Source organism: Sphingomonas sp. Leaf5, from assembly GCF_001421155.1.
Taxonomy (GTDB): domain Bacteria; phylum Pseudomonadota; class Alphaproteobacteria; order Sphingomonadales; family Sphingomonadaceae; genus Sphingomonas.
In genome coordinates, this window is sequence record NZ_LMJZ01000001.1 from 56292 (window position 1) to 113685 (window position 57394).

52 protein-coding genes, 2 tRNA genes and 2 pseudogenes (1 of these 56 running past the window's edge) are annotated in these 57394 nt (G+C 64.7%); 24 read left to right on the forward strand and 32 right to left on the reverse strand.

The window, feature by feature from the left end; translation table 11 throughout:
* Both ASE50_RS00275 and ASE50_RS00280 read left to right on the forward strand, forming a co-directional pair.
* Positions 1-2128 carry the 3' portion of a TonB-dependent receptor gene (locus tag ASE50_RS00275; RefSeq protein ID WP_056394170.1) on the forward strand. The gene continues 683 nt to the left of window position 1, outside the view, so only the last 2128 of its 2811 coding nucleotides appear in the window; its start codon lies off the left edge, out of view; it ends in the stop codon at positions 2126-2128.
* A gap of 383 nt (positions 2129-2511) precedes the next feature.
* Positions 2512-3213: an SGNH hydrolase domain-containing protein gene (locus ASE50_RS00280; protein ID WP_268794906.1), complete on the forward strand. Its 702-nt coding sequence runs from the start codon at positions 2512-2514 to the stop codon at positions 3211-3213.
* A 560-nt stretch (positions 3214-3773) separates the two neighbouring features.
* Here ASE50_RS00280 and ASE50_RS00285 read toward each other — a convergent pair.
* From ASE50_RS00285 to ASE50_RS00320, 9 genes and pseudogenes are all read right to left on the reverse strand, one after another.
* Positions 3774-5519 carry a flotillin family protein gene (locus tag ASE50_RS00285; RefSeq protein WP_082438689.1) on the reverse strand — a complete coding sequence of 582 codons (1746 nt, stop codon included), beginning with the start codon at positions 5517-5519 and terminating at the stop codon, positions 3774-3776.
* A gap of 23 nt (positions 5520-5542) precedes the next feature.
* The gene (locus ASE50_RS00290; RefSeq protein ID WP_056394179.1) at positions 5543-6163 is read right to left on the reverse strand and encodes an OB-fold-containig protein; all 621 of its coding nucleotides are present in this window, start codon (positions 6161-6163) and stop codon (positions 5543-5545) included.
* Between the two features lie 517 nt (positions 6164-6680).
* Positions 6681-6808: pseudogene (locus tag ASE50_RS19315) on the reverse strand (integrase); the annotation flags it as partial.
* A 133-nt stretch (positions 6809-6941) separates the two neighbouring features.
* Positions 6942-7856: an intradiol ring-cleavage dioxygenase gene (locus ASE50_RS00295; protein WP_056394182.1), complete on the reverse strand. Its 915-nt coding sequence runs from the start codon at positions 7854-7856 to the stop codon at positions 6942-6944.
* A 96-nt stretch (positions 7857-7952) separates the two neighbouring features.
* A complete protein-coding gene (locus ASE50_RS00300) occupies positions 7953-9212 on the reverse strand; it encodes a sensor histidine kinase (RefSeq protein WP_056394185.1) in 1260 nt (419 codons plus the stop codon).
* On the reverse strand, positions 9209-9952 hold the full coding sequence (locus ASE50_RS00305) for a response regulator (RefSeq protein WP_156347233.1): 744 nt from the start codon (positions 9950-9952) through the stop codon (positions 9209-9211). Before ASE50_RS00305 ends, ASE50_RS00300 begins: the two co-directional genes overlap by 4 nt.
* Positions 9953-10325: 373 nt before the next feature.
* Positions 10326-11318 (reverse strand): glycosyl hydrolase, encoded by a 993-nt coding sequence (locus ASE50_RS00310; protein ID WP_156347234.1) that lies wholly within the window; start codon positions 11316-11318, stop codon positions 10326-10328.
* 241 nt (positions 11319-11559) lie between these two features.
* Positions 11560-12705: an LLM class flavin-dependent oxidoreductase gene (locus tag ASE50_RS00315; protein WP_235512060.1), complete on the reverse strand. Its 1146-nt coding sequence runs from the start codon at positions 12703-12705 to the stop codon at positions 11560-11562.
* Entirely contained in the window at positions 12624-13148 is a 525-nt protein-coding gene (locus ASE50_RS00320; RefSeq protein WP_162236154.1) for a carboxylesterase family protein, read from the reverse strand. The genes ASE50_RS00315 and ASE50_RS00320 overlap by 82 nt, the downstream gene beginning before the upstream one ends.
* 570 nt (positions 13149-13718) lie before the next feature.
* Between ASE50_RS00320 and ASE50_RS18415 the strand changes: the two genes are divergently transcribed.
* A complete protein-coding gene (locus ASE50_RS18415; RefSeq protein WP_156347235.1) occupies positions 13719-13883 on the forward strand; it encodes a hypothetical protein in 165 nt (54 codons plus the stop codon).
* Here ASE50_RS18415 and ASE50_RS19720 read toward each other — a convergent pair.
* Genes ASE50_RS19720 through ASE50_RS18050 form a run of 4 tightly spaced genes read right to left on the reverse strand, consistent with a single transcriptional unit; the run spans position 13880 to position 17814 of the window.
* Positions 13880-14440, reverse strand: coding sequence for a spore coat U domain-containing protein (locus ASE50_RS19720; protein WP_082438692.1), 561 nt, complete (start codon positions 14438-14440; stop codon positions 13880-13882). The genes ASE50_RS18415 and ASE50_RS19720 overlap by 4 nt on opposite strands.
* Positions 14349-16601 (reverse strand): fimbria/pilus outer membrane usher protein, encoded by a 2253-nt coding sequence (locus ASE50_RS00325; protein ID WP_056394194.1) that lies wholly within the window; start codon positions 16599-16601, stop codon positions 14349-14351. The genes ASE50_RS19720 and ASE50_RS00325 overlap by 92 nt, the downstream gene beginning before the upstream one ends.
* Before the next feature lie 10 nt (positions 16602-16611).
* Positions 16612-17364 (reverse strand): molecular chaperone, encoded by a 753-nt coding sequence (locus ASE50_RS00330; protein WP_162236143.1) that lies wholly within the window; start codon positions 17362-17364, stop codon positions 16612-16614.
* A gap of 9 nt (positions 17365-17373) precedes the next feature.
* Positions 17374-17814 carry a spore coat U domain-containing protein gene (locus ASE50_RS18050; protein WP_082450981.1) on the reverse strand — a complete coding sequence of 147 codons (441 nt, stop codon included), beginning with the start codon at positions 17812-17814 and terminating at the stop codon, positions 17374-17376.
* Between the two features lie 503 nt (positions 17815-18317).
* Here ASE50_RS18050 and ASE50_RS19320 point away from each other — a divergent pair.
* Positions 18318-18678: pseudogene (locus tag ASE50_RS19320) on the forward strand (transposase); the annotation flags it as partial.
* A 512-nt stretch (positions 18679-19190) separates the two neighbouring features.
* Here the strand turns inward: ASE50_RS19320 and ASE50_RS00340 are convergent.
* The 3 genes from ASE50_RS00340 to ASE50_RS00350 all read right to left on the reverse strand — a co-directional run bounded on the left by ASE50_RS00340 (position 19191) and on the right by ASE50_RS00350 (position 24235).
* Positions 19191-20708: a Fic family protein gene (locus tag ASE50_RS00340; protein WP_056394205.1), complete on the reverse strand. Its 1518-nt coding sequence runs from the start codon at positions 20706-20708 to the stop codon at positions 19191-19193.
* A 126-nt stretch (positions 20709-20834) separates the two neighbouring features.
* Positions 20835-21899 (reverse strand): restriction endonuclease, encoded by a 1065-nt coding sequence (locus ASE50_RS00345; RefSeq protein ID WP_056394208.1) that lies wholly within the window; start codon positions 21897-21899, stop codon positions 20835-20837.
* Entirely contained in the window at positions 21896-24235 is a 2340-nt protein-coding gene (locus tag ASE50_RS00350) for an Eco57I restriction-modification methylase domain-containing protein (RefSeq protein WP_162236145.1), read from the reverse strand. The genes ASE50_RS00345 and ASE50_RS00350 overlap by 4 nt, the downstream gene beginning before the upstream one ends.
* On the opposite strand from ASE50_RS00350, the gene ASE50_RS18055 reads away from it, so the two are divergent.
* Positions 24177-24884 (forward strand): hypothetical protein, encoded by a 708-nt coding sequence (locus ASE50_RS18055; protein ID WP_156347236.1) that lies wholly within the window; start codon positions 24177-24179, stop codon positions 24882-24884. The genes ASE50_RS00350 and ASE50_RS18055 overlap by 59 nt on opposite strands.
* Here ASE50_RS18055 and ASE50_RS00355 read toward each other — a convergent pair.
* From ASE50_RS00355 to ASE50_RS00365, 3 genes are all read right to left on the reverse strand, one after another.
* A tRNA-Gly gene (locus ASE50_RS00355) sits at positions 24850-24923 on the reverse strand. The genes ASE50_RS18055 and ASE50_RS00355 overlap by 35 nt on opposite strands.
* Before the next feature lie 37 nt (positions 24924-24960).
* Entirely contained in the window at positions 24961-25992 is a 1032-nt protein-coding gene (gene queA, locus ASE50_RS00360; protein WP_056394214.1) for a tRNA preQ1(34) S-adenosylmethionine ribosyltransferase-isomerase QueA, read from the reverse strand.
* A 23-nt stretch (positions 25993-26015) separates the two neighbouring features.
* Positions 26016-26708, reverse strand: a complete 693-nt coding sequence (locus tag ASE50_RS00365) for a peptidylprolyl isomerase (RefSeq protein WP_056394217.1) — start codon at positions 26706-26708, stop codon at positions 26016-26018.
* A gap of 248 nt (positions 26709-26956) precedes the next feature.
* On the opposite strand from ASE50_RS00365, the gene petA reads away from it, so the two are divergent.
* Genes petA through ASE50_RS00385 form a run of 4 tightly spaced genes read left to right on the forward strand, consistent with a single transcriptional unit; the run spans position 26957 to position 30302 of the window.
* Positions 26957-27541 (forward strand): ubiquinol-cytochrome c reductase iron-sulfur subunit, encoded by a 585-nt coding sequence (gene petA / locus ASE50_RS00370; protein WP_082438697.1) that lies wholly within the window; start codon positions 26957-26959, stop codon positions 27539-27541.
* Between the two features lie 10 nt (positions 27542-27551).
* Entirely contained in the window at positions 27552-28877 is a 1326-nt protein-coding gene (locus ASE50_RS00375; protein WP_056394220.1) for a cytochrome b, read from the forward strand.
* 10 nt (positions 28878-28887) lie between these two features.
* Complete coding sequence (locus ASE50_RS00380) at positions 28888-29754, forward strand: cytochrome c1 (protein WP_056394223.1); 867 nt, start codon at positions 28888-28890, stop codon at positions 29752-29754.
* Entirely contained in the window at positions 29751-30302 is a 552-nt protein-coding gene (locus ASE50_RS00385) for an adenine phosphoribosyltransferase (RefSeq protein ID WP_414881530.1), read from the forward strand. Before ASE50_RS00380 ends, ASE50_RS00385 begins: the two co-directional genes overlap by 4 nt.
* Before the next feature lie 171 nt (positions 30303-30473).
* Here the strand turns inward: ASE50_RS00385 and hisF are convergent, their stop codons facing one another.
* Genes hisF through hisB form a run of 5 tightly spaced genes read right to left on the reverse strand, consistent with a single transcriptional unit; the run spans position 30474 to position 33447 of the window.
* The gene (gene hisF / locus ASE50_RS00390; protein ID WP_056394226.1) at positions 30474-31244 is read right to left on the reverse strand and encodes an imidazole glycerol phosphate synthase subunit HisF; all 771 of its coding nucleotides are present in this window, start codon (positions 31242-31244) and stop codon (positions 30474-30476) included.
* Positions 31241-31969 (reverse strand): 1-(5-phosphoribosyl)-5-[(5-phosphoribosylamino)methylideneamino]imidazole-4-carboxamide isomerase, encoded by a 729-nt coding sequence (hisA, locus tag ASE50_RS00395; RefSeq protein WP_056394229.1) that lies wholly within the window; start codon positions 31967-31969, stop codon positions 31241-31243. Before hisA ends, hisF begins: the two co-directional genes overlap by 4 nt.
* Positions 31957-32556, reverse strand: a complete 600-nt coding sequence (hisH, locus tag ASE50_RS00400; RefSeq protein ID WP_056394231.1) for an imidazole glycerol phosphate synthase subunit HisH — start codon at positions 32554-32556, stop codon at positions 31957-31959. Before hisH ends, hisA begins: the two co-directional genes overlap by 13 nt.
* Positions 32553-32858, reverse strand: a complete 306-nt coding sequence (locus tag ASE50_RS00405) for a YciI family protein (RefSeq protein WP_056394234.1) — start codon at positions 32856-32858, stop codon at positions 32553-32555. The genes hisH and ASE50_RS00405 overlap by 4 nt, the downstream gene beginning before the upstream one ends.
* A gap of 1 nt (position 32859) precedes the next feature.
* Complete coding sequence (gene hisB, locus ASE50_RS00410) at positions 32860-33447, reverse strand: imidazoleglycerol-phosphate dehydratase HisB (protein WP_056395546.1); 588 nt, start codon at positions 33445-33447, stop codon at positions 32860-32862.
* 81 nt (positions 33448-33528) lie between these two features.
* On the opposite strand from hisB, the gene ASE50_RS00415 reads away from it, so the two are divergent.
* The 6 genes from ASE50_RS00415 (at position 33529) to gmk (ending at position 37291) form a co-directional block, all read left to right on the forward strand.
* Positions 33529-34011, forward strand: a complete 483-nt coding sequence (locus ASE50_RS00415) for an SspB family protein (protein ID WP_056003134.1) — start codon at positions 33529-33531, stop codon at positions 34009-34011.
* Positions 34008-34424 carry a GNAT family N-acetyltransferase gene (locus ASE50_RS00420; protein ID WP_056394237.1) on the forward strand — a complete coding sequence of 139 codons (417 nt, stop codon included), beginning with the start codon at positions 34008-34010 and terminating at the stop codon, positions 34422-34424. Before ASE50_RS00415 ends, ASE50_RS00420 begins: the two co-directional genes overlap by 4 nt.
* A gap of 22 nt (positions 34425-34446) precedes the next feature.
* Positions 34447-35832, forward strand: a complete 1386-nt coding sequence (gene fumC, locus ASE50_RS00425) for a class II fumarate hydratase (RefSeq protein WP_056394240.1) — start codon at positions 34447-34449, stop codon at positions 35830-35832.
* A 224-nt stretch (positions 35833-36056) separates the two neighbouring features.
* A complete protein-coding gene (locus ASE50_RS00430) occupies positions 36057-36275 on the forward strand; it encodes a hypothetical protein (protein ID WP_056394243.1) in 219 nt (72 codons plus the stop codon).
* A complete protein-coding gene (locus ASE50_RS00435; RefSeq protein WP_056394246.1) occupies positions 36272-36478 on the forward strand; it encodes a hypothetical protein in 207 nt (68 codons plus the stop codon). The genes ASE50_RS00430 and ASE50_RS00435 overlap by 4 nt, the downstream gene beginning before the upstream one ends.
* 150 nt (positions 36479-36628) lie before the next feature.
* Complete coding sequence (gmk, locus tag ASE50_RS00440; protein ID WP_056394248.1) at positions 36629-37291, forward strand: guanylate kinase; 663 nt, start codon at positions 36629-36631, stop codon at positions 37289-37291.
* A 39-nt stretch (positions 37292-37330) separates the two neighbouring features.
* On the opposite strand, the gene ASE50_RS00445 is transcribed toward gmk, so the two are convergent.
* The 4 genes from ASE50_RS00445 to ASE50_RS00460 form a co-directional block, all read right to left on the reverse strand.
* Positions 37331-38551, reverse strand: a complete 1221-nt coding sequence (locus ASE50_RS00445) for an SDR family oxidoreductase (protein WP_056394253.1) — start codon at positions 38549-38551, stop codon at positions 37331-37333.
* A 65-nt stretch (positions 38552-38616) separates the two neighbouring features.
* Positions 38617-38811, reverse strand: a complete 195-nt coding sequence (locus ASE50_RS00450; protein WP_235512061.1) for a DUF1289 domain-containing protein — start codon at positions 38809-38811, stop codon at positions 38617-38619.
* A gap of 13 nt (positions 38812-38824) precedes the next feature.
* Entirely contained in the window at positions 38825-40240 is a 1416-nt protein-coding gene (locus ASE50_RS00455) for a DEAD/DEAH box helicase (protein WP_056394259.1), read from the reverse strand.
* Positions 40241-40348: 108 nt separating this feature from the next.
* The gene (locus ASE50_RS00460) at positions 40349-40825 is read right to left on the reverse strand and encodes a hypothetical protein (protein ID WP_056394261.1); all 477 of its coding nucleotides are present in this window, start codon (positions 40823-40825) and stop codon (positions 40349-40351) included.
* 76 nt (positions 40826-40901) lie between these two features.
* Between ASE50_RS00460 and ASE50_RS00465 the strand changes: the two genes are divergently transcribed.
* From ASE50_RS00465 to ASE50_RS00475, 3 genes are all read left to right on the forward strand, one after another.
* Positions 40902-42344, forward strand: a complete 1443-nt coding sequence (locus ASE50_RS00465) for an FAD-binding oxidoreductase (RefSeq protein ID WP_056394262.1) — start codon at positions 40902-40904, stop codon at positions 42342-42344.
* Positions 42345-42422: 78 nt separating this feature from the next.
* Entirely contained in the window at positions 42423-43208 is a 786-nt protein-coding gene (locus tag ASE50_RS00470; RefSeq protein ID WP_056394265.1) for a SapC family protein, read from the forward strand.
* A complete protein-coding gene (locus ASE50_RS00475) occupies positions 43208-43741 on the forward strand; it encodes a cytochrome b (protein WP_056394268.1) in 534 nt (177 codons plus the stop codon). The genes ASE50_RS00470 and ASE50_RS00475 overlap by 1 nt, the downstream gene beginning before the upstream one ends.
* A 184-nt stretch (positions 43742-43925) precedes the next feature.
* On the opposite strand, the gene ASE50_RS00480 is transcribed toward ASE50_RS00475, so the two are convergent.
* Positions 43926-44786 (reverse strand): N-formylglutamate amidohydrolase, encoded by an 861-nt coding sequence (locus ASE50_RS00480; protein WP_056394272.1) that lies wholly within the window; start codon positions 44784-44786, stop codon positions 43926-43928.
* Between the two features lie 101 nt (positions 44787-44887).
* Here ASE50_RS00480 and cpdR point away from each other — a divergent pair, with 101 nt between their 5' ends.
* From cpdR to ASE50_RS00505, 5 genes are all read left to right on the forward strand, one after another.
* Entirely contained in the window at positions 44888-45265 is a 378-nt protein-coding gene (gene cpdR, locus ASE50_RS00485; protein WP_056394277.1) for a cell cycle two-component system response regulator CpdR, read from the forward strand.
* A 75-nt stretch (positions 45266-45340) separates the two neighbouring features.
* Positions 45341-45415 (forward strand) — tRNA-Val (locus ASE50_RS00490).
* A 405-nt stretch (positions 45416-45820) separates the two neighbouring features.
* Positions 45821-46912: an acyltransferase family protein gene (locus ASE50_RS00495; protein ID WP_162235972.1), complete on the forward strand. Its 1092-nt coding sequence runs from the start codon at positions 45821-45823 to the stop codon at positions 46910-46912.
* Positions 46913-47364: 452 nt separating this feature from the next.
* On the forward strand, positions 47365-48324 hold the full coding sequence (locus ASE50_RS00500; RefSeq protein ID WP_056394284.1) for an acyltransferase family protein: 960 nt from the start codon (positions 47365-47367) through the stop codon (positions 48322-48324).
* A 203-nt stretch (positions 48325-48527) separates the two neighbouring features.
* A complete protein-coding gene (locus ASE50_RS00505; protein WP_235512062.1) occupies positions 48528-50063 on the forward strand; it encodes an amidase in 1536 nt (511 codons plus the stop codon).
* Between the two features lie 367 nt (positions 50064-50430).
* Here ASE50_RS00505 and ASE50_RS00510 read toward each other — a convergent pair whose 3' ends face one another.
* A complete protein-coding gene (locus tag ASE50_RS00510; RefSeq protein ID WP_056394290.1) occupies positions 50431-51813 on the reverse strand; it encodes a M20/M25/M40 family metallo-hydrolase in 1383 nt (460 codons plus the stop codon).
* A gap of 73 nt (positions 51814-51886) precedes the next feature.
* Positions 51887-53227 carry a glycoside hydrolase 5 family protein gene (locus ASE50_RS00515; protein WP_056394292.1) on the reverse strand — a complete coding sequence of 447 codons (1341 nt, stop codon included), beginning with the start codon at positions 53225-53227 and terminating at the stop codon, positions 51887-51889.
* A gap of 320 nt (positions 53228-53547) precedes the next feature.
* Between ASE50_RS00515 and ASE50_RS00520 the strand changes: the two genes are divergently transcribed.
* Positions 53548-54639 (forward strand): SGNH/GDSL hydrolase family protein, encoded by a 1092-nt coding sequence (locus tag ASE50_RS00520; protein WP_056003195.1) that lies wholly within the window; start codon positions 53548-53550, stop codon positions 54637-54639.
* A 153-nt stretch (positions 54640-54792) separates the two neighbouring features.
* On the opposite strand, the gene ASE50_RS00525 is transcribed toward ASE50_RS00520, so the two are convergent.
* On the reverse strand, positions 54793-57189 hold the full coding sequence (locus ASE50_RS00525) for a glycoside hydrolase family 127 protein (RefSeq protein WP_056394295.1): 2397 nt from the start codon (positions 57187-57189) through the stop codon (positions 54793-54795).
* Positions 57190-57394 lie beyond the last annotated feature (205 nt).

Genomic DNA, 57394 nt, shown 5'->3' on the forward strand with positions numbered 1-57394 from the left:
CTTCGGTGATGTCGGCTTCTATCTCTCTGCCTATTACGGGCTGAAGCATACGCTGGGCGAATCCACGGCGATGCAGCACGACTGGGAGAAATATAACGTCAACATTTCCGGCATGATCCGCGACAACCTCGACAACGTTACGCCGCGCGGCGTGCAGTGGCAGGCGTTCCGCAATCGCATCGAACGGCGCGGCGCGACGCTGAACCTCGACTGGAAGGGCGACGATCTCGACCTGTATTCGCGCACGACCTATGGCGAGTATCGCCTGAAGAGCTGGATGGACCAGACTGCGCTGCGCCAGACCGAACTCGCGCCTGACCAGATCAACCCGAATCCCAATCGCGGCAACTACGACGCGTCGGGTTTCCGGGCCGACTATGGCTTGAGCGCGACGCATTATTTCCGTACCGAACATTCCAACCAGAAACTGTTTTCGACCAAGGTCGGCGGCCAGTCGCGTAGCGGCGCGCTGACGTTCGACTATCACGGGGCCTATTCGCGCGGTGAGCAGGATTATCCGCTGCGCATCCAGTCGGGTTTCGCCGCCCGTCCCTATATCGGCACCGCGACCAACAGCGGCACTGCCAACTACCGCATGGTTACGTCGATCGGCGAGCGGACGCGGCCGCAGGTCGTCGTCAATGATGCTGCGCGTGCATATCTGACCGATTTGTTGGCGCTCCGGCAGTGGTATGTGACTCAGCAGTTCGAGAATGCTTGGGAACGCCGCCTTGAAGGCGCGTTCGACGCGACGTGGCAGCATGGCGATCACGGCCTAGTGGCGATCATGGCCGGAACCAAGGTCGAGGACGCCAAGCGCTATTCGAACGCGCTGGGTGATGACGGAGCACTGGAGTATACCTTTCCGGCGGCCGACGGCAGCAATTCACCACGCTACGCCGCGACCGGGCCGGCGTTGTCCGCCGTTCCCGGTACAATGCTGGGCGGGTTCATGCGCGGCGGTGCGCAGGTGCCGATCCGTCTCGTCGACACCGATTTCGTCGAGGACAAGGTCAAGCGCCTGTCGTCGCCCAAGCTGGCTGGGATCGATCCCACGAAATTGCAGGAAAACCGCCTCGACGGCACCGAAAACCGCATCGGCGGCTATGTGATGGCAACGCTGCGTTTCGGCGAACTGGAGATCGTGCCGGGGGTCCGTTATGAATTCAACAGCTTCAAGGGCACCTATTTCCAGACACAGGAACGTGGCGATGCCGAGAGCGCGGCGTTCGTTACCACCAATCGCAGCTATGACCAATGGCTGCCGGGCGTCGTAGCCAACTATCGCCCGAACGATCGGATGGTTGTGCGCGCCTCGGTCCGCAAAAGCTATTCGCGGCCAGCGTTCGACCTGCTGCTCGGGCCGACGCGGGTCAGCCGCAACGACGCGGGCGAAGTCACCGGGGTGTTCGTTCCCAACCCCGATCTGGACGCGCAGGAATCGTGGAACGCGGATGCCTCGCTGGAGGTGCGCGGCGAGGGGACCGACTTTTTCTCGATCAGCCCGTTCTATAAACGGCTGAACCATGTGCTCTTCTCCACCGGATCGACCAATGCCGGCGGTGATCTGAACATCTGGGGTACCGCGCAGCCTGAGGATCAGGGTGGGATCGAGGTAGAGCGGCTGTCGACCGATGCGACGGGCAAGGTCTATGGTATCGAACTGTTCGGCCGCTACAGTCTGCACGGACTGCCGAACTGGCTGTCGGGGCTGGGCATGCAGGGCAATGTGACCGTACAGCGTGCGCAGGCGCAAGTGTTCGTCAACGGGCAGGACCGTGAACAGCGCATGCCGCACGCCCCGCGCGTGATGTACAACGGCGCGCTCTTTTATCAGCATGGTGGCTTTTACGGCGAGGTGAACTACAACTACACCGGCGATAGGCTGTACGACCTGCGTTCCAGCCGGCCCGACACATACATTCAGCCGGTTACGAAGGCGAACCTGATCCTCAACTATGCCATGGCAACGGGGCTGACGATCGGTGCATCGGTGGAGAACCTGTTCAACGAACACATTCTGTGGGCGACGACCAGCCAGCGCAAGGCGTATCTCTCGAACGACCGCAAGGGGGGCTATGTCGAGACCGGGCGCAATTATTTACTGAACGTCAGCTACGTGTTCTGACCTTTCCCGCCTGTCCGGCGGGCAGGCGGACCACCATGCGCTTATCTCCCCTCGTAACGTGGACGAATCCTTGCCGGGTGCCGGCGATGTCGGCACCCCAACATTTTCGGATCGATACGACCGCTTCGGCTGCGCTAACGTCCCGTAAGGGACCTTCGGCGCAGCCCGATGCCGTCCATTTCAACAAGATCCCGGCGCAATGTCTTTCGTCGTACCATCCGGCTCCTGAATAACCGCGCGGCGTTTTCGTAAAAGGGGTGTCGTATAAACGGGGTATGCGCGTTAACGACGACTTCAATCCACGACGTCGTTTTACCGTGCCAAGCAGTCGGGCGCAGGTGGTAATTTTGGTGATTTCACTCCTTGTTTGAGTGGTAAGGCAGATGGCAATCCTGGCTACGACGTGCTGGTATAGACGAGACTCCCACGCCGATCATATGATGCCTGAAATCGAAGACGCAGCTTTTCATTCCAGATTGATAGTACGGCAACCTACGATATCTAAGTGTAGCCCACTTTCGAAGTACATCGATTACACCGAGATGTTTGGGGCCGGCGCAAAGATTTATAAAGCCGGGCTTGAAGAGGCGGCAACACAACGCGGTCTCGATCCGATCGTTGTCAGTTCGAGTTGGGCCACAGCACTTCCGGCAATGTACGAAACGGTCGTGCATCATAGCGACGTCGAGACCGAGCGCCTCCTCGCGAATGCCTTACGCTCCGTCCTTGATCATATTAGCAGTAAGGTTCCGCATAAGCAGATCGTGCCTATCGGGACGACCCCGATGTTTGACTTGGCACTCCCGCGATGTTTTGCGCGGGAGACAAAACTGGGAACCAGCGGAACCTGCGCCGAACGCGTTCCTACCGATGACCAATGGGGACCGGTCGCTGATCGGATTATCGCCAAGATGGCGGGCGAGGACATCACGGTGGTTTTACCACGTCATGCGTTCTGTCGCGGAAGGTTTTGTGAAACCCGGCTGAACGGCAACATCCTGTATTACGACGATGATCACCTGTCGGTTGCCGGCTCGAAGGTCGCCAGGCTGTTGATTATGGCAGCGTTGCGCAAGCACATCTAACTGGATTTGCGGGCGGGGGGGCGTCAAACCAGACACGCTGGCTGGATAGGCGGGGCTAACCGACGAGCACAAGGTGAAGGCATTGATGATAAGGGCGCTCTTCTTGCGCGAACCAATGGTGATCGGAAGCTTCAACGCCGAGCAGTGGCTTCGCTTAGCGTAGAGCGCAGAATCGAAGACGTTCCACTTCGTCGCGCGGGTCTGCGGCACCTGGAGCTCGGCGCGGACACAGGCCGCCGATCTTACGTTCGCGCGGTTCAACCAGCTCGCGAGGGATCAAATACAAGAGGAATAGACTCCAGTTCGCTCTTCGCGGAAACCCGCTACGTTACCTGAACAAATGTCGGAAGCTGAGAAGACAACAGCGATCGCTGAACGACCGCAAGCGGGTCGAATAAGCCTCCATCGCAGTAACGCCGATCCGATCCCGACGTCGGCCTCGTTGACCAACACTTCGGTAAGCGCCGCTTCGATCGCGATGCACGCCCCGTCGTCGATCACTCAGCGGAAGCACTGTGCCCCGTTTCGCTCGAATCATAGCTCCCTGCCAGTCAGCACCGTCACGCGGTGGCATCGCCTTTTGTGTTGCCACCGTTAAGTGCGGCCGGTTGCTTGCGTTGTGACTGCACGGCGGCACCATTGGCGAGCGCACTGTCCGATCCGCTTCCCGCCAACATGCCGTTGAGCGACCCGCCCGCCATACCGAGTTCGGCCATCAGCCCGTCGATCAGCGGACCGCCGACGCGGTAGCGCATCGCGGCGGCAACAGCGGCATCGGCGAGGTTCGTATGGCCGCTGCCGGACGACTCCGATCCCGGGGCGTCGCCGTGCAGGCCGCGGGCGTCGAGGATGCTGATCTTGTCGATATTCTCCATGGGCTTGCTGGCGGCTGCGATGATCGCGGGCAGGGCGTCGAGCATCGCCCTGCGGATGAGCAGCGCGGTCTGGCTGTCGCTCAGCAGGTTGGTCGCTTCGTTGAGCGAGGCCTGACCGGCGGCATCGACCTTGAACGCCGCCTCGCGGCCCTCGGCGCGGGCCTTTTCGGCATCGGCCTCGGCGGTGGCTTCGGTGCGCAGCGCGCTCGCCCGGGCTTCGGCGGCTTCCTTTTCGGCGGTGGCGGCGACGGTGATCTGCACCGCTTCCTCCTGCGCGCGCTGGGTGGCGGCGATGACGGCGACGTTCTTGTTGCGGTTGGCGATCTCGGTCGCCTTGGCGGTGGCGACGCTTTCCTCGGCCCGTACGGCGAGTGCGCGCGCTTCGTTGGCGGCGGCCGTCGCGGTCGATTCCTCCTCGGATTTCTGCGCCGTCTGCACCGCCGTCGTGATGCGCGCGATCTCGATCGTACGGTCGCGCTCGATTGTCGCGGTCTGGATCGCGCCGTCGCGTGCGATGGTGGCGGTCTGGATGATCTTGTCGGCCTCGGTCTGCGCAACCGTCTGCGCCTGGGTGGCGGTGATGCGCGCGATCTCGGCGAGGCGGGTCTGTTCGGCCGCCGCGGTGGCGATGGCGGTTGCCTGTTCGGCGCGGCGGGCGGACAGCGTCTGTTCCTGTGTCAGCCGCGCCTGTTCCGCGGCCTGTGCGATTTCGAGCGACTGGTTGTTCGCCTCGAGGTTGCGCTGTTCGATCTCGACGCGGTTGGTCGCGACGATGTCGTTGCGGATCTTCTTGCGCTCTTCGATCGTGCGGGTGAGCACCGTCAGACCCTCGGCATCGAAGGCGTTGTTCTCGTTGAAATGCTCGAACGCGGTCTGGTCGAAATGCGTAATGCTGACCGATTCCAGCTGAAAGCCGTTCATGTCGAGGTCGGTCATCAGCGCCTCCTGAACCTTCTGGATGAAGTCGGCCCGGTTGGCGTGAAGATGCTCCATCGTCATCGTGGCCGCGACCGAACGCAGCGCGGACACGAGCTTGCCGTCGAGCAGCGACTTCACCGCATCGGGGCTGTTGACCGAGTCCCCCAGCGTCTGTGCGGCGGCGGCGATCGATTCGGCGTCGGGCTTCACCTTGATATGGAACAGGCCGACGACGTCGACGCGCAGCTTGTCGAGCGTGATCAGCGCGTCCTTGTTAAGGCGCGAGACCTCCAGCTTCACCGTGGTCAGGCGGACCTGCATGAGTTCGTGGAGCACGGGAATGACCATGATGCCGCCGTTCAGTACCACCTTCTCGCCGCCGAAACCGGTACGGATCAGCGCCACGTCCTTGGTCGCGCGGCGGTACAGCCGGGTCAGGATGATGCCGATCACGACGAGCGCGATCAGGACGATGCCGGCGTAGATCAGGATGTTCAGAAGCGATGCAGGCATGGATGGCCTCCCCCGTTATGGTGTCAAATGGCGTGAAGCAGCGCGTCGGTATCCGGCAGCGCGTAGAACAGCGCACCCTCGCGGCGGACGAGCAGGGCAATTTCGCCCTGCGCGATGCTGTCGGTGTCGTGATGCGGCTCGACCATGACGAAATGCGCCTGGCCATGATGGTCAATGACCTTCGCACGGGCGGGCTGGCCGCGCTGGGCCGTACCTTCGAGAATAGTGCCCCGGCGGCGAAGCAGGTCGGTGCTGGAGATCACCGTCGTCTCAAAGCCGGGCATCAGCAGCGCGAGGCCGTTGGCGGCCAAGATATTGAGCAGGCCGCCGCCTACCACCGCGCCGCCGACCGCAAGGCTCCAATGAAGCGGCACACCTAGCAACGTGGTCGCGACCTGCTGCACCGCGATGCCGACGAGCGTGAAGCACCCGAGCAGCGAGGTCAGCCAGATCAGCACCGGCAATTCGCCGCCGAGACCCAGCCAGTCGAGTACGCCGCCACTCTCGCCGTCCATCGCCAAATCGCCGTCAAGGTCGAGATGGCCTAGGCCCAGCCCGATGGCTTCGATCAGGCCGATCCCGATCATCACGACGAAGGCGATTGCGAACGGCGCATAGGCCGGCGTCAGGAAGATCTCGAACATCAGCGCTGAGCGGGCGATAGCGCGCCGCGCGGCTGTGGCATTCCGATTTGGCCGATGCGGTCCATGCTATATTGCTCCCCGGACCGCAGGCTATACGCAGCATCGTTTGGCTGCAACGAAGACCGATGGAGACGCGACCAGTTTTGCGGGGATCAGCGTCGGCCTCCCACTATCGGCTTCTCGTCGATGTCGAGCCGCGGGCGGTGTTGCCTGGGGCGGTCAGCATCGTCGAACGATGCGCGCCGGGGAGAGCGGCAGACAGCGTGCGAAGCGATCGGCTGCAACAAGATGTCTCGACGATTGCACGAGTTGCACATGATCGAGCGGCATCATCGATCCCGGCAACAACTGGCCTGCTGGGCATTCTCCCGCGAATCGGCCTGAAGGCCAGAGGTGCCGGAGCCGCGCGCTCCCGATAGCGAAGCCTGCCACGTCAACCCTACCATGGTTCGAGATGAATGATCGTCCGAAGCTGAGGAGAGACAAACGAAGTCCGAGTGACCGCATGTGGGTCTGCTCAGACCTCCGTTCGTTCGGCAATTCCAAAGCGTTCTCTACATCGACGCCTAGATAGCGCACGGTGCTATCGATCTTTGCGTGACCGAGGAAAATCTGAACGGCGCGCAGATTACCGGTCGCCTTGTAGTCGGTGCCAATAACGTAATCGATCGCAGCGCGTCCGCAGGTTGGAAACGTGGCGAACGCCTCATCATTCGGACACACTCGCAATCGTCCGATACCGACGACCGCAACGGCGCTGCCCGATGTTAAGTTTGAGTCAGCGTGCCAATCCGATGATCGCTGTGCCAACATAGCCTTCAGTAACCGATCCGGTCAGTGCAGGTGTCTGTTGCGCGATCTGCGCGGCAGTATTGTCGCCGAAGACATTGTCGTTAGCGGTCGACACGCGCGAATAGTTTGCGACGCTGCTGCTGTAGAGTGCCGAGCCGCTGTAGATCGCGCTGCATGCCGCCGTTGGCATCGCGAGCTGCGAGGTGAGCGACGCAAACCGCCCGCTGGTCGCCACCGCCGCGCTCGAGAATATTTCGAAATGCATGTGCGGGAAACGACCGGCATAGCAGCCGGGAAAGATGGTGGTGAAGGTCACCTGCCCATTGGCGTCGGTGACCAGCGCCCCGCGCAGCCAGCTTTCTCCTGGCACGTCGTACAGCGAATAGCGGCCCTGCGCATCGCAATGCCATAGGTACACCAGATAGCCGGCGAGGGGCGCACAGGCGGCGTTCACGTTGACAACGGTCAGCGTCAGCTTGAGCGCGACCCCCGACGCCGTAGTTGTCGATCCGTTCAGAAAGCTCGACCGAATGTCACTGCGGACGACGCCGCTTGCAGTCAGCACGTTCGAGGTCGATCCGTTCGACGTATTGGTCCCGTCCGCCGGATAGGGGCCGCCGGTTTCGGTCGGATCGACGAGGCACGCACCGGTTGTCGGGGTCGTGGTGGCGGTAGCGGTGGGGGTTGGCGTGGCTGTCGGCGTGGGCGTTGCGGTAGCGGTGGTCGCAACGGTGCCACTGCTGCTCCCGCTTGAATCGCTGCCGCATCCGGTCAGAAGTGCTGCGGTGCCCGCGCCGGCGAAGAGGCGCAGCGCGCGGCGGCGATCCGTGATCGCGGCGATCACCTTCAGGTCGTGGGCAAGGCCCAGGTCATGGTCTTCGATCGTGTGGTGCTGTGGCACGGGGCGTCTCCTTGTTCGTGCCCATGCCCTGAACCCCGAACCGCTCCGCAATATTGCACCGGGTCACGGTGATGTTGCAGCCTGTTGCAATCCGGTTCAGACGCGCGGCAGCACGACTTCGACCCGCCCGCCACGCTCGCCATGGCCAAGGATAACGCGCCCGCCATGGGCTTCGGTCAGCGACCGGACGATCGCCAGGCCGAGCCCGGTGCCGCCGGTCGCGCGATTGCGCGACGGATCGCCGCGCACGAACGGTTCGAACAGCCGGTCGCCCAACGCCGGATCGAACCCTGGGCCATGATCGTCGATGCGGACCGTCACCGCATCCTCGCCGACCTGCCAGTCGACATGCCCTGCGTGACCGTAGCGCACCGCATTCTCGACCAGATTGGCAAACAGGCGCCGCAGGCCTGCCGGATCGCCGCGCACCAGCACGCGCGGGCCATCATCGATGGTCACCGGCACACCAGCGCTGGCCAGATCGTCGACGAGCGCGTCAAGAACGCTACTCAAATCGACAGTGACATAGCCGGCATGGCGTTCGTCGCGGGCGAAGCGGAGCACGTCGCCCAGCATCGCGCGCATTTCCTCGATATCGGCGACGGCGCGTAGCCGGGCGGTTTCGGGAAGTTGTTCGATCCAATAGGCGATGCGCGACAAAGGAGTACCCAAATCGTGCGCTATCGCAGCCAGCATAGCGGTGCGGTTGTCGGCATGACCGGCAAGCCGCTCGTGCATTGCCGTGAGTTCCGCGCTCAACAGCCGGACTTCGCGCGGGCCATCGACCGGTGGTGGAGCGATGCCCGGTCGGGCCGCTCGCGCGCCCTGCGCCAGATCGCGTAGTGGCCGGGCGATCGCGCGTATGATCCACCACGCGATCATCGCCATGCCCAGCATTGCCGCTGCCATCCCGCCGAGTGTCACCGACAGCCAGTGCCGGAACAGCCGATCGGGTGCGCTTCGCACGACGCGCCAGCGCTTGCCGTCGTGCCAACCCAAGGTGAAACCGCCCCGCAATGCTTCGCTGCCCCCAAGCTCCGGTTCGGCGTAATAGCCCCGCATTTCGCCGCCCCCGATCATCCGCTGCAATCGTGCGTCGCGATCGGGATCGGGTCCTTCGCCGTCGCGCGGGATCGGCGCGCTGCCGGTCGATACGATCAGATCGGCCTCCCCAGCGCCGGGCAGCGGCATGCCGCGCAGGGCAGCGACGGCATCGCGCAACGCTACCGGGGCGGGGCGGGGCGGCGGTCCGGCGAAGGTTATCGCGAACGTCACTGCCGTCGCTACGGTGATGGCGGCGATGACCAGCAGAAAGATGGGCACCGCGATAGACGGCACCGGGCGCGGCTGACTCATCCGCGAGTGACTTCGGCGGTGAACAAATAGCCTTCGTTGCGGATGGTGCGGATCAGCTCCTCGCTACCCTCGCGAGCGAGCCTGCGCCGCAACCGGCTCATCTGTACATCGATCGCGCGGTCGAAATGCTCGGCATTCACGCCGCGCGACAGGTCGAGCAACTGATCGCGGCTCAACACCCGCCGGGGATGTTCGATCAGCGCCAGCAAAAGGCGGAACTCGCCATCGGACAGGTTGATCGCGACATCTTCCGGATCGAACAGTTGCCGCCCGGTGGTATCGAGCCGCCATCCGGCGAACCGGTGATAGTGACGCGCCGGAGTGGCGGCGCTGGACGTTTCACTTCCCGCCGCGCGGCGCAGGACGGACCGCACCCGCGCCAGCAACTCGCGTGGGTTGGCAGGCTTCGCGATATAGTCGTCCGCCCCCAGTTCCAGCCCGACGATCCGGTCGATATCGGTACCGATTACCGACTGGATGATAACCGACGGTCCCTTCGAACGGTCCATCGACCGCAGGATCGATAGTCCATCCTCGCCCGGCATCATGACGTCGAGGACGATGAGGTCATATGGTCGTGCTGCCATCGCCGCCCGCATCGCCGCTCCGTCGGCGGCGGTATCGACCTGATAGCCATGACCATGCAGGAACGCCGCGGTCAGCTCGCGAATGCCGGCATCGTCATCGACGATCAGCAGAGCGGTGGTCAGATGCCCGTTTCCCATTGCAGTTTGCAGCATGTCCTCCATCGACCAGAGTACGGTAGCCGAAAGATCTCCAAACCGACACATATTGCGACAAACAACGAAAATTTGCCGTTCTTCGCAGATTCTTGGATGGTCTGCTTTCCAATCGGCAATATGCTTTGGGTTCAGTCTGACCGTCCCGGTCAGCTAACAGGGATTTCGTTCAATCAATGCCGTTCGGAGAGAAGCTAAACGAGCGTCCGAGCCTGGAAAGCCGGACGGGCAGTACGAATAGACAAGTTTAGGTTAAATCATCAGAATTACTAACAGGCGGTCGATCTGGATATATTCTTACGTCTAGATGGCGCTGTTGCAGAAACGGTTGTCTTTATGTGGTTCTTGCTTCTACGCTCCTGTGCATCATCGGCTACCGTTGATTTTGGAAGCCTGCCTCGTCCTTCGTGAGGTATCGTTCGGACGCATAGTAGCTTCGAAGTTGCTCGGCGGTGTTCTGATCGGCGCCCTTCAGCCAGCGGGTATGCCAGGTCAGGAACCACAGCCAGTCCGCCGTCGGCCCCAGCCCGGCGGGATCCGGAATCGGACCATTCTCGTGAAGACAGATGGGCACGGTGTCGCGCACGATCTGCTTCACCTGACCGAACATGGGAGCCAGTGCGCCGTGGTCGTCAGCGTAAATGTCGGCACCAGCGATGTCGACATACGCCCGGCCAGGATAATAGGCCGCGTCGACGTTCTGCCCAGCCCAGCCCAGCACCCAGATCAGATTGTCGAGCTGCATCGACCGCGTATACGTGTCGTACATCAGCTGCCAGAGCGCCCGGAAAGCATCCGGGCCGTGCTTGCCCCACCAGAACCAGTCACCGCTGAATTCGTGGAACGGACGCCACAGCACGGGAACGCGCTGGTCGCGCAACTTGGCCAACAGCGCCCCGATCTCCTTCATTTGAGCCATCATTGCCCGGTTCTGCGGCGTGCCAAGGGTCAGCGCGCGGGCGACGTCGAAATCCTTCTTGCTGTTCTCATACCCCGTACCGATGTCCGGCGCCCCCCAATGCCAACAGATCGAGACGATGCCGCCCGAGCGATGCCACTCGGCTGCGCGTGCGTTGACGCCGGCATTGTCCTGCGGGTGAATATAATCGAGCCCAAGTACGGCCGGCAGCTTGCCCGTCTGCCGTTCGATGTACGATAACTCGTCACGCTCGCTGCCGGGCGACTCCTGCTGGCCGGTGAGCGTCTTGCGGCCGTAGATCGACCAAAGATACCGGTAGAGCGATCGTGCCTCGGCCGAGGCGGATCGGTTGCTCAAGGTGCGTTTCGGCACGGCGGCTCCGGCGTGCCCGGCAAACCCCAGCGTCGCCACGCCGCCTACCACCAGTTCGCGCCTGCTCAAGATCATCCCATTCTCTCCGTCGCGATCCGCTATCATCGGCAAAATGACTTATCGATCCCGTCGATCCGGGCACCTATCGGCAGGCATTTCCCAAAGCTCGCTTCCGGGCAAGTACGGGGTCGCTCGTCGAACCTCAATAAACGGATGTCCGAAGCTGGGCAGGCGGCTTCGAATGTCTGGATGTGGGGCGTAGCGCACCACGTACGGACATGATGCGCCCTAACCCGGCAAGAAGCCAAATGGATGCTTATGTCCTGGGAAGTGGCGCATGATCGATCCGCGGCAGAACGTGGCGGGCAAACAGATCCGCTTCAGCCTGATGCGGGTACCCCGACAGGATAAAGGCGTCGATACCAAGATCACGGTACATCTGCAGCTTTGCCAGGACCTGATCCGGATCGCCGACGATCGCCGCGCCGCATCCAGACCGCGCACGACCGATGCCGGTCCATAGATTGTCTTCGGCATAGCCGTCGCCGCCGGCACCCTCCCGCAGCGCCGTTTGCGCCGCGACGCCGGGCGAGCGTGCGTCAAGCGAGCGTGCCCGTATCGCGGCACCCTGCGCGACGTCCAGTCGCGAGAGCAAACGGTCCGCAGCGGCCCGAGCCTCGGCCTCGCTTTCGCGAACGACGACATGGGCACGGTAGCCGAAGCGTAGCGTCCGTCCATAACGGGCAGCACGTTCGGTCAGGTCGGCGATGATCGCCGCAACATTGTCGCGCGTGTCAGGCCACATCAGATATACGTCGCATTCGCGCGCGGCAGCGTCGCGCGCGTCCGGCGACAGGCCGCCGAAATAGAGCAGCGGCGCCCGGCCGGACATGGTGGTGATGCGCGGCGGATCGACCTTCAGCTTCCAGAACGCTCCATCATGATCGAGCGGTTCGCCGTTCAGCAGCGTGCGAAGGATGCGCATCGCCTCGACGGTACGGGCGTAGCGCGGGCCGGACGGGAGGGTTTCGCCTGGGAGGTCGGACGAGATGATGTTGATATTCAACCGGCCGCCCAGCATCCGGTCGATCGTCGCGATCTGCCGGGCGAGCTGCGGTGGCCAGCTTTCGCCGATGCGAACGGCCATCAGCAACGCAAGGCGGCGCAACATCGGCGCGATCGCAGCAGCGAAAGCTGTCGTATCGATGCCCAGCGCATAGCCCGACGGCAGGAGGATATTATCGTACCCACCGGTTTCGGCCTGCAGCACGATATCGCGGCAATGCTCCCAGCTAGACCGCAGCATGGGATCGGGCACGCCGAGAAATTCGTAATCGTCGTCGCACAGGGCGGAGAACCAACTGATTTCGCAAGGTTCGCTCACTTGCGTTCTTCCTTTGCCGTTCCGGGGTCGGGTATGCCGATCGCTGCGAGCCGGTCCATTGATGCGCGGTTGGGCCAAGTGCGTTGACGGACGCCATCGCCGAAAGCGACCATCTGCTCGCCGTTCGGATCGTAGCGCGGCCACGAGAGACCGAGCGCTTGCGTATTCGGGTTGCCGGTGGCGGCGAAGGCGACGATCGCCGCCTGCATCCTGCCGCCGAGCAAATGGTCTGCGGCAGTCCAGTTGCGCGTACGGCGAGGTCCGTTCAGGCTGTCGAAGGTATCGAGCCGATAGGGCACGTCGTCGGTATGATGGACAGCGGCGGTCGCTGGATCGAGATCGGAAAAGGCGACACCCGGCGTGTAGGAATGCCGGCGCTCGAAGACATAGGCATAGACCGGCGCGCGGCCATGTGCCGCCTGCATCCTGGCCCAGCTGCGCATCATCGTCGAAAAGCCGATGTCATGCGCGAGCGCACGGGCCGCGAAAGCGGCATCACGGTCGTTATTTGCCGGATACAGGCGCGATACCTCGTCGGCCCGATCGCCGAACCAATGAGGCTAGCCGGGCAGCGGCGCGGAGCGGTTGGGAACCGCCGGACGCTGACGTGAATGAGCGATCGGAGTTGGGAAGCGGGCAGGGCGCTTGGAGCGACCCCTACTGGGTCGGTATCACGAACGGAGAGGTCGACCGCTTTCGCACAATTGCAGATCAATCAAAGCCGGTACAAAATTCGGGCTATCGATGGAGCCGCGTTGATGAAAATTGATCGCGGTCGTCGGTCGATGGGTTTTGGCTTCGGACCCCTGAGTTTCTTACTACCGATGCCTATTGCCCTGCTGACACTACCTCAAAATCAGTCGCCTTGGGCGAAAGTGTTGGCATGAGCTGGCTTGCTACAGCAACTATTCTGTCCGGTATAAGGTTTGCTTACCGCCGTGATCGCTTCCTAGAAGATGACGGTTCTTCCGACCTTCTCCCGGGTATCAGCAACCGGCTTTACCTCATCCGTCACCCGGTGAGGCGGTGCTACGGCACTGCATCTCACGACTTCGGTGGTCAATACGGCGTTCGAAACGACACACCGATCGATGACGACGACGCTGACGGTCAGCGTTCCCGGCGCGGTTTCAGCCCACGCAGGTATACCAAAGGCTACCAGCCCCCCGGCGATCAAGCAGTGTAAAATGCGCAAAACAGCCCCCTTCACGGGCTGCTATACGCCGAACCTCCATTTCGGTTCCATCGTCATTTAATAAATAATGGTTACCACCGGCGTGTCAGAATAGGCACCGGGTTGCGCAGTTTGCCGAGCTGGAAGTCGAGCATAGACTGTCATTGGTTGCCGTGATCCAAAAAGGGACAATAGGTACAGGACACCGACACCTCCAGTTCCACCTATTCCGCTACCCCAGATACCGCTGAACCCAGGATCCGAATACAGATTGTATTGGAGGCGCTTCGAGCCGGATCTTAGTTCGCGCTGGGCGATGTTGCCGGACTGTCCCGCTGAAACGTCGATACGATAACCGAATGCGATGCAATCAACGACCGTACACGTACAGGCGACGTTGATTGTTCCAGTTGTCGTTAGCGGCGCAGTCTGCAGCGGATTGTAGACGCCAAACCTCACGGGCATCGTAGAAACCGTGCAGGAAACTGCGTCGGCCGTGGTCGGGTGCGAGCAGGCAAGTAGAGCCGCCGCTACTGCGAGCCGCTGCTTACAGCGGATGGCAAATAACCGCATCAGTGGTTCCCTGCTGAAAGCTGATACCGCAACGCTCTCCTCCCATCTCCACCTGGGCAGCAACATTCTGATCAATATCAGTCAGATAGGCAACCCCGTCATAGCCGATCATATCATCGGGATGCCCCGTGCGAATTAGGATCGACCCCATCGGCACCGGCTGTCCGTTGGGTAGCATGATGTGAATGGCCGCAGCGCGCACGCGACGAACCGGTAACCTAACGACAGCACCACCAGCGCCGCGCGTCCGCACAAGCACCTCGGCTTTGGCCGCCTCATGCTCGAAATCGATCCCGTCATAATCGAGCGCGATCCGCGCGATCGCATTGGCGGGAAGGTTGGGCAGGAAGAGGCTGCCATCCGAACGCGTCCGCCCGGCCGGGCGATTCTCGAGGCTGACGGCAATATCGGGCTGGCCGGTCTGTACGACGACGAAACTCTGCCCGACAGCGGTCGCCAGTTCGGGCCGTCCACCGACCCACAACGCCGCGCCCGAAGCGAACACCCGACCGGCAGCGCGGTGACGATCAATCTGGACGTCGCCACCAATCTCGCCTGAGCGCCCCCGAAAGGTCAGGCCGCCGCCGAGGGAGGTGGCGCGATCAGGCGTCATCGAGAGGGTAGTGCGCAAGTCGGTGCCTTGATCAACCTCACCGAACCGCGCCCAGCTCGCTTGTCCCGATAAGCCCTGGATGTTGTGGGATGCCTGGACAACCGCCGACGAGCGGTTCGATAGGGGTAAGGTAAGGCCAACCGCCGCCAACAGACCGGACTGCCGCGCCCGGGTTTCGACAACGTTGATGAAGGCGGACAATCGATCGCCGATGGGACGCGACCAGCTTGCCGCGATGATGCGGGTATTCGAACGCCGCGAATGCAGCACTGTAGCGGAAAGCGACAGCCCGCCAAGAATGGGTGAACGCCATGCGCCGCCGGCCTGAAGCGTCCAGTCGTCACCGACGAACCGTTGGTTCGCCAGCGTCTCGAACTTCCCGAAGCGCTTCTGCGCGACAACGAACGCAGACATGCGCGGATCGTCGCGCCGCAGCGAAATGGTCGCGTCCGCGCCCGTTGCGCCGTTCGAATGCGAGATGTCGCTGCTAATCATCATGATGCCGAACTCGCTCAGCTTCGAGGTCAGGCTAGTACCGGCAACCTGTACCGTTCCCGCCACGGCGAGCCGCCCCTCTGCGGTGAGCCTGTCGCTGATGCCGTGGCGAAGGGTGCCGGAGGCGAAGCCGGCACCATATCGATCGCCGGGGGCGAAGGCATTGCGCCGTAGCAGACCGACCTGGGCCGACATGGCCGTCAACCCGGGTCGCAGCAATTGACGCGAGCTGTAAAAGGATAGCTGCTGGACACTCTCGCGGCCCAGCGCGTCGCGGACCAGCAGCGAGACCTGCCCGGCACCGTCGACCATCGGCACGCCGGAGACGGCAAACTGGCCTGCCTTCACGTCCTGTGTCAGTCGACGAACGCCGTTTACGTACAGGTCCACCGTCGATGGCACGCCGTTACCACCGGTAAGTTGCGGCAGCGGCATCGTGACGAGGTCGGGCTGCAATGTGAAGTCCGTCGCAAGCTGGACGCCCGCTGCGCGAATAGCGCCATTGGCCGAACCGTCCGGGCCGATGAAATCACCGATCGTCAGCCGCTGGGTCGATCCGGGATTTTCGAACACATACCGCGTTTCCAGACGTCGGACGTCCAACGCGCGACGCTCCCGATTACGATTGACGAGCACGCCGCTCGAAACTGTACCGAAAGGGCCGAATAGCCGAAGCTCGCCGGTTGCGCCGATATTGCCGGTATCATCGCCATATGCCGAGTAGTTGAACAAGCCGCCCCATGCCGGGAATACGGCATCGGTCTGCGCCGAGGTAACGGCTATCTCGCTTCGACCCATCGCTGAAGGCGCAACCTCGATTTTGAGGATCTGCGTGGCCTGATCGAGGTGGTAGGCGAGGCCGGCAATGCTACGGAGGCGGACCGGGCCGTCGCCTGCTACCGCATCGATTCCGAGCATTTTCAGGTCGCTGGCACTCGCTGCCAGATCGTCTTCACTCCCGAACAGCTCAATGACGCTGCCGGTATCGACGCCGTTGACCCATGCCTGCGCGTAGGTTTCGCTGGCTGCGGGTTGTTCGGTGACGACGAGAGGAACCGCAGGTGCCAATGATCCGGGCGAAACGGCCAGGAGGCCGAGCGCAAGCAGAAGTCCGGCCATGACGCTATCATCACTGCGTCAGCAGAACGGATGCGCGTAAGAGCTTGCCGCTTTCCTGGACCGTGAGCGCCAGAGTTTTGGTAGGCGTGGTCGGCGTATAGGTCCACGACCGCTCCTGTCCGGCAAGGGCGTAGCCCGCGAGACCCGGCGCAATCACCACCGATTTCCCGCCGTCGTGCACCGCGAGTTCGACGAACTTGGCATGCACCGGTCCGCGGTTCCTGACGCTAATCGTGACCTGGTTCGTCTCTGGGTCCTGGCGTGCGTTCCATTCCAGCTGTTGGGTCCGAGCAACTCCTGCGGCCGGTGCGATGAATACGGGGAGGATCATGCGAACGGGAAGCTGCAGCTGTCCTGGCGCACCGGCCAGCGGCAACTGGTCGATGACCAGCCGATAGCTTCGCTCAATCGGACCCGCGGGTGCCTTGGCAACGACACGGACAGCCTGTGCGCCGCCTGCCTCAAGACGGAACAGCGGCGGACTAAACCCGGCATCCGTGGCGGGGGTGTAGACTTCTTCGTCATCTGCCATCGTCCAGCTGAAGAGCCGAACCTGAACCGTCACCGGACCATTGCCCGGATTGCTGACGATCGTAGAAGTACTCCGCGTCCCTTCGGCCAACGTCAGTTGCACTGGCGCGACCGACAGGCCGCCCCCCTGGGCAGCGCTACCCGCGGTCTGCGCCAGTACCGGCGATACTGGTGCGGACGAAAGCGCGAGGCCGAGCCAGACCAACGCCGACGAGACTAAAGCCGCTTTCACGATCAGGTCCTAGTAATAGACCGTGATCGGAACGGTGTCCGAATACACGTCTGCCGGCGCGCTCTGACCGGCGACGATCGAGCCATATACAGGGATCGAGTTGGCGGTCGCGCCAAGACCGGTCTGACCGATAAGGCGCTGTGCCGTGACGCTATTGCCAAAGCGCTGCGTACCGGCACCGTCCTGGAACAGGTTGTAAGCAAGATACTGCGCCTGGTTGGCACCCTTCATGCGACGTTGCGTGCCAGAGGCATTCGCACCATCGCTCAGACCAACCGAGAACGGAGTGCCCTGCGTACAGGTCACGTTTACGTTGACCCGCGTCGGCGTAGTGGTACCTGCCGCCGGATCGACTGTTCCGAAGGCAAGCGTCCCACTGCCAACAGCACAGGTCGATACAACCGTGACCTCAACGGTGAGGACACCACTCGCTGTCTGTGCAAACGCCATGGGCGTACCAGCCACCAAGCAAGTAGAAAGCGCAACTGCGCGAAAAACGTTTCGCAACTGATATACTCCGTGTCGAATCTCCATGTCTAAACAATGCCATAGCGGTATTAACGATGTATTTCGATGAACTATACAAATTGTCTCGTCAAAACTCGGTATGTATACGATCTACTTCGTACTTTTTATACATACAGAGCAAGGTTGATCTGCATCAACACCAGGAACGTTAGAATTTGTATCGTTGATGGCTGCGAACTTCGCCATTATTGTAACGGGCAGGGCTTGGACGTCAGTCTCTCATCGGCATTGGCAAGGTACCCACTCCGCCCGAAGATGCGGCGAAAGGTGGATGTGCGGAAACTTGTTGCGGGAGCGGCGTCGCTTTGTTGCAGTACGCGGCCTGACGGAGGCGAGCCCTTCCGGAACTGCGGCTTTCGATCGCTTGATCTTCCCGTGATTTGACGGACACCGATGACAGGCTCTGCGGAGCCAGGAGGTATAGGATGGCGATTACGACGAAGCGTCGGTTCACGGAGGAGTTCAAGCGCGAAGCGGTAGCGCTGTAGGAGACGAGCGGTCGGATGCAGACCGAGGTGGCCGTTGAGTTGGGGATCATGCCGACGATGCCGCGTCGCTGGCAGCGCAAGTTGCAGGAGAGTGGCACCCCGCCAGCGGATCAGGCGTCGGAGACCGCGCGGTTACGCCGCGGGTTGGACCGGACGCGAATGGAGCGCGACATCCTGAAAAAAAAACCTTTGGCATCCTCTCGACGATGGTCGAGACCGGCTTTGCGGAGATGCCGCGGGGAAGTTCGCTTTCATCGATCGGCATGCGTCCACCTGGCCGGTGAACGTGATGTGCCGCCGGGTATCTAACCTTCGAACAGGCCGAGCAGCAGGTAACCGGCTAACTCAGCGTGTCCGCTTTCGGAAAGCGGCGACCGGCACGATCGAACATCTGCATCGTCACCCCCCCCTTTCGCCGAAAGCCGGGTGGCGAGACGACGTGCCTCGACAGGATCTGCCGTGGTCAGAGGGACGATGATAGGACGGTCGACGATTTTCCGCAGGTGCAACCTGCGGCAATAGTGATAGCCCGCGCCACGCCACCGATAGGAAATCGAGGCCATATCCAAGTCTCGCCCGATCACCGGCGGCCTCTCATTCGGGCGGACGATACTATCGTGTGCACAGTTTGGTGCCCAGGCCGGTGTCCCGCGAGGCGCGGCCGGACGCCGGAGTGGCGGATTTATGTGGGTTCAGCGCGAATGTGGAGCGGGTGAAGGGAATCGACAACAAACCGCCATGGTTGAAGGCGAGGAATTGATCGCCGTTTTCAACCGCTTGCCATCATCAGGTCGACGGAAGCCATATCGCTCAGTTCGGCTTCAAGGCACCTTCGGCCATCGCGGCCTGCACCACAGTTTCCATCGCGGCCAACTCGTCGTCCGTCAATTCTGGAAATTGCCGCCGTTTCGTCAGCGACAGACGGCCGCCATTCTGGAGCATCAGGCGGATCAGCAGCGCCGCGCGGCGATCGGGCATGTCGACGATCGCCCCTACGCCTCCCATCGCCTGATCGAACACAGTAAGGAATCCAAGCTGTTCGTGCAGATCGGTGCGGACGGTGTCGACCACCCGGTCGTAGAGATATTCCACGAACGGCGTTGCATCGAAATAGCGGTAGAGCGACGCGGTGTGGTTACGCACCGTGATTTCGCGTTCGCTGGTCCACGCCCAGTCGATCGCGGCGAACAGCGGCTGCGAGAAGCGTTCCAGCACCGCGTCATAGCTGCGCTGGTCGCGGACGATTGCGGCGGATACCGGGAAGATCAGATCATCGGGGCTGAACCCGGTCCGGCTCAGCACATGATGGACGAGGAAGCGGTGGATACGCCCATTGCCGTCCTCGAACGGGTGGATGAACACGAAGGCAAACGCGGACACGGCTGCCGCGACCACCGGCTCGACGCCGCCGTCCAGCATCCGCGCGGTTGCGGCCATCCATCCGTCCATCAGCGACGCCACGTCCTCCGGCCGGGGGCAGATGAAGTGCACCTCCTCGCGGAAATCGACCATCGTCTCGCCGACGAAATTCTGGAAGTTCCGCCAGTCGGTGGCGGCGTAGCGCGGATCGACGATCATATTCTGCAACCCGACAATGGCGCTCTTGTCGGTTGCATCGAATGTCGGCGCGGACCGCAACGCCGCCACGAACCGCTCGGTCCGGTCGGGGGTTGGCGTCTCGCCCTCGATCGCGAAGGAGGACCGGGTTTCCTTGGTAAACAGATAACGCACCGCGCGCGCCAGCACGGCGGGATCGTAGCGCTCGATGATCGCGCGAGCCTCCGCGTCGATATGGACGTCGATCTGCGCCGCCAGCCGGGGCGTGCGTCGCACGGTCGGACACAGGCCTGGTGTGCCGAGCAGATTGTCGGCCACCCTATGCCGCGGCGAGTTGCGCCGCGCGGCAGTGACATGCCTGCGTGGATCGAGCGCCTCGACATAATTGCCGGCGGTCGCGTCCGGGAGATCGAGCATCGTCCCCGTCAAATATTCATAAAGGAACCATGCCCGCCGGGCGTAGCTGCCGCTTGGCTCCCGGCGGACCCAGTCGGCGACGATCTCCCCCGGCATCTCGGCGAATGCAGCCGCCAGCACGCCAAGGTCGAGCGGCTCGTAGCGCAAGGCGAAGCGCACGTTGGCGACGATGTCATCACCGGTGGCATAGGCGCGGGGATATAACTCGATCGTGCCATGACCGCTCGTTTCGGTCCGGCGAGCACCGGCGATGACATAGCTTTCGGTATAGGGCGGCGGAACCGGAAGGTCGAAACGGGACCGCAGCCACATATGGCCAAGCGCCGCACGCTCATGTTGACTGGCCCGATTCATACCAAAACGCATAGCGCCATGTAGAACCCATTACCACAAGACGTCCGCGTGCGGTATTGATTACGCAGAAGTTGCAGCGATTCTTGCCTTGCTACCGAGTGACAGGGCTACCTCAACGGCGTTCGCTCATCCTCCCGGTTCGCCCTCAGCAACCAGCGTCCAGATTGGGCGTAGCGGCAACTCAGCGCGAATCGCTTCCGGCAAGCGGGAATAGACGTCGAGCAGCGCGCTGACGATCTCGTCGCGGCCCCAGAAGCGCACACGAAAATAGAGGTCGTTGGTGCGCTTTCGAACGGTGGGCTTGAAGCCGCTCCAGCTGACTAGCAGACCTTGATCGGCGTGGGTGTCCTGCACACAGCCGAGCAGACCCTGCAATGCCGGCTGGTCGGCGGTCGCGTCGCCGCTCTTCACCTGCACGACGAGACGCGGACCTTCGAAGCCGAGCGCACCACGGCCGGCGACGATGTCGATACCCGCGTCGGGACCGGGCGGGGACACATGAGTCTGGTAGCCCTGCGCCGTCAGGATCGCGGCGATCAGGCGGGTGAAGTCGTGGCCAACGAAGCTGGACGATATGCGGCGTTCGATCTGATCGCGGGCGATCCGTTCGAGGTCGAGCTGTTCCTCCGCCACCGGCTCTTCGGCGATCGGACCGCCGGCAATCGCACGGCGCGTGGAAACGACCGATTCGACGCCATCGCCCGGATCGCGACCGGTCTTCAGCACGGCGAGGACGCGGGCGAGAGCGTTGTTCCGCCGGATCTCGCACACCGTCATGAACGCGCCGAAGCTGTAGAGCAGATCCTGCCGGAAGGCGTCGCGCTTCAGGTCGGTGGTCAGCCATTCGATCGGACGCGCCGGGTGGCCGTCGGGCAATTGGCGATAGGGTCCGGTGACGCGTGCGATGCCGATCTTGCCGAGGCTCTTCAGGGGTGAGACGACCAGATCGCCGTCGGTGATGGTGTTGACGAACTGGTTGATCTGCGCGGCGTAATTACCCTGCGCGGCGGGCTTGGCGTCGGGAACGGTCGAACGCACTGCATCCAGCACCTGATCGCGCGTAGCTGCCCCGGACAAGTCGCGGACCATGCTAAAGCCGATGTTGAGCAGGTTGCGGTCAAGCGCTTCCGGCTCATGTTCGCCATCGCGACCGAGGCGGACCAGCCATAGGCGTTGGGGGGTGGCGGTCATGCGTCGATCTCCGCATCCGGTTGCCCTGCGTTGAGGGCGTTGACCCACGCCAGCGTCAGGTCGCGGCTGCGATAGCGGCCCCAGCGCGCCGTCTCCTCGCGTTCGACGATGGGAAAGGTGGAGAAGATGTAGCGCACGTCGTCGCGGTCGGTGACGCCGTAGAGGATGAAGAACAGCGCATCGAGCCGGGCACGCAGCCGCAGCCGCCGTTCCTCGTCCCAGGCGAAGGGCGGCAGCACCGTGCCGTCCGCATCGACATGCCCGAGGTCGCGGGCGAACGGGGCGAGATCATGTGCGGTGTAAATGAGTTCCAGCACGCTCGCGCGGACGATGTCGGCGGCGGTGCGGCTACCGAAGCGGCGATCAAAGGCGGCGGGCGGAATGACGGGGAGTTGTTCGACGATATACCAGTTGAGGTGGGTGCTTTGCGTCTTCTGCCGAGCAACATAGTCGAAAACGATGCTGTTCAGATTCCCCAACAGCAGCGCCTGCTGAGCATACGGCAAATCCGACCGGATCAACGGAGCCGTGTTGCCCGCCGCCATGCTGGGTATCAGGGACACGATCATCGTGCGCGCATCGGTTGCACGCGCTATGTCCCGGAAAGCGATTGCTGGTCGCTTATAATTATGTTCGGCATCCAGCACCCAGAATTGTGGCGAGGGCAGAAAGGCAGGGTCAGCCTTCTGCAAACAGCTTACATCACCGCTGAACGCCGCGTTGTGCAGGTTATCGGTATTGACCATCACAGAAGCGGCACGATGATCGAACTGGTGGATCATGCGACCGACATACAGCGGCACCCATTCCCCCGCGGCCGAACCGAAGCGGTTGCCACCAATATGCCATGCGCCCTCACGCTCTTCCAATTCCGCGCGGGTGCGGAACAGGTGGCTGTCGTTGGTCATATCGAACATGCGAACGTAGCGCACCGGCCAGGCCGCGACGGGGGTGCTGCCGGAGCGATCGACCAGCACCGGCTGGCGGGAATAGATACCAGTGGTGAGTTCCATGTCCCTGCGCGAACGGAAGATGGGCGCAGTGCCGGTGTTGGGGTTGACCGCGGCGAACCCTTCCGCCGAGATCGCGAAGCTGCGCTCGGGATCGGCAATTTCCGATACGTCCTGAAGGAAGAAAGCACACGATGCTGCCGGGAAGGTGCGCTGTGGGCTGCATATCATCGCAATGAACTTGAATCGGCTATCGACGTCAGGAAAAAATGGCTCCTTACCGTAGCGGGTCCGGCGGTTCTCAAAATCGAACAGCGCCTTGAGGTGTCCGCCCGTCGAAACACCACGAAAGAAGGGTGCCGCAGACAGGTCCGAGGCGATGCCGCTCGGCGTCAGCAATCCGACCATGCCGTTCGGCTTCACCAGCGCATGTGCGCGTTCAACGAACAGGCTGTAGATATTGACGTCGCCGCGTCCGAGCAGCGGATAGGCGGTGCGCGCCATCCGTAGTGCGCCGCCCGCGCGCTCGTCGGCCAGTGCGAAGTCGGCCGCCAGCGGATCGCCGTCCTTCCTTAACGCCGCGATCATCCGCGCGCGATCCGACGCACGCGTCGCGCGTGCAATCTCAGGCCGACGAGCGGCGAACCATTCGACCTGTTGCAGCTTCATTCGGTCCCATGGCGGATTGCCGACCACCGCATCGAAGCCGCCATGCCGCTCGCCGCTCGACCATTCGGTCCACACGCCAGGGAAGGCGACCTGCCAGTTGAGGAAGCGTTCGTCCTCGATCAGCGCCCGGGCGCGGGCAAGAATCTGGGTCGCGGGTTCAAGAAGCTCGCCGGGGTTGAACGCCTGCTTGCGCATACGCTCGCCACTCTTGTCCTTCTCGAACGCAGTCTTGCCGAAGCGGGGCAAGACCCTTCCTGCGGCAATAGCGATCGGGTCGCCGAACACGCCGTCCAGCCATGCCCGCACCGCCGCCTTGTCTTCCCGCCCCTTGAGATCGAGCCAATCAAGCGCGTGAAGGACGCCCATGAACCCGTCGAGCGGCGCGACTTGTTGCTGGACGCCGTAAAAGGTGTCGGCGGATTGATGCGCCTCGGCGATCTCAGCGTCGGTCAATCGCTCGATGATCTGCATCGCCGCCGCCGCCGACTGTGCTTCTCGCAGCGGACCGGCATAGAGCAATTGCCCCCCGCCCCAGCCTTCGGCGCGATCAATCGCATCACGCACCCACAGGCCGAACAGGCTATCGCCGGCGCGCAGGTGATGATCGACGAACGACAGCGGCGCGCCGACGGTGAAGGTGTGGAGCCACAGTGCCACCTTGGCCAGTTCGACCGCCATCGGCGTCTGCGGGCTCTGCGGCGAGGGCTGGATCGTCATCGGGACCGAGCGGTGGGGCTGCACCAAGCACAAGTCGGACGGCAGTTGCACGAACAACCGGCAGATCACGACCGAGCATTACGAGCGTCGGGTGCTCGCGGCCTTGCGACAGCGGATGCTCGACCCGGCGCTGGTCGAGGTCTTCGTCCGGGAGTATCATGCCGAATATGCCCGCCGCGCCGCCGACAGCCGGCGAGACGAAGCGCGCCTCCGGAAACGCCTGACAGGCGCACAGGCGCAGGTGAAGCGCCTGATCGCCGCCATCGCTGCCGGCGGTCAGGAATTTGCGGACATCCGCGAGGCGCTCGCCGAGGCCCGTGCCGAGCAGGATGCTGCCGAAAGGGCCCTCGCCGAAATCGAGGCGCTGCCGGTGGTCGCGCTACACCCCACCGTCGCCGCCGACTATCGCGCGCAGGTCGAACGTCTGAACGAGGCGCTCGCCGATCCCGAGGCCCGGCTGGAGGCGATCCCGGCGCTGCGCGAACTGATCGACCGCATCGTCTTAACGCCCAATCCGGAGGGTCGCGGCGTGCTGCTGGAGGTCAAGGGACGGCTGGCCGCAATCATCGATCTTGCCAGCGGCAAATCGGCTTTCGAGGAACGGCTGTTTGTTATGGAGCGGGTGAAGGGAATCGAACCCTCGTCGTAAGCTTGGGAAGCTTCTGCTCTACCATTGAGCTACACCCGCGTCGCTCCTTCAGCCCTTACCCGGCGGGACCGTGCTGTCAAGGCGGGAGGAGCAGCGAGGCGTCTCCATAGGAATAGAAACGATATTCCTCGGCGATGGCGTGGGCATACGCCGCCTGCATCCGCTCGCGCCCCATCAACGCCGATACCAGCATGAACAGCGTCGATTTCGGGAGGTGGAAGTTCGTCATCAGGCCGTCGATGCCACGGAACCGGTACCCCGGCGTGATGAAGATCGCGGTGTCGCCTTCGAACGGCTGGACCCGGCCGGCGTCGTCGCAGGCGCTTTCGATCAGGCGCAGGCTGGTGGTGCCGACCGCGATCACCCGGCCGCCGGCGGCGCGGGTCGCGTTCAGGCGGTCGGCGGTCGCGGCGTCGATGCGGCCCCATTCGGCATGCATCCGATGGTCGTCGGTATCCTCGGCCTTGACCGGCAGAAAGGTGCCTGCACCGACATGCAGCGTCAGCGTCGCATGGCCGATTCCCGCCGTGTCCAGCGCCGCCATCAATGCCGGCGTGAAATGCAGCGCGGCGGTGGGGGCGGCGACCGCACCCGCCTCCCGCGCGAACAGCGTCTGGTAATCCTCGGCGTCGCGCGCGTCGGCACCGCCGCGCTTGGCGGCGATATAGGGCGGCAGCGGCATCCGCCCGGCACGCTCCAGCAGCAGCTCGACCGGTTCGTCGCCGGCGAAGTCGAGCGCGAAGCTGCCATCCGGTCCCCGGTCGCCCGCGATCGCGGTCACGCCTGCGCCGAAATCGATCGTGTCGCCGTCGCGCAGCCGCCGCCCGTTGCGCACGAACGCCCGCCAGCGGCGCGGCCCCTCGCGCTTGTGCAGCGTCGCGCCGATGCCGGCGTCACCGCGCCGCCCCTCCAGCTGTGCCGGAATGACGCGGGTGTCGTTGAACACCAGCAGGTCGCCGGGTCGCAGACAGGCCGGAAGGTCGCGCACGCCCCGGTCGAGCGTGGCATCGCCGTCGAGCACCAGCATCCGCGCTGCGTCCCGCGGGGCGGCGGGGCGCAGCGCGATCCGCTCGGTCGGCAGCTCGAAATCGAACAGGTCGACGTGCATCGCCGGTCGTCGCTCGCCCGGGGTTAGCGGGCGGGGGCGGGCTGGGTCCGCCGGGGCGCGGCGGCGGGCCGGGGGCGCGGCGCGGTGGCGGGCAGCGGCGCGACCGTCTCGGGCAGGGCGACCGGCACTTCGGGCTGATAGGGAGGAGGATTGTCGCTGGCGATATAGGCGTGGACGACGCGCGACGGGTTGGCCGGCGGCTCGCCCTTTTCGATCGCATCGACATATTGCATGCCGTCGATCACCCGCCCGAACACAGTATATTTCTTGTCGAGCGCGAGGCGCGGGGCGAGCATGATGTAGAACTGGCTGTTCGCGCTGTTCTCGTCATTGGCCCGCGCCGCCGCTACCGCACCGCGGACGTGCGGCAGGTAGTTGAACTCCTTTTCGACGTTCGGCAGCTTCGAGCCGCCGGTGCCGTCGCCATCGGGATCGCCGCCCTGCGCCATGAAGCCGTCGATCACGCGGTGAAATTTCAGGCCGTCATAGAATTTTTCGCGAGTCAGCGTCTTGATCCGCGACACCATCTTGGGCGCGACGTCGGGACGCAGCCAGATCGTGACCCGCCCGCCGGTCGACAGGTCGAGGATCCACAGGTTGCGCAGGTCCGTCGTCGACGGCGGCGGCGCGCGTCCCGGCACGTCCATGACCTGCGCCATGGCGGGCAGCGCGAGGAGCGAGGCGAGGAAAGCGAACAATAGGGCGATACGACGCATGGAGTTCCCGGAACACGCGAGGGATATTGGGTCTGGCAGCGGCGCATAGACCATGTCGTCGCTTGCGCCAATCTGAACATCGATCGGTCGGCACGGATCGGTTTCGGCAAAAGGGATTGGCAAACGGGCGAACGCCCGGCTATCACCCCGTGCGACTGGACGGAGAACCGATCGGTCCGGCGTCGCTTCCACGAAGGCGACCGGAGAGGGGCAGGGCGCGACATGCGCCCGACGACAAGGGCTGTTGAATGGCGACTGACGACGATCAGCACGTACCCGCAGGCGGCGCGACCGCACTGGACGGCGGGCCGGACAACCCCCGCAGGCGCGACTATCTGTCGATCGGCGCGGTGGCATTCGCCGGGGTCGGCGCGGGCGTGATCGCGCTGCCGCTCATCAACCAGATGTCGCCCGCCGCCGATACGCTGGCGCTGTCGACGACCGAGATCGACCTGTCGGCGATCGAGCCGGGGCAGGCGATCAAGGCCAGTTTCCGCAAGCAGCCGTTGTTCGTGCGCAACCTGACGCCCAAGGAAATCGCCGAGGCGAATGCGGTGTCGCTTGCCGATCTGCGCGATCCGCAGACGTTGGCGGAGCGGACCAAGACCGGCAAGAACAACTGGCTGATCACGCTGGGCGTCTGCACGCACTTGGGCTGCGTGCCGCTGGGCGCGGGCGAGGGTGAGAATAAGGGGCCGTTCGGCGGCTATTTCTGCCCGTGCCACGGGTCGGCCTACGACACGGCCGGCCGCATCCGGCAGGGGCCTGCGCCGCAGAACCTGCACGTTCCCGAATATGCATTCACGTCCGACACCGTCGTGACGGTCGGCTGAGGAGAGAGTCATGAGCTTCCCCTGGGCCAAGCATTACGAACCGAAACAGCCGCTGATGCGCTGGCTGGACGAGAAGCTGCCGCTTCCCCGGTTGGTCTATAACGCGGTCGGTGCCGGCTATCCGGTGCCGCGCAACCTCAACTATTTCTGGAACTTCGGTGTCCTCGCCGGCGCGGCGCTGGCGGTGCAGATCATCACCGGTATCGTGCTGGCGATGCATTATGCCGCGAACGGCGCGGTCGCGTTCGATTCGGTCGAGCGCATCATGCGCGACGTGCCGTCGGGCTGGTTTCTGCGCTATGCCCACGCCAATGGCGCGTCGATGTTCTTCATCGTCGTCTACACGCATATTTCGCGCGGCATCTATTACGGGTCGTACAAGGCTCCGCGCGAGATGGTGTGGCTGCTCGGCGTCGTCATCTTCCTGCTGATGATGGCGACGGCGTTCATGGGCTATGTGCTCCCCTGGGGGCAGATGAGCTTCTGGGGCGCGCAGGTCATTACCGGCTTCTTCTCGGCGATACCGGGGGTGGGCGAGACGATCCGCGTCTGGCTGCTGGGCGGCTATGCGCCGGACAACGCCGCGCTCAACCGCTTCTTCTCGCTCCATTATCTGATGCCGTTCGTGATCGCGGGCGTGATCGTCCTGCATATCTGGGCGTTGCACATTCCGGGGTCGAACAACCCGACCGGGGTCGAGGTGAAGGGTCCGCAGGATACCGTGCCGTTCCACCCCTATTACACCGCCAAGGACGGGTTCGGCCTCGGCATCTTCCTGATCGTGTTCGCATCGCTGATCTTCTTCGCGCCGAACCTGCTCGGCCACCCGGACAATTACATCCCGGCCAACCCGCTCTCGACGCCGGCGCACATCGTGCCCGAATGGTATTTCCTGCCCTTCTACGCGATCCTGAAGGCGTTCACCGTCGACTTCATCTTCCCGGCGAAGCTGTGGGGCGTGCTGGCGATGTTCGGCTCGATCCTGCTGCTGTTCTTCCTGCCGTGGCTCGACAAGTCGCCGGTGAAGTCGGCCAATTATCGTCCGACCTATCGCCTGTTCCTGATCGTGCTGCTGGTCGACGTGCTGGTGCTCGGCTATCTGGGCGGTGCCGAGGCGACGCCGATCACGGTGCTGCTCAGCCAGATCGCGGCAGGCTATTATTTCGCCCATTTCCTCGTCGTCCTGCCGATCGTGTCGGCGATGGAGCGGCCGCGCCCGCTGCCCAATTCGATCACCGAAGCGGTGCTGAAGGGCGAAGGCGGCACCTCGCCCGCGCAGACCGCCGCCCATGGGTCCGTCCTTCCGGGGCACAACAGCCCGGCCGCGGCCGAGTAAGGGAATCACGATGCTCTCCTTCGCTTCCCGTTTTCTCGCCCGCAACCTCAACCTCGTCGTCGGCGCGGGCTTCCTGTTCGCACTGCTGCTCGGCATCTTCTCGACGGTCGGCGGCATGCTCCATGACGAGCATGTCGAATCGGCCGAGCACGAGTTCCACCTGAAGCCGCGCGATGCGGGGCTGCAATCGGCGGGGCTGTTCGGCACCTTCGACAACCGGCAGCTTCAGCGCGGGTTCCAGGTTTACAAGGAAGTCTGCTCGGCCTGCCATTCGCTGCGGCTGGTGTCGTTCCGCGACCTTCAGGCGCTTGGCTATGACGAGGGTCAGATCAAGACGATCGCCACCGACTGGGCGATCGAACAGCCGAGCGTGAATCCGGAAACCGGCGAGCCGGCGACGCGCAAGAACCTGCCGTCCGACCGTTTCCCGCTGGTCTTCGCGAACGACGTCGCCGCGCGGGCCGCCAACAACAATGCGGTGCCGCCCGACCTGTCGCTGATGACCAAGGCGCGCGACGACGGTTCGGATTACGTCTATTCGCTGCTGACCGGTTATAGCGCGCAGCCGGCCGATCTGCTCCGCAAGTTCCCCGAGGCCAAGACGCCCGAGGGCCTGCATTTCAACCGCTATTTCGCGACGCTGAACCTCGCTATGGCCCCGCCGCTGACCGCGAACGACCAGGTCCAGTATCAGGACGGCACCCGTGCGACTGTCGACCAGATGGCGAAGGATGTCGCGGCGTTCCTGACATGGACGGCCGAGCCGAACCTGCAAAAGCGCCACACTTGGGGTCTGGCAACGGTCATCTTCCTGCTGATCTTCACCGGTCTGGCCTTTGGCGCGTATCGCAACATCTGGCGGGGCATGAAGCATTGATCGTTGCGGATGACGTCGGGGCCGACGCGATTGCCCGGCGCATCCGCACCATTCCCGACTTCCCCAAACCCGGCATCCGGTTTCGCGACATCACGACGCTGATCCTCGACCCGGAAGGGTTGCGACTCGCGGTCGATGGCATGGTCGCGGCGGTGAACGGTCCGGTCGATCTGGTCGCGGGGATCGAGGCGCGGGGATTCGTCTTCGCCCCTGCCGTCGCCCTTGCGCTCGGCGCAGGCGTGCTCCTGATCCGCAAGGACGGCAAGCTACCCGGTGCTACCATCGCCGAAGACTATGCCCTCGAATACGGCAGCGACCGCATCGCCATCCATGCCGATGCCTGCGCCCCCGGGGCGCGGGTGCTGCTGATCGACGATCTGATCGCGACCGGGGGCACGGCGCGCGCGGCGGTGCGGCTGCTGCGCAAGGCCGGGGCGAGCGTCGAACAGGCGTTGTTCGTGATCGATCTGCCCGATCTGGGCGGGGCGGCGGCGTTGCGGGCCGAGGGGATCGGCGTGTCGGCGCTGGTCGCGTTTCCGGGGGAGTAGGCCGGTTTCGGAAGGGGCCGGGGCACAAGCCGCTCTTGTTGATTCGCCCTCACCCTTCCCACCCGGCGGCGCCGGGCGGGCCCCTTCCCTCTCCCGGCGGGAGAGGGAGGGAGCGGCGTAGCCGCGGAAGGGTGAGGGTGATCTGACTAATGGGTTGAAGGCACAGCCCGTCTACCCCCGCGCCGGCGACCGGACCGGCACTCCCGCCGCCGCCAGCGCGGCATGCGCATCGGCCACCGACGCCTCGCCGAAATGGAAGATCGACGCCGCCAGCACGGCGCTGGCATGGCCCTCGATCACCCCCGCGACCAGATGGTCGAGCGTACCGACCCCGCCCGAGGCGACGACCGGTACCGAGACCGCATCGGCGATGGTGCGGATCAGGTCGAGGTCATAGCCGTCACGCGTCCCGTCGCGGTCCATCGATGTGACCAGCAACTCTCCCGCGCCCAGCGCCGCCAGCTTGCGCGCATGGTCGACCGCGTCGATGCCGGTCGCCCGCCTGCCGCCATGGGTGAACACTTCCCAGCGCCCCTCGACCCGCCGCGCATCGACCGATGCGGTGACGCACTGGCTGCCGAAGCGGTCGGCGATGTCGGCGACCAGTTCGGGCCGGGCGACGGCAGCGGAATTTACCGCGACCTTATCGGCCCCCGCCAGCAGCAGCGCCCGCGCATCCTCGGGCGATCGCACCCCGCCACCGACGGTCAGCGGCATGAAGCACACCTCCGCCGTCCGCCGCACCACGTCGATGATCGTGTCGCGCCCCTCGTGACTCGCGCCGATGTCGAGGAAGGTCAGTTCATCGGCACCCGCCGCATCATAGGCGCGCGCCTGTTCGACCGGATCGCCGGCATCGCGCAGTTCGACGAAATTGACGCCCTTCACCACCCGCCCGGCATGGACGTCGAGACAGGGGATCACCCGCGCCCGAACGGTCATGCGCCGGCGACCCGGATCGCTTCCGCCAGATCGAGGCGACCGTCATACAGCGCGCGGCCGGTGATGACGCCCTCGATCCCCGGCTTGCCCTTCAGCGCGTGAATATCCTCGATCCCCGCGACCCCGCCGCTGGCGATGACCGGGATCGAGACGGCAGCGGCCAGTGCGGCGGTCGCCTCGACATTGCAGCCCTTCAGCATCCCGTCGCGGCCGACATCGGTGAACAGCAGCGCGGCGACGCCGGCATCCTCGAACCGGCGGGCAAGGTCGGTGACCGAGACGGTCGACACATCCGCCCAGCCGCGCGTCGCGACCATGCCGTCCCACGCATCGACCGCGACCACGACCTGCCCCGGACAGGCGGCGGCGGCCTCGCGCACGAAATCCGGGTTTTCCAGCGCGGCAGTGCCGATCACGACCCGCGCGACGCCGAGGTCGATCCAGCGATCGACATTGGCGCGGTTGCGAATCCCGCCGCCGAGCTGCACCCGACCCGGAAATGCCTTCAGGATCGCGGCGACCGCATTGCCATTGACCGACTGACCCGCGAACGCACCGTCGAGGTCGACGACATGCAGATGATCCGCCCCGGCATCGGCGAACAACCGCGCCTGCTGCGCCGGATCGTCGCCATAGACGGTGGCGCGGTCCATATCGCCCTCGGCCAGACGGACGACCTGTCCGCCCTTCAGGTCGATCGCGGGGAAAACCGTCAAGGACGCCATTTCAGGAACCTCTCCAGCAGCGCGATGCCATAGCGCTGGCTCTTTTCGGGGTGGAACTGCACGCCCAGCAGGTTGTCGCGGCCGATCGCCGCGGTCACCGGGCCGCCATGGTCGGTGGTGGCCAGCACCTGATCGCCATCGAACGCATAGCTGTGCAGGAAATACGCCTCACCCGGCACCAGCAACGGATGCTCGCGGCAAGGCACGACATCGTTCCAGCCCATATGCGGCACGGTGATGCCGGGCGACGCGGGCAGCCGGCGGACGGTGCCGTCGATCCAGCCCAGCCCGGCATGGACGCCGAATTCCTCCCCGGTGGTGGCGAGCAACTGCATGCCGACACACACGCCAAGGAACGGTACACCGCCGTCCAGCGCCCGCTCGCGCATCGCCTCGACCATGCCGGGAATCGCGGTCAGGCCGTTCATACACGCCGCGAACGCGCCGACCCCGGGCAGGACGATCCGATCGGCGCTCCGCACCGCTTCCGGATCGGCGGTGATCGACAGGTCCGCCGCGCCCGCCGCCTTCAGCGCATTGGCGACCGAATGGAGATTGCCCGCACCGTAATCGATCAGTGCGATCAAAAGAGGTCGCCGATCTGGTCGATCGCCAGCGTCATGGTGAAGGCGACGATCTCGACCGTCGCGACGCCGTTCACGACGAACGGGTCGGTCTCCGCCACCGCGCGCACCGCGTCCGCTTCGCCGCGGAACAGCAGCACGCCGCCGGTCGGTGGAGTGCGACGCCCGGCGATCAGCATGACCCCCTCGTCCATCGCCTTCTTGATCCACGCGACATGCGCGTCGCGGTGGACATCGACCTCGTCGAGCGGCTTCACATAGGTGAGCATCGCTAGGCTCATCGGCTGCATCGGACGGGCTACCATGTCACAACACTCCCTTGGTCGAGGGGATGGCATCGCTCTTGCGCGGATCGATCTCGGTCGCGGTGCGCAAGGCGCGGGCCAGCCCCTTGAAGATGCTCTCGGCGATATGGTGGTTGTTGGTCCCGTACAGCGTCTCGACGTGCAGCGTGATGCCCGCCGCCTGTGCGAAGCTGTGGCAGAAATGGCCGAACATCTCGGTATCCATCGTGCCGAGCTGCGCCTGGGTGAACGCCACCTTCCATACCAGCCACGGCCGCCCCGAAATGTCCAAAGCGACACGGGTCAGCGTCTCGTCCATCGGCGACAGCGCGTCGCCATAGCGGCGGATGCCGCGCTTGTCGCCCAGCGCCTTGGCGAACGCCTCGCCAATGGCAATGCCGGTATCCTCGACCGTATGGTGCGCGTCGATATGCAGGTCGCCGAGCGTCCGCACGGTCAGGTCGATCAGCGAATGGCGGCTCAGCTGTTCGAGCATATGGTCGAAAAACCCGACGCCGGTCGACACGTCAAAGGTGCCGGTGCCGTCGAGATTGACCGTGACGTCGATCGACGTCTCGCTGGTCTTGCGGGCGATGGTGGCGGTGCGCATGGCCGTGTCCATAGCGCCTGCCGGCTCCCATGCAACGCAACGAATCTTGACGGGCGGGCAAACGCCGCTAACCCAAGGCCCATGAACCAGCCCGTCGCCGACAGCCTGATCCCGTATGACGAGATCGTCCAGGAAGCTTTGCGCGCCGTCGTCGGCCGCGTGCTCGGGCAGGTATCCGCCACCGGCGCACTGCCCGGCGAGCATCATTTCTACATCACGTTCAAGACGCAGGCACCGGGCGTCGACATCCCCCGGCGGCTGATCGAACGGTTTCCGGACGAGATGACGATCGTCATCCAGCATCGTTTCTGGGACCTGACCGTCGATGCCGAACGGTTTTCGGTGGGGCTGAGCTTCGGCGGCATTCCGTCGACGCTGGTCATTCCGTTCGCGGCGATTACCGGTTTCCACGATCCGGCGGTCAATTTCGAACTGCGCTTTCAGGCGAATGACGAACCGGGCGACGAGCCCGAACCGCATGATCCGCCCGAAAACGACGCGCCGATCGCTACCAGCGAGGACGGATCGAACGTCGTCGCGGTGGACTTCAAACGCAAGAAGTGACGATCGAGGTCGTCGCCGCGCCGGGTGAGGGCGAGCGCGAGGCAATCCTGCGCATCCTGTCGGCGCATAACGATGCCGCGGTCGAGCCGACCGAACGTCGGCAGGTCGCGATCGTGGTCCGCGACGACGCCGGCATGATCACCGGCGGGCTGTGGGGCAAGATCGGCTATCGCTGGCTGTTCGTCGAGTTTCTGGCGGTTTCCCCGGCGTTGAAGGGGCAGGGGATCGGCCGCGACCTGATGCAGCGGGCCGAGGAACTGGCGCGCGCGGCGGATTGCATCGGCATCTGGCTCGACACGTTCAGCTTTCAGGCGCGCGGCTTCTACGAAAAACTGGGCTTCGGCCATTTCGGCACGATCGACGATTTCCCGCCGGGCCATGCGCGCTTCTTCCTGTCGAAACGGATCGACTGACGCGCCCACGGGTTCTCGGGAGATGACTGATACCCGTACCGAAACCGACTCGATCGGCGCGATCGAGGTTCCCGCCGACGCCTATTGGGGCGCGCAGACCGAACGATCGATCGAGAATTTCCCCTTTCCCCCGTCCGAACGGATGCCGATCGGCATCGTCCATGCGCTGGCGATCGTGAAGCAGGCGGCGGCGCGGGTGAATCGGGCCCATGGTCTGGAGGGCAGCATCGCCGACGCCATCGAGGCAGCGGCGCGCGAGGTGATTGAGGGCAAGCTCGACGATCAGTTCCCGCTGGTCATCTGGCAGACCGGCAGCGGGACCCAATCGAACATGAACGCCAATGAAGTGATCGCCGGGCGCGCCAACGAGGTGCTGACCGGCACGCGTGGCGGCAAGTCGCCGGTCCACCCCAACGACCATGTGAACAAGGGGCAGTCGTCGAACGACAGTTTCCCGACCGCGCTGCACGTCGCGGCGGTCGTCGCGCTGAACCGCGACCTGCTCCCTGCGCTCGACCGGCTGGCGGACTCGCTGGCGGCAAAGGCGAAGGAATGGGCTGATATCGTCAAGATCGGGCGCACCCATTTGCAGGACGCGACGCCGCTGACGCTGGGGCAGGAAATTTCGGGCTATGTCGCGCAGTTGCGCGATGCGAAGCGGCGGTTGCATGCGGCCGAAGGGGACCTGCTCCGCCTCGCGCAGGGTGGGACCGCAGTCGGCACCGGCCTGAACGCCGCCCCCGGTTTTGCCGAGGGGGTGGCAGCGGAGATCGCCGCGATCACCGGCCACGCCTTCGTCACCGCACCCAACAAGTTCGAGGCGCTGGCGTCGAACGATCCGCTGGTCCAGCTGTCGGGCACGCTCAATACGCTGGCGGTCGCGCTGACCAAGATCGCCAACGATATCCGACTGCTCGGTTCCGGCCCCCGCTCGGGACTGGGTGAGATCGACCTGCCGGCGAACGAACCCGGCAGTTCGATCATGCCGGGCAAGGTCAACCCGACCCAGTGTGAGATGCTGACCATGGTCGCGGCGCAGGTGATGGGCAACCACCTGTCGGTGACGGTGGGCGGGATGCAGGGGCATCTCGAACTCAATGTCTTCAAGCCGCTGATCGGCGCAGCGGTGCTGCGCTCGGTCGATCTGCTCAGCGTCGGCATGACCAGCTTCGCCGATCGGTGCGTCGACGGGATCGAGCCGAACCGCGCGCGGATCGGCGAACTGGTCGAACGTTCGCTGATGCTGGTCACCGCGCTCGCGCCCGAGATCGGCTATGACAATGCCGCCAAGATCGCCAAGCACGCCCATGCCGAGGGGCTGACGCTGCGCGAAGCCGGGCTGGCGCTGGGGCTGGTCGATGCGGCGACGTTCGATCGGCTAGTCCGGCCGGAGACGATGGTCGGATAACGCCGATCGCTGTCCTACACGGCCGGCCTGTGCCATGCCGTCGGCTGGGCGTCGTTGCCCGCGTTATTTGACAAGGTGGCTCGGTGGCTTCGCGCAACGCCCGCAAGCGGTGCGAGTGTGACTTTTGTGACCTTTGGCATCGACGCGTGGTTGGCATGACCATGCTGCACGGAACATCCCGGCCCTTCCCGCGCTGTATGTGTATAATCTTAGCGAGGGTAATCATGGGTGCGACGACGATAGGGGCACTGGTCGGTGCCGCGATCGACAAGATGAGCGGCGACGATGACTCGAGCGTCGATGGCGCGATCAAGGGTGCGATTGTCGCCAATGTCCTGAAAGTCGTGGTGCCCATGGCGATTACTTACGCTGTCGGCTGGGCCGTCTTGCGCGGCGCAGGCGAGCTGAAGGCACAATTGTTCGAAACGGAGAATGCAGCATGATCGGACGTATTATCGGCGCACTGGTCGGGCGCAAAATGGATCGCCGCGACGGACGTGGTGGTGTGAAGGGTGCGGCGATGGGCTGGGTCGCCGGCAGCGTGATGCGGCGCATGGGGCCGCTCGGCATGATCCTCGGCGGCGGCTATGCCGCGAAAAAGGCCTATGACCGCCGCAAGCTCGACAAGATGCGGCGCGGTTATTGATGGTTTTGCGGTTCCCGCCGATCGCGGAAACCGCAGCCGCCCGGCGCATCGGGCGGGCACGCTATCCGCGACACGTAAGTGAACATCAGGGGCGACGGGATTCCGTCGCCCCTTGACGTCGTGCGCCCGCACGCGCGATGAGGCCCCGCCATGAGCCATCTGCCAGACCCCGACCTCCACGGCTTCAAGCGCCGGGGGCTGTTGTTCGTCCTGTCCTCTCCATCCGGGGCGGGCAAGTCGACGATCGCACGCAAGCTGCTGGCCGCCGAAACCGACCTGTCGATGTCGGTGTCCGCCACCACGCGCGGACCGCGCGAGGGGGAAGTCGACGGCAAGGATTACCACTTCGTCGATCTGGAAGAATTTCGGCGCATGGTGTCGGCCCATGAATTTCTCGAATGGGCGCATGTGTTCGGCAACCGCTACGGCACGCCCCGCGCGCCGGTCGAAGCGATGCTGAGCGCGGGCAAGGACGTACTGTTCGATATCGACTGGCAGGGCGCCCAACAGCTGTTCCAGATTGCCGGCGGTGACGTCGTCCGCGTCTTCATCCTGCCGCCGTCGATGGCCGAGCTGCGCCAACGGCTGGTGTCGCGCAACACCGACAGCGTCGAGGTGATCGACGCCCGCATGGCGCGATCGGCGGCCGAGGTCAGCCATTGGGACAGCTATGACTATGTGCTGGTCAACGACGATGTCGAGGATTGCTTCCGCAAGGTGCAGACGATCCTCGCTGCGGAACGGCTGCGCCGGTCGCGGCAGACCGGGCTGATCGGCTTCATCCGCAAGCTGCTGCGCGCGCCGGGCGAGTGAAGCCGCCCTCCCCCGGAAGGGAGGGGCGGCGTCTGGCGTTCAGGGGTGTGCGACCTTGATATCGGCCGCATTCGGCGCTTCGACCGCGCCGACCGGACGTTCGGAAAACACCGGTTCGTGCGGTTCGGGGATCGTGCCCTCATCGGCGATCCCCGCCGCATAGGAAGCCGACGAATCGCTGCCGTCCGCCTGATGCGCCGTGGTCGGCGGCGGCAGCAACTTCACCTCGTCGTCGGTCCGGCGCGGTGTCGATCCGCGGAGCGACAGCAGCATGCCCGCCGCGACGCCGACTCCGCCCAAGATCGCCATGGTCGTCCATGGTCGCATCTGCGCTTCGAGCGCGAAGCTCTGCTTGCGGACATGATTGTCCTGGTTCGACCGTTCGCGGCCGTCCTTGCGCGGTTCGAACAGATTGTCCTTGGCACCGGGCGTCGCGGGGGTGGCGATCGTCTGCGCCTCTTCCTTGAAGAACATTTCCATGAACCGGTCGGCGCTGCGCGGCAGCAGGTTGCTCATCTTGGTCATCGCCATGCCGGTGCCGCCGATGGTCAGGTCGCGCTTGGGATGGGCAGCGGCGAAGCAGATCGCCTTGGCGACCAGTTCGGGATCATAGACGACCGGCGGGACGCGCGCCGGCTTGTCCATGCGGTTGCGGGCATGCTCGGGATAGGGGGTGTCGATCGCGGCGGGTTTGATCAACGTCACCGATACCGGGCGGCCTTCGGCCTCCATCTCCATCCGGAACGCTTCGGTAAAGCCCTGCACCGCATGTTTCATCGCGCTGTACGCGCCCTGCACCGGCACCGACCGGTCGGACAGGATCGACCCGAGATTGACGATCGCCCCGCCGCCCCGCGCCGTCAGTTCGCGCGCCGCATAGAGCGAGGCGGCGACGGTCGCGAAATAGCCGACGTCGAACACCCGGCGCTGCTCATCGATGCCGGTCGCCTCCAACCGCGCATAGAGCGCGACGGCGGCGTCGTTCACCCAGGTGTCGAACCCGCCGAACGCCTCGCGTGCCTTCGCTCCGATCCGTTCAGGAGCATCGGCGGCGGTGATGTCGATCGCGAGGAACTCCGCCTTGCCGCCGCGCAGCAGGATCGATTCGGTCGCCTCGCGCAGCGCGTCTTCGTTGCGGGCGACCAGCAGCACCTTCGCGCCTTCACGCGCCGCGCGGCGGGCGGTGGCGAGGCCGATCCCCGACGAGGCACCGGTGATGACGATGGTCTGTTCGGACAGCGGCTTGAGCGTGACGGCCATGGGGGGAACCTCCGAATGTCTGGATGGCGCGCTAACGCACGGCAACCGTCCGGGGTCCGGGCAAGCTATTGTTCCAGCACCGCCATCCGTTGCGGCAGCACCGCCATCACCGCGCGGCGCGCCTCACTGTCGATCGCGGTCCAGCGCGCGATCTCGTCGCGCGTCCGTCCGCAGCCGAGGCACCAGCCGGTGTCGGTATCGATCGAACAGACCAGCACGCAGGGGCTTTCGATCGCCTGCGCAGCGACCGGTTCGAACACGTCGTCCACCGGATCAGAGCGGGATGCGGACATTCAGGAAGGCGGGGACGGGGCCGTTCCAGCCGCCATCCTCGACCGCGTCCTGCTGGACGTAGCGGGCCGGGCGTTCGTCGCGCTGCTGGGGTGCGCGTTCCTCGCGTTCGCGACGGGGGCGGCGTTCCTCGCGCTCGGCGCGTGGCGCACGCTCGGCACGCGGTTCGCGCTCGCGCGGGGCCTCGGGTGCCTCGGCTTCGGCGGCGGGACGGCTGCGACGGCCACGGCGCGGTGCTTCCTCGACCGCCTCAACCTCGGCGGTTGCCGGTTCGGGGGCGGCATCGTCCATGTTCAGGACCGGGATCTTCTGTCCGGTCAGCTTTTCGATATTGGCGATATTCTCGGCATCATCGGGCGTGACCAGCGTATAGGCGATGCCGGTCGCGCCACCGCGGCCGGTGCGCCCGATACGATGGACATAATCGTCGGGATGCCACGGCGCGTCATAGTTGAAGACGTGGCTCACGCCCTTCACGTCGAGGCCGCGCGCCGCGACGTCCGAGGCGACGAGGATCGAGACGTCCCCCGATTTGAAGCGTTCCAGTTCGGCGATGCGGGCGGACTGGTCCATGTCGCCATGGATTTCGGCCGAGCGGAAGCGGGCGCGCTGCAGGCTCTTGTTCAGTTCGCGGACCGTCGTCTTGCGATTGCAGAAGATGATCGCGTTGCGGACCTCCTCGGTCGCCAGCAGCGTGCGCAGCACTTCGCGCTTCTTCGCGGCGCTGACCGGTACGACATGCTGCGCGATGTTCAGATTGGTCGATGCCGGACGCGACACCTCGATCGTCTTGGGATTGTCGAGGAACTTGTCGGCCAGCTTCTTGATCGGCGGCGGCATGGTGGCCGAGAACAACAGCGTCTGACGCTGTTTGGGCAGCTTGGTGCAGATTTCCTCGATATCGGGAATGAACCCCATGTCGAGCATCCGGTCGGCTTCGTCGATGACCAGCATCGAACAGCCGGTCAGCAGAATCTTCCCGCGCGTGAACAGGTCCATCAGCCGGCCCGGCGTCGCGATCAGCACGTCGACGCCCTTTTCGAGCGCGGCGAGCTGGTCGCCCATCGACACGCCGCCGATCAGCAGCGCCATCGACAGCTTGTGGTTCGCGCCATATTTCTCAAAATTCTCGGCAACCTGCGCGGCGAGTTCGCGCGTCGGTTCGAGGATCAGCGAGCGTGGCATCCGTGCCCGACTGCGCCCCTGCGCCAAAATGTCGATCATCGGCAGCACGAACGACGCGGTCTTGCCGGTGCCGGTCTGGGCGATCGCGACCAGATCGCGCATCATCAGCACCGACGGGATCGCCGCCGCCTGAATCGGAGTCGGTTCGGTATAGCCCGAATCGTTGACGGAACGCAGCAGTTCGTCGGACAGGCCGAGATCGGCGAAGGTCATTGCGGTTCCATGGCTGGGGAACGCAACAGGCCCGCGCTCCGGTAAATCGGACCGCGCGTCGCGGAAAATGTCCGAAAAGTCAAGGTTGGCGTGTGCGCCGTCCGCAATTCAGCGCGCCGGGACCAGCGCGCGGAACTGCGCGATCCGGCATTGTCCGCCGGTGCGTGAGCGGATGACGTCGCGCGACGCGCACATCCGCCCGTCGCTGCTCGGTTTGATATACATGCCGGCATAGAAATCGAGCGACGGGCAATTGTCGGCGAGCCGCGCCCGCACCCGCCCGCCACCGTTCAGCAACAGATCGACGCTGTCGGTGCGGCTGATCGTCACCGCCGCGACATTCTGTAGGGGCAGGCAGCGGTCGGTACGTTTTTCGATCCACTGGATCGGCGGCAGCGCACGCGGCGCACTGAACGCGACGGGGGCGAAGGGCGCGCGGGGGACGCGAATGATCATCCGCTGGATGCGCATCTCGGTCCGCAACACCGTCGTCGCCGGCGGGTCGGCGAGCCGGCGCTGCGCGGCACCGGGCAGCGCGAGCAGGAGCAACATCAGGGTCGCTGCGGGAAGCGGCAGGGCGGTCACGCGGTGAACATCTCCGATCGGAATTTAACCGCAGATGAACTGGTCGCAAGGGGATAGCGGTGCTACCGCCCGGTCCATGATGCCGTCGCCCGTCGCCGCGATGGTCGCCGATGCCCGTGCGGGGCTGGGCGACCGGATCGTCACCACCGATGTCGAACGGATCGCGCCGTGGCTGACCGACTGGCGCGGGCGCTTTCATGGGCGAAGCGCGGCGCTGTTCGAACCTTCCGCTACGGAACAGGTCGCTGCGCTGGTCGCGCTGGCCGCGAAACATGGTGTGCCGATCGTGCCGCAGGGCGGCAACACGTCGATGGTCGGCGGCGCGACCCCGCCAGCGCAGGGCGACGCGGTGCTGCTGTCGCTCCGGCGGATGGATCGGTTGCGGCGTATCGATCCGGGACAGGCGGTCGCCGAAGCAGGCGTCATCCTTCAGAACCTGCACGAAGCCGCCGCCAATACCGACCAGCGATTCCCGCTGACGCTGGGCGCGCGGGGCAGTGCGACGATCGGCGGGCTGGTGTCGACCAATGCCGGCGGGACGCAGGTGCTGCGCTGGGGCAATATGCGGCGGCTGGTGCTGGGCGTCGAGGCGGTGCTGCCCGACGGATCGGTGCATGACGGGCTGGCGGTACTGCCCAAGGACAATCGCGGGTACGACCTAACGCAGTTGCTGGTCGGGGCGGAGGGTACGCTCGGCATCGTCACCGCCGCGACCTTGCGGCTGGCCCCGGCCATCGCCGAACGTGCCGTCGCCTGGGTCGGGATCGGCGATCCGCAGGCGGGGCTGGACCTGCTGCGCGCGATGCAGGCAAAGACCGACCGGATCGAGAGTTTCGAGATCATCCCCGCCGATACGCTAACGCTGGCCGTCGCGCATGTGCCCGGCGCGCGTGCGCCGCTGGTGGGCGACCATCCGTGGCAGTTGCTGATCGAGGCGGTCGCGGCCCCCGGCGAATCGCCGCCTGCGGCCCTGCTCGAAACGCTGCTCGCCGATGGGTTCGCCGCAGGACGGATCGAGGATGCGGTGCTCGCCACCAGCGAAGCGCAGGCTGACGCCTTTTGGCGGTTGCGCGATTCGCTGTCGGCGGCGGAGAAATCGACCGGGCCGGCGGTCCAGCATGATATTTCGGTGCCGGTCGACACCATGCCGCGGTTCATGACGCAGGCGGCCGCGGCCGCGGAGGCGCGCTTTCCCGGCACCCATGCCACCGCCTTCGGCCATCTGGGCGACGGCAATGTCCATTTCCACGTCCGCGCGCCAATGGGTGTCGACCCGGCCCGCTGGTATGCGCAGGACGCGCCGGTAATCACCCGCTTCGTCCATGACGCGGTGACGGCGGCGGGCGGGTCGATCTCGGCAGAACATGGCATCGGCCAGATGAAACTGGCCGAACTGGACCGGCTGGGTCCGCCCGCCCGGCTGGCGGCGTTGCGCGCGATCAAGGCCGGGCTGGACCCCCTAGGGCTGTTCAATCCGGGCAAGCTCGTATCGCTTGCGCCCCGCGCGACCAATCCATAGACGGTGGCACGAGGTACGCCCGGGGGGGCGGCCGTCCGGCAATCAGCCGGACCGAATTGAGTATCTGGAGACCCTGAAATGGCCAGCGCGCCGCAGAATCAATCGCTTCCGCTGTTCTACAACCAGCTCGAACCGCTTTCGAGCCAGACGCACGGCAACTGGAAGGTCCGTTCGTCGGATCGTGCGCCGTTCCTGACCGGGCAGCATGCGATTCCCGTCACGGTCGAGGAATTCCCGCTGGTGCAGCGCCGGATGCCGATTGTCTTTTCGGTCGGTGACGATCCCGTGCCGCTGGCGCTGATGGGCCTGAACGAAGGCGTCAACACCTTCCTCGACGACGATGGCCGGTTGATCGACCCCGAAACCTACATCCCGGCCTATATCCGCCGCTATCCCTATCTCCTCGCGCGCCTGCGCCCGGAGTCGGACGAACTGTCGCTGTGCTTCGATCCGACGTCGGACGTGATCGGTCCGTTCGAAGAGGGCGAGCCGCTGTTCGACGGCGATCAGCCCAGCGAAGTCACCAAGCAGATCCTCGCCTTCAACGAGCAATTCGAGCAGGCCGGGCAGAAGACCGGCATGTTCATGAAGGAGATCAAGGACATGGGCCTGCTGATGGACGGCGAAGTGTCGATCCAGCAGGAAGGCAACGACCAGCCGTTCGTCTATCGCGGTTTCCAGATGATCTCGGAAGAAAAGCTGAACGAGCTGCGCGGCGACCAGCTGCGCAAGATGCAGCAGTCGGGCATGCTGCCGCTGATCTTCGCGCACCTGTTCTCGCTGTCGCTGATGCGGGACGTGTTCGCGCGGCAGATGCGGCAGGGCAAGGTGCAGGCGCAGCCGGCGGCGGTTCCCACCTTCTGATGCGCGGCACCCGGCCGTTCCACGCCCAGCGTTATTCGCGCGGTGCGATCTTCTTTCACTGGACGATCGCGCTGCTCGTGCTGGTCAATCTGTGGATCGGCCTGGTCGGCGGGTCGATGGGCGTTCACAAGGCGGTCGGCATCACCGTGCTGGTGCTGACCGCCGGGCGCATCGTCTGGCGTATCGCCAACCCGCCGCCGCCACTGCCCGCCTTCGTTGCGGGTTGGGAACGGCTGGCGGCGAGCTGGACGCATCGCCTGTTCTATGGGTTGCTGATCGTCCTGCCGTTGAGCGGTTGGGCGATGGTGTCGGGGGCCAGGCGCTATCCGCTCGACTGGTTCGGGCTGTTCCCGATCCCGTATCTGCCGATTACACCTGTCGTTGCCGGGGCCGGTCATGAGGTCCATGAAGTCGGCGGCTTCCTGATGGCCGGACTGGTCGCGCTCCATGTCGGCGCGGCGCTGCGGCACCAGTTCCTGCTGCGCGACGGTATCGTTTCGCGCATGCTGCCGGGCGGACGGCGGACGCGCTAAGGCGCGTTGCGATAAAGTCACGGTCAAATGTAAAAAGGCTCTTGAAGCCGTCCGGACAGCTACCTAAATAGTGGTTACACGGTTCGATGTCCCCCCTTTCGTTGGACCGTGCGGCGCGTTTCACGCGCCTCCTCCCTGAACCTTGGCCACTCCGTGTTATACACGGGGTGGCTTTTTTCTTGAGCTATTCCGCTGCGATGCGGCGCGTCATGTTCAGCGCGACGTCGGCTGCCCGGTCGAGCACGGCCCGCACCAGCGCGATGGTCTTGCCGAGGCCCGCACCGGGCCGGTCGAGCGCCTCGTCGAGGTACAGGTTGCGGTCGATCTCCAGTTGCAGCGCATGGATGTCGGCGCGCGGCCGGGCGTGTTCCGACAGGATATGGCCGCCGGCATAGGGATGGTTGATCGCCAGCGGCAGCCCATGATCGCGCACTACCGCCGCGATCGATGCGGTCAGCTGTCCGCCCGCGCTCCGCCCGTACCGGTCACCGAGCACGATCTGCGCGGGCGTGAGCCCAACCAGCGGCGGCATCGAATGCAGGTCGAGCAGGATGGCGATGCCGAATCGGGCATGCGCCGCCGCCAGTGCCGCCGCCACCGCAGCATGATACGGGGCGTGGTCCGTTGTGATTCGTTCGACCACTTCCGCATTGGTCAGCTTGCGTCGCCACATATTGTCTGCACCGCCGGCGCGACGGGGGATCAGCCCGATACCGCTGCGGACCTTGTCCGATGCGGCATGGCCGGCATTGCGTGGGTCCGCGCCCGCATCGACCTGCGGATCGCGGTCGCGCACCGGCGATCGGTTGAGGTCGATCCAGCCCCGCGCCCGTGTCGCCACCAGCATCGTTTCGTCGCGGTGCGCGCCCTGTGCGACCGCATCGACATACCGGTCCTCCAGCGCCGTCAGCCGCGCGACCGGCACCGTCAGCAGCGACAGCATCGCCGGCGGATAGTCGCGTCCGGCATGCGGCACCGACACCACCACGGGCGACACCGGATCGGCCGGACCGAAACGGCGAAAGGACAGGGGGGCGGGGATCATGTCCCGTACAGGATCACGGCCCGCCGCAGTTGTCGAGCATATCACTGGAAAATCTTAACCCGGACCGGCATACTGTCCGGGCTCGGGTCGAAGGGGTTGGGATGTACAGGATTTTGCTGGCCGAAGACGACCAGGTGATGCGCGAGTATCTTACGCGCGCGCTGGAACGTGCCGGCTATGGCGTCAGCGCGGTCGATCGCGGTACCGCGGCGATTCCGCTGTTGCGCACCGAAAGCTTCGACCTGTTGCTGACCGACATCGTTATGCCGGAAATGGACGGCATCGAACTGGCCCAGCGCGCCGGCGAGATGGTTCCCGACCTGCGCGTGATGTTCATCACCGGTTTCGCGGCGGTCACGCTCAAGGCGGGACGACAGGTGCCGCATGCCCGTATCCTGTCCAAGCCGTTCCACCTGCGCGAGCTGGTTGCCGAGGTCGACCGGCTGTTCGGGGAAGAAAGAGTGCCGACCAGCAATTAAGCGCTTGTCAGGCGGCAACCGCGCCGCTAACAGCGCCACTCCGGTTTCGATCTCTCCGGCAACAGAGAGATCGCCGGGCGCGTAGCTCAGTGGTAGAGCACTGTGTTGACATCGCAGGGGTCGCAAGTTCAATCCTTGCCGCGCCCACCATATAGAAAGCCCGTCAGGTGAATGCCTGGCGGGCTTTTTCGTTGTTGCGTTGGCTCGCCGACTCGATGGGCGCTTGGGGCATGTACGTTCTCCGCCTGCGCGACGCCTTGCAATTCCGATGGCATGGCGGTTGCGCCATGAAACGGCCCGTCCCGTATTCGACGCGTACTGGCGCGATCAGGCGACATCAGCCGGAAGTATTGCTAAGGCTGGTCCTTCCAAGCGGTCAGAATCACGGAAGAGTTAATCTCGCTTGGAAGGTCGTTCCGAAAAATCGGTTGAAATAAAAGGGGGTTGTATGTCATTGCGCCCCGGTCAGCTTTTGGGAGAGGGGTGGCCACAACTTCGGGGGAAGACGATATGGAATTGGCGCGGTCAGACCATCATGGGGAGGCACCGACGGACGTGCCGATCCGGAAACCGGCGCATATTCCGGCGCTTGACGGACTGCGGGGCGCTGCCGCGCTGCTGGTCGTGGTTTCCCATTTCCAGACCCTTGGCCTGTCCGATGATCATATTCCGCATTCGGGCACGTTCGGGGTCATGATCTTCTTCGTCCTCAGCGGCTTCCTGATGGGTCATCTTTACCTGTTCCGGCCGTTTGACGGAGCCGCCGTCACCCATTTCATGGCATCGCGCATCGCGCGGGTCATTCCGCTATTCTATGCGGTGATCATCGGCTCCTATATCGCATCGAACATCTTCGGCAGCGACTTCGTCTATTATCTGACGACCTTCGATACGCTGAAGCATTTGCTATTTGTCGGCAGCAAATACGTCTTCTGGTCGATCCCGCCCGAAGTCGAATTCTACGTCGTGTTCGTCGGTCTCTGGTATGTCGTCGCGCGGCGGCACGTCCTGCGCTATCTGCCGGTCTTCGGGTTCGGGCTGGCGGCGATGTTCGTCCTGCAACCGATGTTCCCTGGCATCACCGTCTTCAACTCGCTGCCAATTTTCCTCGCGGGCGTCAGCGCGGCGGTGCTGTGCCGCTTCGTGCAGTTCGACCGGATCGACAAGCGTTCGGCGACGATCGTCCAGTGTCTGGGGATCGTCCTGATGCTGTCGATCTTCGTGGAGTTCGTCTCGACCGATCCGACCAAGACCGGCTTCGGATGGGAGCGCGGACGCGTCTACGAAAGCCTGCCGATGGCGTTGCTGTTCGGCGCGTTCGTGCTGTCCTTCACGATCGATACGAAGTTCGCGCGCCTCTTCTTTGCGAACCGGGTCATGCGGCGGCTTGGAGCGTACAGCTTCTCAATCTATCTGCTGCACGAACCGGTCGCCGACACGGTCCAGAACGCGTTGCAGGCATGGAACGTCCCGATCGCCCTGCAGATTGCTGTCATTCTGGCCGCGGTCGTCGGCGTGGCGTCGGTCAGCTTCCGCCTGTACGAAATGCCGATGCAGTCGGCTGTCAGGCGCGCCATCCTGCGCCTCGACCGGTACCGGGTTCGCGGTGCCACGATGTGGCGTGAGGCGCGGGCGGGCAGCCGGTAGGCTGGTATGCTCGCGACCGGGGGGTGACGCCGCCCGCGCCTGAACGTTTGCCGCCGCTCGTTCAGAATACTTCAAGTTCTGGTGAACGGATAGGGTCAGCGCCGGTTCGAATTCTTTAAATCGAACAGGCTTGGGGTTTTAAACCCGAAGCATCTGGTACTTTAGTCCATAGACCAGCATTGCGATTGGTGTTCCGGATGTTTCGACTCCGAAGCTGTGAAACAGCATTATTTTATCTATAGTTGACCGGTCATCATGTCTCGCGCGGCTAACGGGTCGACCGCCATATTTGATTCGGGACAATGCGTAATCAGAAATATACTGGACATTTCTGCGTATATCTGATGTTGCGGCTTTCGATTGCATCGGGGGGTGCAGAGGACGGGGCAGCGATCATGACGGTAACGAACCAGGCAAAACGTAACGAAGGGCGGGCACCTCGCCAATCGTGGATGGATCTGCTGCGCGGTCTGGCAATCCTGCTGGTCGTGGCGTTCCATTCGGTGACGATCCTGAGCCGGGTCGATCTGGTACCACCTGCTTGGCTCAAAGAAATCACCGACTTCTTCGCGCTTTACCGAATGCCGACGTTGATGTTCCTGTCTGGCTTGTTGTTGCCCAAGTCGCTGGAAAAGGGGTCGGCTACCTACTTCCTCGGCAAACTGCGCAGTGTCTGGTGGCCCTATCTGATCTGGTCTGCGGTCACGGCCATCGTCTTTTCCCGCGACGTGGGCAGCGTCCCGGCGATCTTCAGTCTCCTGAATGCCGGGAGTTACCTCTGGTTTCTGTATTTCATCGGCATCTTCTATTTCGTTGCCTATCTTGTGAAGTCGTTCAATTTCCTCATCGTTGGCGCGGCTATCTTTGGGATTGCGGTACTGGTGTCGTTCGGGTCGCCCGGCATCGTCGTCCATACGCGCATGTTCTACCTGATGACTTTCTTCTTCCTCGGCGCATTTGCCGGTCGGCATTGGGATGCCTTCCTCGCCCTCATCGATCGGCGCGAAAGCTTGATCGCGGCAGCAGTCGCCGCGATTGGCGGTGTTCTTGCCGCCTATTTCGACTTCAAGTCCGGACCGGCGTTCATCGCGCTCACCCTCGCCTTCGTCATCGCGGCATGCCATCTGTCGCGGAAGGTCGCGGACCGGCGCTGGACGCATCTGCCCAATTATGTCGGCCGCAATTCGCTGAAATTCTATGTCAGCCATTTCCCCGCCATCTATCTGTTCGATGTCATGGCGGTCCGGCTCGGTGTCACCAATACCGACATTCTCGTCGTCGCCAGCATCGTGTTTGCATTGTCGGTCGGACTGATCCTGTCGGTCGCGTCTGAGCGATCGAAGCCCGTGCAGTGGCTTTTCGCCTTTCCGAAGTTCGGCAAGCCGGCCGCGGTCCGTCCGGCCAGTGCGTGAATCTTGTTGCGGGTAGCCGTCTCGATAGCTGGTTCCCGCAGCGGTTCGTCGCGGTCTGGATGAACGCCACGCCAGGGGAGGTACGTCGTCCGGTTCGGCCACGGCCATTGCGCGTAACGCGATCCTTGTTAGCATTCTCCCAAATGAGGGGAAGAATAGCGATGCGCTGCTACGGATGGATTGGTCTCGCTGCGACCGTGCTGATGGCTGCGACGCCTGTTGCCGCGCAGCGGGTCGAGGAAGTGTCGATCGATCAGTTGCAGGCGCAGATGCGCGCGGGGGCGACCGACAGCGTCGCGGTCACCCGTGCCTATATCGCCCGGATTGCGGCGATGGATCGCGCCGGGCCGACGCTGCGCAGCGTCATCGCGCTGAACCCGGATGCGTTGCAACAGGCGGCGGCGCTCGATGCCGAGCGGCGGGGCGGGCGGGTGCGGGGGCCGCTGCATGGCGTACCGATCCTGATCAAGGACAATATCGAGACGGCGGACCGGGTTGCGACTACTGCCGGCAGCCTTGCGTTGCGGGACAACTTGACCGGGCGGGACGCGCCGTTGGTCGCCTATCTGCGGCGGGCGGGGGCGGTGATCCTCGGCAAGACCAATTTGTCCGAATGGGCCAATATCCGATCGACCCGGTCGATGAGCGGCTGGAGCGCGGTCGGCGGACTGGTGCGCAATCCCTATGCGCTCGATCGCACCGCCTGCGGATCGTCCTCGGGATCGGGCGCTGCGGTCGCGGCCAGCTTCGCGGCGGCGGCGGTCGGGACCGAGACCGATGGATCGGTCGTCTGCCCGTCGTCGATCAACGGACTGGTCGGGTTCAAGCCGACGCTGGGCCTGATCAGCCGCAGCCGGGTGGTGCCGATCAGCCATAGCCAGGACACGCCCGGGCCGATGGCGCGATCGGTGCGCGACGCGGCGCTGTTGCTGTCGGCAATGGCGGGTCCCGATCCGACCGACCCAGCCGCCGCTCGTACCGAGATCCGGGATTATGTCGCTGGCCTGTCGGCCGACGCGCTGAAAGGACGGCGGATCGGCGTGATCCGGCCGCAGGGGATGACGCAGCCGCTGACCCGGCGGTTCGACGCGGCACTCGCGGTGCTGCGCGCGGGCGGCTCGACGCTGGTCGAGGTGACGCCTCCCAAGCTCGACGGGCTGGGCGAGGCGGAACTGCTGGTCCTCCAGACCGAGTTGAAAGCCGACCTGAACACCTATCTCGCCACCACTCCGGCGGCGGTGAAGACGCGCACTCTCGATCAGGTCATCGCCTTCAACCGCGCGAACGCGCCGCGCGAAATGCCGTTCTTCGAACAGGAAACGTTCGAGGCGGCGGCAAAGACGGGAGGGCTGAACGACCCGGCCTATCGCGCGGCGCGGGCGAAGTCGCTGCGGCTGGCGGGTGCCGAAGGGATCGACGCCATGCTGAATAGTGCGAAGCTCGATCTGCTGGTCGAGCCGACCTATGGCGCGGCGTGGCTCAGCGACCCGGTATATGGCGACCAATATGGCGGCCCGTCGGCGTCCGAATTGCCGGCGGTGGCGGGATATCCGCACCTGACCGTACCGATGGGGCTCGCGCAGGGGTTGCCGGTCGGGCTGTCGTTCATCGGCACGGGTGGTGCCGACCAGCAGGTGCTGAACGCCGGCTATGCCTATGAACAGAAGGCACAGGCACGAGTCGCGCCGCGTTATGCGGAGCGCGCCGAGGTGGGCGCGGGGCTGGAAGGGGTTCGGTAGGGGCCAGCGACGTTCCGGCGCTCGATCGCAAGTTCAGCATACGCCCGCGCCGACCGGAGCCCCGTCGGGGGAGGCCGGTAATCCATCGGGAAGACATCCCAACCGGACCCCGGCCTTCGCGAGACCTCTGCGAGAATACTGGTTCCCGTCCCCCGCCGTATCCCCGCGCAGGCGGGGGTCAAGGTTGCAAGCGCAAGCCGTTGTTCTGCGCGGCTCTGGACCCCCGCCTGCGCGGGGGTACGGTGTGTTTTGGCGAAGCTTTCGACGTTCGCAGAGGTCTCGCCTTCGCCGGGGTTACGGCGAAAGTCCGGCAAGATCCGGAAGCTTGGCAATGGTCTCGTCAGCCTCAGGACGAAGTCGGGGGACGCTATCCCAGCGTCTTCAACAATTCCGCCCACCACACGACGCCCGGATCGATCGTCGCTACCGGCACGCGTTCGTTCAGCCCGTGGGCAAAAATCTCGCCGGGCTTCATGAACACGCCGCCCACGCCGAAGCTCGGGATACCCTTTGCACGGAAATGCATCGAATCGGTCGCGCCGGCTTCCTGCATCGGCAGGACCGGCGTACCCGGTGCGCGTTTGGCGACCACCGTTTTGACCGCCGACACGACCTTCGGGTCGAGCGGGGAGGCACCCGCTTCGATCGTGCCATTGTCGCGGAAGGTGACCGCGATCGTCGGGTCGGCGGCCAGTTCGATCAGCTTCTTCTCGATCTCGGCGCGCGGCGTGCCGGGAAAGATGCGGCAGTTGATGTTGGCCATCGCCCGCTGCGGCAATGCGTTGGGCGCATGGCCGCCGTTGAACATGGTGGGCACACAGGTCGTACGGACTTGTCCCACATAGCGTTTGTCGGCGGACAGGATGTCGGCGGCGGCGGTATCGGCCGGATTGGCGGCGAACGCCTTCATCGCCGCGCCCAGCTCGCCCGGCGTTGCGGCGGCGGTCCCGGCGAGTGACGCCTTGGTGATCTCGTTCTGCTGCGGCGGGAAGCGGTAGTTGGCGATCCGCACCACCGCGTTCGCCAGCACCGCGATCGCGTTGCGCGGCCCCGGTCGGCTCGAATGGCCGCCGGGATCGGTGACGGTCAGATGCCAGTCGCCATAGACTTTCTCCGCCGCCTGCAGGCCATAAGCGATCGGCTTGCCATCCTCGCCCAGTGCGCCGCCACCGGCATCGGCGTTCAGCACCAGCCCGGCATTGACGAACGCCCCCGCTGCCGCCTGCGTCGTCTTCATCTCGGTTTCTTCGTCACCGGTCAGCACCAGCACAAGGTCGCGTTTCGGCACCCAGTTCTCGCGCTTCAGCTGCATCAGCGTCGCGACGACCAGTGATACGTTCGCCTTGTTGTCCAGACTGCCGCGCCCGAAGACATAGCCACCCTCGACCACCGGCGTGAACGGATCGCGGGTCCAGTCCTTTGCGTCGGCGGCGACCACATCCATATGGCCCAGCACGACGGTCGGCTTCGCCTTGCGGTCGCGCCCGGCGATGCGCGCGGTCAGATAGCCGGTCTCGCCCAGCGGCACGAACGTCACGTCGGCATCGGCAAAGCCCGCCGACACCAGTTGCTGCTTCAGATAGGCGGCATAGGCCGGCACCTGCCCCTCGCCCTGCACCGTCTTGAACGCGATCCCGCGCGTCAGCAGCGTCAGCGCTTCCTTGCCCGTAGCGGAGGTCGGCGCATCCTGCGCGATCGCGGCGGCGGGGAGCAGGGTGGATGCCGCAAGGACGACGAACAGGTGGCGCATGGACTTCTCCGACTAGGCTGCCGGCAGTCTGCGCAGGGGAAGGGGCGGGGCGCAAGACCGCCCCGCACCCTCGTCACGCCGGCAGTGCGGCAATCGCCTTGGCGTGATCGGACACCAGCCGGATCGTCGTGTCACCGGTGAAGATGCCGTACCAGCCCTGCGGCTCGTGCGGCGGATCGCCCATATACTGGCGGTCGCCGTCCTGGAACCGGTAGTCGGGATGCGCCGCGCGCGCTTCGCCGTTCCATGCCCAGAAATTGGTGCCGGCGATCGGCCCGCCGTCCTGCATGTCCTTGATCGCCGCCGAATAGATGCGACCGTAGAAGCGATCCTTGTACGTCGTCGCCACCGCCGGATCGTTGCTGCCGCCGTCGCGCGGATAGCCGAATTCCTCGATCACCATCGGCTTGTCCAGCCGGCGGGCCAGCGCGACATGGTCGGCGATATACTGGTCGGTCAGCATCTCGCCACGCGCGGCGGTATTGGCGAGGTCGGTCTGCTTCACCCAGTCCCAGTTGTTGGGCCAGATATGCACGGTCAGATAGTCGATCTCTGGGATGGCATGTTCGGCCAGCACGATATCCGCGCTTTCCAGCCCGCCCTTCAGCCCCTCGCTGCCGGTCGAGACCAGATGGTTGCGATCGATCGACTTGATGAACTGCGCACTGTCGCGGACCCACGCATAGAATTGCGGCAGGTTCGCATGGGCCATGTCGCCCGACGGACGCGGCTCGTTCGACAGCTGCCATGCCATGATCGTCGGATCGTCGGCGTAGGGCTTGCCCGTCACGCCGTTGGTCCGCCCGACGACCGCACGGATCCAGTCGCGATACAGGTCCATGGCGGCGCGATTGCCGTAGAATTGGGCATTGAAGTTCGCGAATTCCGGCCAAGGATGCGCCGGATCGTTCATGTTGAGGTATTTGCCGCCGTTGACGTAGGACAGGTACGTCATCATCCCGCCCGACCATTCCCAGAAGTTGGTCAGGTAGAGCACCGCGCGAATGCCGCGCTTGCCCATTTCCGCCAGCGCATAGTCGAGCCCGGCGAGCAGCGTCTGGTTGTAATCCTTGCCGGGACCGCGAAAGCCCGGCTTGATCGAATTCTTGAGCGGCCCTTCCTCGCTCGACGCCAGCACGCGCAGGTTCGTCACCCCCATCGCCGCCAGCGCGTCGAGTTCGCGGCCCAGCCGTGCCCGGTCGCCATAGGGCGCATCGGCACCCAGATAGGCGGCATACCACATATTGCCGCCGACGAAACGATAGCGCCGGCCGTCGAGCGACAGCCGCATCCCGTCCCGCCGCACGAAGCCGCTGGTGCCGCCGGCGGTCGGCCGCGACAGGGGAGGGGCCATGGTACAACCGGCGAGCAGCGCGCCCGATCCGATGAATCCGCGCCGTGCGATCGTCGTCATGCCGTCCAGTCCCTCATCCCTACGCCGGTCGTGCCGTCTGTGCCGGCAGACTGCGGAACCGGCGCATCGCTGTCAACATATGTATTTCATTTTTGTTTATTCCGCGGCCGGAAGTGGTTACGCTTGCTCGCGGCCACCAGAAAATGAGTTGCGATGCGCTACCCCCGAACGATCCCATGGCTGATGGTGCAGTTGGAAAGGTTTTGCGGCCCATCATCGGCGTCCGCCGACCGGCCCCCGGCGTTCGCCGGCAAGCTTTTTGCAACTGTCCTTTCGCACTCGAACCAGAACCGCATAGCCCGAGGACCAGAAGGACCGATATGCCCCGCCCCCTGATCGCTGCCTTCCTGCTGGCACTTCCCGCCATCGCGCCGGCCCAGACCGTCGCCCCCGTCGCCGAAACCGCCACCCGGCCGATCCCGCTCCACATCGGCGGCCGCGTCGTCCCCGCCGATGGCGGGTATCAGCGGCAATGGCCCGGCACCTATCTCGAAGCCGCGTTCAAAGGCCGCGCCGTCGACCTGAAGATCGGTCCCGGCGAGGTCTCGCTGCGCATCAGCATCGACGGCGCGGCCCCGGTCGCACTGGTCCGCCCCAAACCCGGCCGCTACCGCATTACCGCGCCCGGTGTCGGCCGCCATCGCGTCCGCGTCGACGTGGTCAGCGAATCGCAGGCCGGCCCGACCGGTCTGGGCGGCCTCTTCGCGCCGGCCGGCACCACGCCGCTGGCCGCGCCGAGGGCCGCCGCCCGCCGGATCGAATTCATCGGCGACTCGCACACCGTCGGCTATGGCAACACGTCGACCAGCCGCGACTGCACCGAGGTGCAGGTGTGGGAAACGACCGACACGTCGCAGGGGATCGCCGGTCGCCTCGGCAAACGCTACGGTGCCGATATCCGCGTCAACGCCATTTCCGGGCGGGGCATCGTTCGCAACTATGGTGGCTTCGCAGCACCGACCGTGCCGCAGGCCTATCCCTACGCGCTGTTCGACGCAAAGACCCCGGCCGACGACGCGAGCTGGCACCCGCAGGTCATCGTCATCGCACTCGGCACCAACGACTTTTCGACGCCGCTGAAGTCCGGCGAACGCTGGGCCGATCGCGCCGCGCTCCATGCCGATTACGAAGCGCGCTATGTCGCCTTCGTCCAGGGGTTGCGCCGCCGCGACCCGAACGCCCTGTTCGTGCTATGGGCGACCGACCTCGCCGATGGCGAGATCCTGCGCGAGGTGCAGCAGGTCGCGACCAAACTCCGCGCGACCGGCGAGACGCGCCTTGCGGTCGTGCCGGTAACCGGCCTTAATTTCGGCGGCTGTCACTATCATCCCGACCTGGCCGACGACGCAAGGATCGCTGCGATGATCGCGACCGTGATCGATGCCCGGCCGGACGTGTGGAAGCGGCGCTAAGAGGCTGTTTGAAAACTCGCGGTAAAGCGAGTTTCGCAGGCGGTGCCGGCCCGCTCCCCCGCCCGGCCACCCACACGGTATTTTAATGGGTGGCCGGGAGGGGGAGCGGGCCGGCACCGCAAAAATGCGCCACGGCGCATTTTCAAACGGACGCTAGACCGACGTCACCGGCGCGGCGTCTTCGGCGGTGAGCATCCGCACTTCGTAGATCACTGCATCCCCCCGCTTCGCGGTCAGGGTGATGGTCGCCGCCGGGCGGCCCTGCGCTCCTGCCGACGGGATCGGATAGTCGAGCGCGACGAACCGGTCCGCCGCCGGCTCCTTGTGCGTCGCGGTGGCGAGCGGTGCGCCGTCGAGGGCGATATCGATCGCGCGATCGACATCGCGGCCCCAGATCAGCAGCCGCAGCACCGCCGGTCCCGGTCGCCGGGCCAGCGTCATGCCCAGTGTCTGGCCGGGTTTGATGCGCCGCGCCGACCGTCCCGACCAGTTCACGACCTCGCTGCCGCCCGGTACCAGCTGATGGTCGCGCTCCGGCTGCATCTCGCCCATGTACAGCGTGTCGACGGTGCGGCGGCCGAGCGTCCGTGCCTCGGCCTGCGCCCGCACATACTCGCCCCGCGCCGCCGCCCAGCGATCGCTGGTGAAGGTCGGCAGATACACCGCCGTCCGCCGGTCCCATTGCGAATAGAAGGGGCGGAAGGTCAGCGTTTCGCCCAGCGCGCCGGTCGCGGTGAAGCGGTTGTCGCCCGCCGGCGTCAGGCTGTCGGCGATCGCGCCGTCGTTGACCAGTGCCGGCCCGGTACTGTCGAACGGCTTCGCCTCGCTGCCCATATCGGCGGCGAGCACCAGCGGGCCATAGGTGAAGGCGACGATCGTCGGATCGTCGGGCGTCGCTTCGGTCGCCAGCGTCATCGGCAGCGTCAGCGCGACGGTATCGCCCGCGCGCCACCGCCGGTCGATCACCGCATAGCCGCCGCGCATCACCGGCGCGATCGCCTGTCCGTTCAGCGCCACGACCGGGTTCTTCGCCCAGCCGGGCAGGCGGATCGCGATCGCCTGCCTGCCGCGCGGTGCGCGCCGGACGGTGAGCGTCCCGTCGCCCTTCAGCGGCATCGCGGTATCGAGATCGACCGCCAGTTCCCGTTCGCTCCAGTCGAGCTTCGATGGCACGAACAGGTTCAGGTACAGCGTGTCCGCATCCTGCCACCAGATCGAATCGGCATGTTTGGCATGGCTCTCCATTCCCGACCCGACGCAGCACCAGAAACTGTCCTCGGGGCTGGAATAGGTCCGCCGCGCCCCGGCCGCCAACGGCATGAAATAGACGAAGCGGCCGTCGCGTGGCCGCTGATGGGCGAGCATGTGGTTGATCTGCACCCGTTCGTAGAAATCGAACCAGCGTGCCTCGGGCTGCCAGCCATAGAGATGCCGGGTCAGCTTCAGCATGTTATAGCTGTTGCACGCCTCGCACGTCGCCTCGCCCAGTCGGTTCGACAGCTGGTCGGGCTGGCCGAAATGCTCACGTTCCGAATTGCCGCCGATGACATAGCTGTGATGCCCGGTCACCCGCTGGTGAAAGAAGCGCGCCGCCGCCGCATGGGCCGGCGCGCCGGTCAGTTCGTGGAGGCGGGCAAGGCCGATCACCTTCGGGATCTGCGTATTGGCGTGCAGCCCGGCCAGCCGGTCCTGTCCGGCGGTCAGCGGGTCGAGCACCGCCTTGTGCCGGATCTTTTCCGCCATCCGCAGCCAGCGGGCATCGCCGGTCAGCGCATAGGTATCGGCATAGCTTTCGTTCAGCCCGCCATGCTCGGCGGCCAGAATACGCTGCATCTGTTCGTCGGAGCGCGGTTCGAGCACGCCGGCCAGATAGCCGGCCATGCCGAGCAACACCGGCATGGCCCGTGGATTGCGCGCCAGCACATGCGCGTCGATCAGCCCGGCATGAACCTTGTGCCATGTATAGAGCGGCACCCAGCCGCCGTTCAGGTCGAACCCGTTGCTGCGGATATCGCCGCGGCGCAATTCCTCGAACACGATCTTGCCGTCGACCGCCCGGCCATCGCGCTCGACGGTCGTGCCACCGACATAGCCGTCGCCATGCGCCGCCTGAATCCGCGCCATCTCCTTCAGCGCATGGTCGAGCCGCGTCGCGACCGCCGGGTCGCCGGTATTGGCGACGGTCAGCGCACAGGCCGACAGCCAGTGGCCAAGGCTGTGCCCGGCAATCCCCTGCGCCTCCCAACCGCCATAGACCGGCTTCGGCGCAGGCAGTCCGGCCGAAATATAGAAATTATGCAGCAGCCGTTCGGGGTCGAGGTCGAGCAGATAGCGGCGATTGGCGGCGAAGGCATCGGCGAAGGGCGATGGCTGCAACGTCACGAATCGGGCGGGGATCGGTTCGACCCGACGCATCGCCCGAGTCGCCGCGAACGCCGATGTGCCGAACGGCAACAGGCTGGCACCGATCATCAGGCTCCGGCGACTGATCGGCAGGACCCGGCCGGGTCCGGTGCCGTGCGGGATCGGGGGCGTGACGGGGTTCGGCATGGACGGTCCTGACTGACGGTTTGGCATCGCTGCGTCTTCAGGAAATAATTGTCTGACTTTTGAAAGAACGTCAACCGGCGATGGCGCAATCCTGCCAATGATATCGCTATCATCGCCGCCACCCAATGCGCTTGTCATGGTGCGGCCTGTTCGATCCCGCTGTATAAAATCCGGGCCTAATCAGGCGCGAACCCGATCCTAGCGC

What these genes read in the sequence shown, in the direction of transcription:
- ASE50_RS00350 (WP_162236145.1), bottom strand. Translation starts at nt 24,235, where the DNA reads ATGACGATCCAGCCCTCGCCGCAGAGCCCGCAGACGCCGATGGCGGTC.
- ASE50_RS00445 (WP_056394253.1), bottom strand. Translation starts at nt 38,551, where the DNA reads ATGGCCGTCACGCTCAAGCCGCTGTCCGAACAGACCATCGTCATCACC.
- ASE50_RS00510 (WP_056394290.1), bottom strand. Translation starts at nt 51,813, where the DNA reads ATGCGCCACCTGTTCGTCGTCCTTGCGGCATCCACCCTGCTCCCCGCC.
- ASE50_RS19720 (WP_082438692.1), bottom strand. Translation starts at nt 14,440, where the DNA reads ATGTTGCTGCCCAGGTGGAGATGGGAGGAGAGCGTTGCGGTATCAGCT.
- ASE50_RS00435 (WP_056394246.1), top strand. Translation starts at nt 36,272, where the DNA reads ATGATCGGACGTATTATCGGCGCACTGGTCGGGCGCAAAATGGATCGC.
- ASE50_RS00500 (WP_056394284.1), top strand. Translation starts at nt 47,365, where the DNA reads ATGGATCTGCTGCGCGGTCTGGCAATCCTGCTGGTCGTGGCGTTCCAT.
- hisA (WP_056394229.1), bottom strand. Translation starts at nt 31,969, where the DNA reads ATGGCGTCCTTGACGGTTTTCCCCGCGATCGACCTGAAGGGCGGACAG.
- ASE50_RS00465 (WP_056394262.1), top strand. Translation starts at nt 40,902, where the DNA reads ATGATGCCGTCGCCCGTCGCCGCGATGGTCGCCGATGCCCGTGCGGGG.
- ASE50_RS00520 (WP_056003195.1), top strand. Translation starts at nt 53,548, where the DNA reads ATGCCCCGCCCCCTGATCGCTGCCTTCCTGCTGGCACTTCCCGCCATC.
- ASE50_RS18415 (WP_156347235.1), top strand. Translation starts at nt 13,719, where the DNA reads ATGACGACGACGCTGACGGTCAGCGTTCCCGGCGCGGTTTCAGCCCAC.
- fumC (WP_056394240.1), top strand. Translation starts at nt 34,447, where the DNA reads ATGACTGATACCCGTACCGAAACCGACTCGATCGGCGCGATCGAGGTT.
- ASE50_RS00325 (WP_056394194.1), bottom strand. Translation starts at nt 16,601, where the DNA reads ATGGCCGGACTTCTGCTTGCGCTCGGCCTCCTGGCCGTTTCGCCCGGA.
- ASE50_RS00310 (WP_156347234.1), bottom strand. Translation starts at nt 11,318, where the DNA reads ATGATCTTGAGCAGGCGCGAACTGGTGGTAGGCGGCGTGGCGACGCTG.
- ASE50_RS00475 (WP_056394268.1), top strand. Translation starts at nt 43,208, where the DNA reads ATGCGCGGCACCCGGCCGTTCCACGCCCAGCGTTATTCGCGCGGTGCG.
- ASE50_RS00300 (WP_056394185.1), bottom strand. Translation starts at nt 9,212, where the DNA reads ATGAGTCAGCCGCGCCCGGTGCCGTCTATCGCGGTGCCCATCTTTCTG.
- ASE50_RS00280 (WP_268794906.1), top strand. Translation starts at nt 2,512, where the DNA reads ATGGCAATCCTGGCTACGACGTGCTGGTATAGACGAGACTCCCACGCC.
- ASE50_RS00345 (WP_056394208.1), bottom strand. Translation starts at nt 21,899, where the DNA reads ATGACCGCCACCCCCCAACGCCTATGGCTGGTCCGCCTCGGTCGCGAT.
- ASE50_RS00365 (WP_056394217.1), bottom strand. Translation starts at nt 26,708, where the DNA reads ATGCGTCGTATCGCCCTATTGTTCGCTTTCCTCGCCTCGCTCCTCGCG.
- ASE50_RS00455 (WP_056394259.1), bottom strand. Translation starts at nt 40,240, where the DNA reads ATGACCTTCGCCGATCTCGGCCTGTCCGACGAACTGCTGCGTTCCGTC.
- ASE50_RS00415 (WP_056003134.1), top strand. Translation starts at nt 33,529, where the DNA reads ATGAACCAGCCCGTCGCCGACAGCCTGATCCCGTATGACGAGATCGTC.
- ASE50_RS00430 (WP_056394243.1), top strand. Translation starts at nt 36,057, where the DNA reads ATGGGTGCGACGACGATAGGGGCACTGGTCGGTGCCGCGATCGACAAG.
- ASE50_RS00505 (WP_235512062.1), top strand. Translation starts at nt 48,528, where the DNA reads ATGGCTGCGACGCCTGTTGCCGCGCAGCGGGTCGAGGAAGTGTCGATC.
- ASE50_RS00405 (WP_056394234.1), bottom strand. Translation starts at nt 32,858, where the DNA reads ATGGTAGCCCGTCCGATGCAGCCGATGAGCCTAGCGATGCTCACCTAT.
- ASE50_RS00340 (WP_056394205.1), bottom strand. Translation starts at nt 20,708, where the DNA reads ATGAATCGGGCCAGTCAACATGAGCGTGCGGCGCTTGGCCATATGTGG.
- ASE50_RS00480 (WP_056394272.1), bottom strand. Translation starts at nt 44,786, where the DNA reads ATGATCCCCGCCCCCCTGTCCTTTCGCCGTTTCGGTCCGGCCGATCCG.
- ASE50_RS00380 (WP_056394223.1), top strand. Translation starts at nt 28,888, where the DNA reads ATGCTCTCCTTCGCTTCCCGTTTTCTCGCCCGCAACCTCAACCTCGTC.
- ASE50_RS00525 (WP_056394295.1), bottom strand. Translation starts at nt 57,189, where the DNA reads ATGCCGAACCCCGTCACGCCCCCGATCCCGCACGGCACCGGACCCGGC.
- hisB (WP_056395546.1), bottom strand. Translation starts at nt 33,447, where the DNA reads ATGCGCACCGCCACCATCGCCCGCAAGACCAGCGAGACGTCGATCGAC.
- petA (WP_082438697.1), top strand. Translation starts at nt 26,957, where the DNA reads ATGGCGACTGACGACGATCAGCACGTACCCGCAGGCGGCGCGACCGCA.
- ASE50_RS00285 (WP_082438689.1), bottom strand. Translation starts at nt 5,519, where the DNA reads ATGCCTGCATCGCTTCTGAACATCCTGATCTACGCCGGCATCGTCCTG.
- ASE50_RS00515 (WP_056394292.1), bottom strand. Translation starts at nt 53,227, where the DNA reads ATGACGACGATCGCACGGCGCGGATTCATCGGATCGGGCGCGCTGCTC.
- cpdR (WP_056394277.1), top strand. Translation starts at nt 44,888, where the DNA reads ATGTACAGGATTTTGCTGGCCGAAGACGACCAGGTGATGCGCGAGTAT.
- ASE50_RS00290 (WP_056394179.1), bottom strand. Translation starts at nt 6,163, where the DNA reads ATGTTCGAGATCTTCCTGACGCCGGCCTATGCGCCGTTCGCAATCGCC.
- ASE50_RS18050 (WP_082450981.1), bottom strand. Translation starts at nt 17,814, where the DNA reads ATGGCGTTTGCACAGACAGCGAGTGGTGTCCTCACCGTTGAGGTCACG.
- ASE50_RS00470 (WP_056394265.1), top strand. Translation starts at nt 42,423, where the DNA reads ATGGCCAGCGCGCCGCAGAATCAATCGCTTCCGCTGTTCTACAACCAG.
- ASE50_RS00375 (WP_056394220.1), top strand. Translation starts at nt 27,552, where the DNA reads ATGAGCTTCCCCTGGGCCAAGCATTACGAACCGAAACAGCCGCTGATG.
- hisF (WP_056394226.1), bottom strand. Translation starts at nt 31,244, where the DNA reads ATGACCGTTCGGGCGCGGGTGATCCCCTGTCTCGACGTCCATGCCGGG.
- ASE50_RS00305 (WP_156347233.1), bottom strand. Translation starts at nt 9,952, where the DNA reads ATGCTGCAAACTGCAATGGGAAACGGGCATCTGACCACCGCTCTGCTG.
- queA (WP_056394214.1), bottom strand. Translation starts at nt 25,992, where the DNA reads ATGCACGTCGACCTGTTCGATTTCGAGCTGCCGACCGAGCGGATCGCG.
- gmk (WP_056394248.1), top strand. Translation starts at nt 36,629, where the DNA reads ATGAGCCATCTGCCAGACCCCGACCTCCACGGCTTCAAGCGCCGGGGG.